This window comes from Burkholderia stagnalis (assembly GCF_902830275.1).
In the GTDB taxonomy this organism is placed as follows: Bacteria; Pseudomonadota; Gammaproteobacteria; order Burkholderiales; family Burkholderiaceae; genus Burkholderia; species Burkholderia stagnalis.
Genome location: NZ_CADESW010000012.1, coordinates 1 through 57,245 on the forward strand (window position 1 = coordinate 1; position 57,245 = coordinate 57,245).

At 67.8% G+C, this 57,245-nt stretch carries 50 protein-coding genes, 1 other RNA gene, 1 pseudogene and 1 riboswitch; of the genes and pseudogenes, 21 read left to right on the forward strand and 31 right to left on the reverse strand.

Translation table 11 applies throughout. The features are described 5' to 3' along the window. The 6 genes from HWY45_RS20560 to HWY45_RS20585 all read right to left on the reverse strand — a co-directional run. Positions 1-194: acyl-CoA dehydrogenase N-terminal domain-containing protein (locus HWY45_RS20560; protein ID WP_176118385.1), on the reverse strand; the 194-nt coding region annotated here is incomplete at its 3' end. A gap of 107 nt (positions 195-301) precedes the next feature. Beyond that, entirely contained in the window at positions 302-1,237 is a 936-nt protein-coding gene (locus HWY45_RS20565; protein ID WP_059884855.1) for an electron transfer flavoprotein subunit alpha/FixB family protein, read from the reverse strand. A 15-nt stretch (positions 1,238-1,252) separates the two neighbouring features. Beyond that, positions 1,253-2,002, reverse strand: coding sequence for an electron transfer flavoprotein subunit beta/FixA family protein (locus tag HWY45_RS20570; protein WP_059563435.1), 750 nt, complete (start codon positions 2,000-2,002; stop codon positions 1,253-1,255). Between the two features lie 229 nt (positions 2,003-2,231). Then, complete coding sequence (locus HWY45_RS20575; RefSeq protein ID WP_059884856.1) at positions 2,232-3,029, reverse strand: MetQ/NlpA family ABC transporter substrate-binding protein; 798 nt, start codon at positions 3,027-3,029, stop codon at positions 2,232-2,234. Positions 3,030-3,059: 30 nt separating this feature from the next. Next, complete coding sequence (locus HWY45_RS20580) at positions 3,060-3,713, reverse strand: methionine ABC transporter permease (protein ID WP_059563433.1); 654 nt, start codon at positions 3,711-3,713, stop codon at positions 3,060-3,062. Continuing rightward, on the reverse strand, positions 3,703-4,737 hold the full coding sequence (locus tag HWY45_RS20585) for a methionine ABC transporter ATP-binding protein (protein ID WP_059563432.1): 1,035 nt from the start codon (positions 4,735-4,737) through the stop codon (positions 3,703-3,705). Before HWY45_RS20585 ends, HWY45_RS20580 begins: the two co-directional genes overlap by 11 nt. Before the next feature lie 229 nt (positions 4,738-4,966). On the opposite strand from HWY45_RS20585, the gene HWY45_RS20590 reads away from it, so the two are divergent. Then, a complete protein-coding gene (locus HWY45_RS20590; RefSeq protein ID WP_059884859.1) occupies positions 4,967-5,872 on the forward strand; it encodes an alpha/beta hydrolase in 906 nt (301 codons plus the stop codon). 16 nt (positions 5,873-5,888) lie between these two features. Here HWY45_RS20590 and HWY45_RS20595 read toward each other — a convergent pair whose 3' ends face one another. Further along, a complete protein-coding gene (locus HWY45_RS20595) occupies positions 5,889-6,812 on the reverse strand; it encodes a histone deacetylase family protein (RefSeq protein WP_059885058.1) in 924 nt (307 codons plus the stop codon). A gap of 168 nt (positions 6,813-6,980) precedes the next feature. On the opposite strand from HWY45_RS20595, the gene mltB reads away from it, so the two are divergent. Further along, the gene (gene mltB / locus HWY45_RS20600; protein ID WP_059563430.1) at positions 6,981-8,201 is read left to right on the forward strand and encodes a lytic murein transglycosylase B; all 1,221 of its coding nucleotides are present in this window, start codon (positions 6,981-6,983) and stop codon (positions 8,199-8,201) included. Between the two features lie 68 nt (positions 8,202-8,269). Here the strand turns inward: mltB and cysM are convergent, their stop codons facing one another. From cysM to gyrA, 16 genes are all read right to left on the reverse strand, one after another. Continuing rightward, positions 8,270-9,172, reverse strand: a complete 903-nt coding sequence (gene cysM / locus HWY45_RS20605; protein ID WP_017333096.1) for a cysteine synthase CysM — start codon at positions 9,170-9,172, stop codon at positions 8,270-8,272. 221 nt (positions 9,173-9,393) lie between these two features. Beyond that, on the reverse strand, positions 9,394-9,753 hold the full coding sequence (locus HWY45_RS20610) for a ComEA family DNA-binding protein (RefSeq protein ID WP_059802218.1): 360 nt from the start codon (positions 9,751-9,753) through the stop codon (positions 9,394-9,396). A gap of 74 nt (positions 9,754-9,827) precedes the next feature. Further along, on the reverse strand, positions 9,828-10,820 hold the full coding sequence (rfaD, locus tag HWY45_RS20615; RefSeq protein WP_059884861.1) for an ADP-glyceromanno-heptose 6-epimerase: 993 nt from the start codon (positions 10,818-10,820) through the stop codon (positions 9,828-9,830). 65 nt (positions 10,821-10,885) lie between these two features. Then, the gene (gene rfaE1, locus HWY45_RS20620) at positions 10,886-11,836 is read right to left on the reverse strand and encodes a D-glycero-beta-D-manno-heptose-7-phosphate kinase (RefSeq protein ID WP_059563427.1); all 951 of its coding nucleotides are present in this window, start codon (positions 11,834-11,836) and stop codon (positions 10,886-10,888) included. 7 nt (positions 11,837-11,843) lie between these two features. Then, entirely contained in the window at positions 11,844-13,244 is a 1,401-nt protein-coding gene (locus tag HWY45_RS20625; protein ID WP_059884864.1) for a UDP-glucose dehydrogenase family protein, read from the reverse strand. A gap of 93 nt (positions 13,245-13,337) precedes the next feature. After that, positions 13,338-14,510, reverse strand: coding sequence for a lipopolysaccharide assembly protein LapB (gene lapB, locus HWY45_RS20630; RefSeq protein ID WP_059802220.1), 1,173 nt, complete (start codon positions 14,508-14,510; stop codon positions 13,338-13,340). 58 nt (positions 14,511-14,568) lie between these two features. Then, a complete protein-coding gene (locus HWY45_RS20635) occupies positions 14,569-14,862 on the reverse strand; it encodes a LapA family protein (protein ID WP_059884865.1) in 294 nt (97 codons plus the stop codon). Positions 14,863-15,083: 221 nt separating this feature from the next. Then, entirely contained in the window at positions 15,084-15,407 is a 324-nt protein-coding gene (locus HWY45_RS20640; RefSeq protein ID WP_026044908.1) for an integration host factor subunit beta, read from the reverse strand. A 22-nt stretch (positions 15,408-15,429) separates the two neighbouring features. Next, a complete protein-coding gene (gene rpsA, locus HWY45_RS20645; RefSeq protein WP_059563423.1) occupies positions 15,430-17,142 on the reverse strand; it encodes a 30S ribosomal protein S1 in 1,713 nt (570 codons plus the stop codon). Between the two features lie 141 nt (positions 17,143-17,283). Continuing rightward, on the reverse strand, positions 17,284-17,970 hold the full coding sequence (gene cmk, locus HWY45_RS20650) for a (d)CMP kinase (RefSeq protein WP_059563422.1): 687 nt from the start codon (positions 17,968-17,970) through the stop codon (positions 17,284-17,286). A gap of 13 nt (positions 17,971-17,983) precedes the next feature. Beyond that, entirely contained in the window at positions 17,984-19,288 is a 1,305-nt protein-coding gene (gene aroA / locus HWY45_RS20655) for a 3-phosphoshikimate 1-carboxyvinyltransferase (protein ID WP_059802222.1), read from the reverse strand. Between the two features lie 12 nt (positions 19,289-19,300). Further along, a complete protein-coding gene (locus HWY45_RS20660) occupies positions 19,301-20,254 on the reverse strand; it encodes a prephenate dehydrogenase (protein ID WP_059884867.1) in 954 nt (317 codons plus the stop codon). A 186-nt stretch (positions 20,255-20,440) separates the two neighbouring features. Further along, a complete protein-coding gene (gene pheA / locus HWY45_RS20665) occupies positions 20,441-21,523 on the reverse strand; it encodes a prephenate dehydratase (protein ID WP_059884869.1) in 1,083 nt (360 codons plus the stop codon). A 36-nt stretch (positions 21,524-21,559) separates the two neighbouring features. Continuing rightward, the gene (gene serC, locus HWY45_RS20670; RefSeq protein ID WP_059802224.1) at positions 21,560-22,642 is read right to left on the reverse strand and encodes a 3-phosphoserine/phosphohydroxythreonine transaminase; all 1,083 of its coding nucleotides are present in this window, start codon (positions 22,640-22,642) and stop codon (positions 21,560-21,562) included. Between the two features lie 171 nt (positions 22,643-22,813). Further along, positions 22,814-23,410 (reverse strand): DUF2059 domain-containing protein, encoded by a 597-nt coding sequence (locus HWY45_RS20675; RefSeq protein ID WP_059802557.1) that lies wholly within the window; start codon positions 23,408-23,410, stop codon positions 22,814-22,816. A 101-nt stretch (positions 23,411-23,511) separates the two neighbouring features. Continuing rightward, the gene (gene gyrA / locus HWY45_RS20680) at positions 23,512-26,115 is read right to left on the reverse strand and encodes a DNA gyrase subunit A (RefSeq protein WP_059802226.1); all 2,604 of its coding nucleotides are present in this window, start codon (positions 26,113-26,115) and stop codon (positions 23,512-23,514) included. Between the two features lie 512 nt (positions 26,116-26,627). On the opposite strand from gyrA, the gene ompA reads away from it, so the two are divergent. From ompA to ssrA, 4 genes are all read left to right on the forward strand, one after another. Continuing rightward, positions 26,628-27,299, forward strand: a complete 672-nt coding sequence (gene ompA, locus HWY45_RS20685) for an outer membrane protein OmpA (RefSeq protein WP_059563416.1) — start codon at positions 26,628-26,630, stop codon at positions 27,297-27,299. A 153-nt stretch (positions 27,300-27,452) separates the two neighbouring features. Beyond that, a complete protein-coding gene (gene ubiG, locus HWY45_RS20690) occupies positions 27,453-28,151 on the forward strand; it encodes a bifunctional 2-polyprenyl-6-hydroxyphenol methylase/3-demethylubiquinol 3-O-methyltransferase UbiG (RefSeq protein WP_059563415.1) in 699 nt (232 codons plus the stop codon). 16 nt (positions 28,152-28,167) lie between these two features. Beyond that, a complete protein-coding gene (locus tag HWY45_RS20695) occupies positions 28,168-28,884 on the forward strand; it encodes an HAD family hydrolase (RefSeq protein WP_059884871.1) in 717 nt (238 codons plus the stop codon). Between the two features lie 17 nt (positions 28,885-28,901). Beyond that, positions 28,902-29,271: a transfer-messenger RNA gene (gene ssrA / locus HWY45_RS20700) on the forward strand. 248 nt (positions 29,272-29,519) lie between these two features. Here ssrA and HWY45_RS20705 read toward each other — a convergent pair. The 3 genes from HWY45_RS20705 to HWY45_RS20715 form a co-directional block, all read right to left on the reverse strand. Beyond that, complete coding sequence (locus HWY45_RS20705; RefSeq protein WP_059884873.1) at positions 29,520-29,873, reverse strand: DUF4148 domain-containing protein; 354 nt, start codon at positions 29,871-29,873, stop codon at positions 29,520-29,522. Positions 29,874-30,175: 302 nt separating this feature from the next. After that, complete coding sequence (locus HWY45_RS20710; protein ID WP_059884875.1) at positions 30,176-30,445, reverse strand: hypothetical protein; 270 nt, start codon at positions 30,443-30,445, stop codon at positions 30,176-30,178. Between the two features lie 128 nt (positions 30,446-30,573). Further along, the gene (locus HWY45_RS20715; protein WP_059884876.1) at positions 30,574-31,653 is read right to left on the reverse strand and encodes a substrate-binding domain-containing protein; all 1,080 of its coding nucleotides are present in this window, start codon (positions 31,651-31,653) and stop codon (positions 30,574-30,576) included. 131 nt (positions 31,654-31,784) lie between these two features. Here HWY45_RS20715 and HWY45_RS20720 point away from each other — a divergent pair, with 131 nt between their 5' ends. The 4 genes from HWY45_RS20720 to HWY45_RS20735 are packed head-to-tail and all read left to right on the forward strand — an operon-like array spanning position 31,785 to position 37,087. Next, positions 31,785-32,285 (forward strand): NAD(P)H-dependent oxidoreductase subunit E, encoded by a 501-nt coding sequence (locus tag HWY45_RS20720; protein ID WP_059884878.1) that lies wholly within the window; start codon positions 31,785-31,787, stop codon positions 32,283-32,285. Next, positions 32,282-33,859, forward strand: a complete 1,578-nt coding sequence (locus HWY45_RS20725) for a formate dehydrogenase beta subunit (RefSeq protein WP_059884880.1) — start codon at positions 32,282-32,284, stop codon at positions 33,857-33,859. Before HWY45_RS20720 ends, HWY45_RS20725 begins: the two co-directional genes overlap by 4 nt. Before the next feature lie 17 nt (positions 33,860-33,876). After that, positions 33,877-36,828, forward strand: a complete 2,952-nt coding sequence (fdhF, locus tag HWY45_RS20730) for a formate dehydrogenase subunit alpha (RefSeq protein ID WP_059884882.1) — start codon at positions 33,877-33,879, stop codon at positions 36,826-36,828. Between the two features lie 7 nt (positions 36,829-36,835). Continuing rightward, a complete protein-coding gene (locus HWY45_RS20735; protein WP_059884884.1) occupies positions 36,836-37,087 on the forward strand; it encodes a formate dehydrogenase subunit delta in 252 nt (83 codons plus the stop codon). Positions 37,088-37,121: 34 nt separating this feature from the next. On the opposite strand, the gene HWY45_RS20740 is transcribed toward HWY45_RS20735, so the two are convergent. Further along, entirely contained in the window at positions 37,122-38,771 is a 1,650-nt protein-coding gene (locus HWY45_RS20740) for an FAD-dependent monooxygenase (RefSeq protein ID WP_059884886.1), read from the reverse strand. 129 nt (positions 38,772-38,900) lie between these two features. Between HWY45_RS20740 and HWY45_RS20745 the strand changes: the two genes are divergently transcribed. Beyond that, on the forward strand, positions 38,901-40,739 hold the full coding sequence (locus HWY45_RS20745; protein ID WP_059884887.1) for a tetratricopeptide repeat protein: 1,839 nt from the start codon (positions 38,901-38,903) through the stop codon (positions 40,737-40,739). A gap of 34 nt (positions 40,740-40,773) precedes the next feature. On the opposite strand, the pseudogene HWY45_RS36905 reads toward HWY45_RS20745, so the two are convergent. Beyond that, positions 40,774-40,974, reverse strand: a pseudogene (locus HWY45_RS36905) (MFS transporter); the annotation flags it as partial. A gap of 140 nt (positions 40,975-41,114) precedes the next feature. Between HWY45_RS36905 and HWY45_RS20750 the strand changes: the two are divergent. Beyond that, positions 41,115-42,011 carry a hypothetical protein gene (locus HWY45_RS20750; protein WP_063895669.1) on the forward strand — a complete coding sequence of 299 codons (897 nt, stop codon included), beginning with the start codon at positions 41,115-41,117 and terminating at the stop codon, positions 42,009-42,011. Positions 42,012-42,098: 87 nt separating this feature from the next. Here HWY45_RS20750 and HWY45_RS20755 read toward each other — a convergent pair whose 3' ends face one another. Beyond that, positions 42,099-42,779 carry a DUF2968 domain-containing protein gene (locus HWY45_RS20755; protein ID WP_059884892.1) on the reverse strand — a complete coding sequence of 227 codons (681 nt, stop codon included), beginning with the start codon at positions 42,777-42,779 and terminating at the stop codon, positions 42,099-42,101. A 108-nt stretch (positions 42,780-42,887) separates the two neighbouring features. Then, entirely contained in the window at positions 42,888-44,096 is a 1,209-nt protein-coding gene (locus HWY45_RS20760) for a gamma-glutamyl-gamma-aminobutyrate hydrolase family protein (protein WP_059563397.1), read from the reverse strand. A 249-nt stretch (positions 44,097-44,345) separates the two neighbouring features. Between HWY45_RS20760 and HWY45_RS20765 the strand changes: the two genes are divergently transcribed. The 7 genes from HWY45_RS20765 (at position 44,346) to HWY45_RS20795 (ending at position 52,182) form a co-directional block, all read left to right on the forward strand. Continuing rightward, on the forward strand, positions 44,346-45,017 hold the full coding sequence (locus HWY45_RS20765; RefSeq protein ID WP_059884894.1) for a GntR family transcriptional regulator: 672 nt from the start codon (positions 44,346-44,348) through the stop codon (positions 45,015-45,017). Positions 45,018-45,024: 7 nt separating this feature from the next. Then, entirely contained in the window at positions 45,025-46,401 is a 1,377-nt protein-coding gene (locus HWY45_RS20770) for an amidase (protein ID WP_059884895.1), read from the forward strand. A 117-nt stretch (positions 46,402-46,518) separates the two neighbouring features. Next, positions 46,519-47,031 (forward strand): disulfide bond formation protein B, encoded by a 513-nt coding sequence (locus HWY45_RS20775; protein ID WP_059563394.1) that lies wholly within the window; start codon positions 46,519-46,521, stop codon positions 47,029-47,031. A 644-nt stretch (positions 47,032-47,675) separates the two neighbouring features. Continuing rightward, the gene (xdhC, locus tag HWY45_RS20780; protein ID WP_059884898.1) at positions 47,676-48,680 is read left to right on the forward strand and encodes a xanthine dehydrogenase accessory protein XdhC; all 1,005 of its coding nucleotides are present in this window, start codon (positions 47,676-47,678) and stop codon (positions 48,678-48,680) included. 19 nt (positions 48,681-48,699) lie between these two features. Then, positions 48,700-49,725: an adenosine deaminase gene (locus HWY45_RS20785; RefSeq protein WP_059884900.1), complete on the forward strand. Its 1,026-nt coding sequence runs from the start codon at positions 48,700-48,702 to the stop codon at positions 49,723-49,725. A gap of 155 nt (positions 49,726-49,880) precedes the next feature. Further along, positions 49,881-51,194: a guanine deaminase gene (guaD, locus tag HWY45_RS20790; protein ID WP_059884902.1), complete on the forward strand. Its 1,314-nt coding sequence runs from the start codon at positions 49,881-49,883 to the stop codon at positions 51,192-51,194. Positions 51,195-51,392: 198 nt separating this feature from the next. Next, positions 51,393-51,531: riboswitch (yybP-ykoY riboswitch) on the forward strand. A 78-nt stretch (positions 51,532-51,609) separates the two neighbouring features. Then, a complete protein-coding gene (locus HWY45_RS20795) occupies positions 51,610-52,182 on the forward strand; it encodes a TMEM165/GDT1 family protein (RefSeq protein ID WP_059802250.1) in 573 nt (190 codons plus the stop codon). 76 nt (positions 52,183-52,258) lie between these two features. Here the strand turns inward: HWY45_RS20795 and HWY45_RS20800 are convergent, their stop codons facing one another. Then, complete coding sequence (locus HWY45_RS20800) at positions 52,259-52,954, reverse strand: DUF4136 domain-containing protein (protein WP_059563438.1); 696 nt, start codon at positions 52,952-52,954, stop codon at positions 52,259-52,261. 185 nt (positions 52,955-53,139) lie between these two features. Between HWY45_RS20800 and pepN the strand changes: the two genes are divergently transcribed. Both pepN and HWY45_RS20810 read left to right on the forward strand, forming a co-directional pair. Continuing rightward, complete coding sequence (pepN, locus tag HWY45_RS20805) at positions 53,140-55,830, forward strand: aminopeptidase N (protein WP_059884904.1); 2,691 nt, start codon at positions 53,140-53,142, stop codon at positions 55,828-55,830. Positions 55,831-56,034: 204 nt separating this feature from the next. Next, entirely contained in the window at positions 56,035-57,048 is a 1,014-nt protein-coding gene (locus HWY45_RS20810; protein ID WP_059563388.1) for a class 1 fructose-bisphosphatase, read from the forward strand. Positions 57,049-57,245: the final 197 nt, after the last annotated feature.

Consider the following 57,245-nt stretch of genomic DNA (forward strand, 5'->3'; position numbering starts at 1 on the left):
CTGCTCGGGTTGCGATCGCCTTCGACGTTCAGCGGCGCCAGCACCTCGCCGCAGAATTTCGCGGATTCGTCGAGCACGGCCTGCGCGGTGTCGAAACCCGCATCCTCGAAGCCCGGCAACTGCGCAACGGCGTCGATGCCGGCGAGTTCCTTCAGCACGAACAGCATGTCCTTGACGGGGGCGATGTAGCTCATCGTTGCTCCTCCTTCTTCTGCTTATGGCGTAAAAAAAGGGGCGCTCGTCGCGCCCCTCGTATCGTGTGCTTACCGCTGAAGCATCAGCTGCGGCGCATCACGCCGCATCAGCCCAGTTCGCTCACGAGTTCCGGCACGAGCGTGAACAGGTCACCGACGAGGCCGTAGTCGGCCACGCTGAAGATCGGCGCTTCCGGATCCTTGTTGATCGCGACGATCACCTTCGAATCCTTCATGCCGGCCAGGTGCTGGATCGCACCCGAGATACCGACCGCGATGTACAGCTGCGGCGCGACAATCTTGCCGGTCTGGCCGACCTGGTAGTCGTTCGGCACGTAGCCGGCGTCGACTGCGGCGCGCGATGCGCCGAGTGCCGCCGACAGCTTGTCGGCCAGCGGCTCCAGCACCTTCGTGTAGTTCTCGCCGCTGCCCAGGCCACGGCCGCCCGACACGATGATGTTCGCCGACGTCAGCTCCGGACGGTCCAGCTTCGTCACTTCACGGCTCACGAACTGCGACTTGCCTGCGTCGGCTGCCGCTTCGATCTTCTCGACCGCTGCGCTGCCGCCTTCGGCCGCCACCGGATCGAAGCCCGTCGCACGCACCGTGATCACCTTGATCGGGTCGCTCGATTGCACCGTTGCGATCGCGTTGCCCGCGTAGATCGGGCGCTCGAACGTGTCGGCCGAATCGACTGCCGTGATGTCCGAGATCTGCGCGACGTCCAGCTTCGCGGCGATGCGCGGCGCGATGTTCTTGCCGTAGGCCGTCGCCGGCGCGAGGATGTGCGAGTAATCCTTCGCGATGTTCAGCGCGGTCGCTTCGACGTTTTCCGCGAGGCCTTCGGCCAGTTGCGGCGCGTCGGCCAGCAGCACCTTCGAAACACCAGCGATCTTCGCTGCCGCATCCGCCGCGCCCTGCGCGTTGTGGCCTGCAACCAGCACGTGAATGTCGCCGCCGATCTTCGTCGCCGCCGCCACCGTGTTCAGCGTGGCCGCCTTGATCGACGCGTTGTCGTGTTCTGCAATTACCAGAATCGTCATTTCTTTCCGCTCCCCTTACAGCACCTTGGCTTCGGTCTTCAGCTTCTCGACCAGCGTCTTCACGTCCGGCACCTTCACGCCGGCCGCGCGCTTCGGCGGCTCCGCCACCTTCAGCGTCTTCAGGCGCGGCGTCACGTCCACGCCGAGGTCTTCCGGCTTCACGGTTTCCAGCGGCTTCTTCTTCGCCTTCATGATGTTCGGCAGCGTCACGTAGCGCGGCTCGTTCAGGCGCAGGTCGGTCGTCACGACCGCCGGCAGCGTCAGCGACAGCGTTTCCGCGCCGCCGTCGATTTCACGCGCCACCGTGGCCTTGCCGTCCGCCACCGTCACCTTCGATGCAAACGTCGCCTGCGGCAGGCCCGCCAGCGCGGCCAGCATCTGGCCCGTCTGGTTCGAGTCGTCGTCGATGGCCTGCTTGCCGAGGATCACCAGCTGCGGCTTTTCCTTGTCGACCAGCGCCTTCAGGATCTTCGCGACGGCCAGCGGCTCGACGCCGTCGTTCGACTCGACGAGGATCGCGCGATCCGCGCCGATCGCCAGCGCCGTGCGCAGCGTTTCCTGCGCTTGCGTCACGCCAACCGACACCGCGATCACTTCGGTCGCCACGCCCGCTTCCTTCAGGCGCACCGCTTCCTCAACCGCGATTTCGTCGAACGGGTTCATCGACATCTTCACGTTCGCAATGTCGACGCCCGTGTTGTCCGACTTCACGCGGACCTTCACGTTGTAATCGACCACTCTTTTCACTGGCACCAGGATTTTCATGCACACGCTCCAAAGTTACGAATACGACCAGAGGCCATTTTATAGCGAGGCCTCGTGACTGCGCGGCCAAGCGGACCCATCCATCGTGGATGTCGAGGATACCGCTTCTTGGCGACGCGCCAATGATATCGAACGGTCGTTCTATTTTAAAAGAGAAAAAACCCGGACGCAAAGCCCGGGTTTTCGATCATCGACTCTAATCGCCGCCGGGCGCCCCGTGCGCCGCACGTTACCAGGCGGCGACGACCGCGCCGCCGAACTTGCCTTCGATGAACTGCTTCACCTCGGCCGAATGATAGGCCGCGACCAGCTGCGCGACCCACGGCTTGTTCCGGTCCGCCTCGCGGATCGCGATGATGTTCGCGTACGGGCCGTTCGGACCCTCGATCGCGATCGCGTCCTGTTTGGGCTTCAACCCCGCTTCCATCGCGAAGTTGGTGTTGATCGCTGCCGCGTCGACGTCGCCGAGCGAGCGCGGAATCTGCGCCGCATCGAGCTCGACGATCTTCAGCTTCCTCGGATTGTCGACGATGTCGAGCGGCGTCGCCTTCAGCCCCGCATCCGCACGCAGTTTCAGCACGCCCTGCTTCTGCAGCAACAGCAGCGCGCGGCCGCCATTCGTCGGATCGTTGGGGATCGCGACGCGCGCGCCGGGCTTCAGCTCGGCCAGCGACTTCACGCGCTTCGAATAGACGCCCATCGGGAACGTCACGGTCTCGGCCACCTTGATCAGCTTGTAGCCACGGTCCTTCACCTGCGCCTGCAGATACGGATCGTGCTGGTAGCTGTTCGCGTCGAGGTCGCCGGCGGCGAGCGCCGCGTTCGGCTGCACATAGTCGGAGAACTCGATGATCCGGATGTCGAGGCCGCTCTTTGCCGCGACCTTCTTCACCGCCTCCATCACCTGCGCGTGCGGGCCGCCCGTGACGCCGACCTTGATGGTCTCCGCACGGGCCGGTGCGCCCGCCGCGAACAGTGTGGCCGCGCCGAGCGCCGCCGCCAGCTTCAGCATGAATCGTCGTTGCATCGTCTTTCCCCCAAGCGCAAGAATGTCGTCTTATTTGTGGCTGAGCCGCCGCACGAGCCAGTCGCCGAACGACTGCACCAGCTGCACGAACACGATCAGGATCGCGACCACCGTCCACATCACTTCCGGCAGGTAACGCTGGTAGCCGTAACGGATGCCGAGGTCGCCAAGCCCGCCGCCGCCGATTGCGCCCGCCATCGCCGAATAGCCGACGAGCGACACGAACGTGATCGTCAGCCCGGCGACGACGCCCGGCAGCGATTCCGGCAGCAGCACCTTGAAGACGATCTGCGAGGTCGTCGCGCCCATCGATTGCGCGGCCTCGATCAGCCCGCGGTCCACTTCGCGCAGCGCGGTCTCGACGAGCCGCGCGATGAACGGCGCGGCCGCGAGCGTCAGCGGCACGACTGCCGCGGCGGTGCCGATCGACGAACCGGTGACGAGCCGCGTGAACGGAATCACCGCGACCAGCAGGATGATGAACGGCGTCGAACGCACCGCGTTCACGATACCGCCGAGCACGCGGTTCACCGCAAGGTTCTGCAGCACGCCCTGGCGGTCGGTCAGGTACAGCAGCACGCCGAGCGGCAGCCCGACGAGCGCGCCGACCACGCCCGAGATGCCGACCATGATCAGCGTCTCCCAGAACGACTGCACGAACATGTCGAACATTTCACTCAACATACGAAAGCTCCTCCACCACCACGCCTTGCTCGCGCAGGAACGCGAGCGCCTGTCCGACCTTGCCCGGCTCGCCGCCCGCGAGCACCGCGAGCGAACCGAATGCCTGGCCCTGGATCTCGTCGATCTGGCCGTGCAGGATGTTGAAATCGAGCTCGTAGCGGCGGATCGTCTCCGACAGGATCGGCTGGTCGACGCCCGAACCCGTGAACGCGAGGCGCAGCAGGTGGCCGCTGCCGGTCTTGAGCCGCTCGGCCACGCGCGCCTTCAGCGCAGGCGGCAGCTCCTGCGCGATCACGTCGCCGATCAGCGCGCGCGTCACTTCGTGGTGCGGCTGCAGGAACACGTCGATGACCTTGCCTTCCTCGACCACGCGCCCGGCATCGAGCACCGCGACGCGGTCGCAGACCTGCTTGATCACTTCCATCTGGTGCGTGATCAGCACGATCGTCAGGCCGAGCTCGCGGTTGATGCGCTTCAGCAGGTCGAGGATCGCGCGGGTCGTTTCCGGGTCGAGCGCCGACGTCGCTTCGTCCGACAGCAGCACCTTCGGCTCGCTCGCGAGCGCGCGCGCGATGCCGACCCGCTGCTTCTGGCCGCCGCTGATCTGCGCCGGATAGCGGTCCTTCTGCGCGGACAGCCCGACGAGGTCGAGCAGCGGCAGCACCGCGGCCTCGATGTCGGCGCGGCTCGCACCGGCCAGCTCGAGCGGCAGCGCGACGTTGTCGAACACCGTGCGCGACGACAGCAGGTTGAAGTGCTGGAAGATCATGCCGATCTCGCGGCGCGCTTCACGCAGCGCACGCGCGGGCAGCAGCGTCAGGTCGCGCCCGCCGACGACGACATTGCCTTCGGTCGGCCGGGTCAGCAGGTTGATGGTGCGCACGAGCGTGCTCTTGCCGGCGCCGCTGCGGCCGATGATGCCGAACACCTCGCCCTGGGGAACCGTCAGATTGACGTTGTGCAGCGCCTCGACCCATCCATTCGGCCCCGGGAAGCGCTGCGACAGATTACGTAATTCGATCATGTAAACAAAACGGCGGACGGCTGTGGAGCTGCCTGTGCAGGCCCCGCCAGTCGGCCGCCGATGCATCTGGAATAGCCGGCGATTCTACCGCAATCCACTAATTCCCCTTAATAATCGATTTCGATCTTTTCATAACTGATCGAAATTAGAGGGCAGCGCTGGCGCGTGGCGGCGGCGCGGCGTCTATGATCGGGAGCGCGAATGCCAACGAACGAAGGAGACACGCCAGATGACTGCCACCCCGAGCCCGGCCGCCGCACCCGCCTCCGCCCCGCCCGCGTCGCACCCGCCGCGCATGGGGCGGCTGCGCACTGCCGACGGGCTCGAGCTGGCGTCGTACCGCTGGCTGGCCGGCGAAGGCGCGCCGCGCGCGACGGTTGCGCTCGTGCACGGCCTCGCCGAGCATGCGGGACGCTACGCCGCGCTCGCCGCGCGCCTGAACGCGGCCGGCATCGACGTGCTCGCCGTCGACCTGCGCGGGCATGGCCAGTCGCCGGGCAAGCGCGCGTGGGTCGAGCGCTTCGACGGCTACCTGAACGACGCGGATGCGCTCGTCGACAAGGCCGCGCGCGGCGGCGCGCCGCTGTTCCTGATGGGGCACAGCATGGGCGGTGCGGTCGCCGCACTGTATGCGATCGAGCGCGCGGCGGCACGCGGCCGCACGCTTGCAGGCCTTGTGCTGTCGAGCCCCGCGCTGGCGCCGGGCCGCGACGTGCCGCGCTGGATGCTCGCGGTCAGCCGCGTGATCAGCCGCGTGTGGCCGACCTTTCCGGCGATCCGGATCGATCCGGCGCTGCTGTCGCGCGATCCGGCGGTGGTCGAGGCCAACCGCACCGACCCGCTCGTGCATCACGCGGCCGTGCCCGCGCGCACCGGCGCGGAGATCCTCGATGCGATGGCGCGCATCGAGCGCGGCCGCGGCGCGCTGCGCGTGCCGGTGCTCGTCTATCACGGCACCGACGACAAGCTGACCGAGCCCGACGGCAGCCGCGCGTTCGGCGCGCGCGTCGGCTCGCCCGACCGCACGCTCACGCTATACGAGGGCGGCTTCCACGAGACGATGAACGATCTCGACCGCGAGCGCGTGATCGGCGCGCTGATCGCGTGGATTCACGCGCGCGCGCCGGCGCGCTGAGCGCGGCGGCGCGGCGTCAGATGCCGGCCAGCGCGCGCAGATGCGCGACGACGCTGCGCCCGAGCGCGGACAGGTTGTAACCGCCCTCGAGGCAGCTGACGATGCGGCCCTGCGCGTGACGGCGCGCGACGTCCACGACCTGCGCGGTCAGCCATTCGAAGTCCGCCTCGACAAGGCCGAGGCCGCCGATATCGTCCTCGCGGTGCGCGTCGAAGCCCGCCGACACGAACAGCATCTGCGGCTTGAACGCTTCGAGGCGCGGCAGCCAGAACATGTCGACCGCCTCGCGGATCGCCATCCCGTTGCTGCGCGCGGGCATCGGCAGGTTGACCATGTTGGGCGCCTGGTGCTCGGCGCCCGAGAACGGATACAGCGGATGCTGGAAGAAGCTGCACATCAGCACGCACTCGTCGTTCGCGAACGCCGCTTCGGTGCCGTTGCCGTGATGCACGTCGAAGTCGACGATCGCGACGCGCTCGAGCCCGTGCACGTCGAGCGCATGCCGCGCCGCGATCGCGACGTTATTGAAGAAGCAGAAGCCCATCGCGCGCGCCGGCTCCGCGTGATGGCCGGGCGGCCGCACGCTGCAGAACGCATTGTCGTAGCGCCCCTCGATCACCGCGTCGGTCGCCGCGATCGCGGCGCCGGCTGCGCGCAGCGCCGCGCGCCACGTATCGCGGTTCATCAGCGTATCGGGATCGATCTCGACGTAGCCGTCGACCGGCGTCATGCTTCGGATATAGTCGATATGCGCCTGCGTATGCACGCGCGCGAGCGCCACTTCGCTCGCGAACGGCGCGGTCTCGTGCGCGATCAGGTCGTCGATGCGGCTGGCAATCAGCTGGTCCTGGATCGCCGACAGCCGGGCCGGGCATTCCGGATGCCATTCCCCCATCTCGTGCAGCATGCAGTCGGGGTGCGTATAAAAGGCGGTTGCCATAAGCGTCGTCCGCGGCGCGCCGGCGCCGCAGGTCTCCATCGATAAGGTCCATCGTCTGTCGCGAATTCGCCGCTAACTTACCACAACGGAAGGCCGAACCGCCCCGATGTGCCAGATGCGTCGGGTATACTGCGCCGAACACATTCGCCCTGTCCGACCCGGTTCGTCATGAATTACAACAAGCCTGCCGCATCTCCCGCCGCGCTGTCCCGCCTCCGTCTCCCGTTCATTGCCGCCGTCCTCGCCGCCGCGTTCTGTGCCGCGCCGGCCGGCGCGCAGACGAAGACGGCGAAGCCCGCCGGCAAGCTCGTCGCGCAGGCCCAGCCGCAACAGGCGGCGCAGCAAGGGCAAACCTTCGAGGAAGAGATCGTCCCGCAGCGCTACGCGAACAATACGCAGGTGGATTCATTCATCGACGAGATGGCGAGCCGCCACGGCTTCGATCAGGCGAGCCTGCGCACGCTGTTTTCACGCGTGAGCTACTCGGCGACCGCGGTCAAGCTCGTGAAGCCTGCGCCGACGCCGTCGGTCAAGAACTGGCGCCTGTATCGCTCGCGCTTCATCGAGCCGATCCGCATCAATGCGGGCGTGAAGTTCTGGAAAGCGAACCAGGCGACGCTGCAGCGCGCGTCGGAGCAATTCGGCGTACCGCCGGAGGTGATCGTCGGCATCATCGGCGTCGAGACGATCTACGGCCGCTACATGGGCAACTTCCGCGTGCTCGACGCGCTGACGACGCTCACCTTCGACTATCCGGACACGCCGAACCGCGACAGCCGCCAGGCGACGTTCCGCAAGAACCTCGAGGATTTCCTCGTCTGGACGCGCGACAGCCGGCTCGACCCGACGACCGTGCTCGGCTCGTACACGGGCGCGATCGGCATCCCGCAGTTCCTGCCGAGCAGCATCCGCGAATATGCGGTCGATTTCGAAGGCAACGGCCACGTCGACCTGCGCAACAGCCCGGCCGATGCGATCGGCAGCGTCGCGAACTACCTGAAGCAGCACGGTTGGGAAACCAACCGGCCGGTGGTCTGGCAGATCGCGCCCGACACGGGCAGCCAGGGCATCGCGCAAGCCGCGGCGGACGGGCAGCCAGAGCCGCACTGGGCACTGTCGCAACTGCTGCGCGCGGGCCTGACGCTCAACGAGCCGACGATCAACGTGGCCGGCGAGGCAGACACGCCGGTGACCGTCGTCGATCTGCCGTCGCCGGGGCGCGCGACCGAATACATGCTCGGGCTCAAGAATTTCTACGTGCTGACGCGCTACAACCGCAGCTTCTTCTACGCGCTCGCGGTCTACGAGCTCGGCGAAAGCGTGAAGGCGCAGATGGAAGCGAACGGTGCGCTCGCGCCCGCCGACTCGAATACGCAGGCACCACAGTAAAGCATCACGCACGGACAACAAAAAACGCCGCATCGCGGCGTTTTTTTATTGCGTGCGAACGATAACGCTTACGCGGGAAATACACCCGTCGACAGGTAGCGGTCGCCGCGGTCGCAGATGATGAACACGATCGTCGCGTTCTCGACCTGCCGCGCGATGCGCATCGCGACTTCGCACGCGCCGCCCGACGAGATGCCCGCGAAGATCCCTTCGACGGCCGCGAGCTTGCGCGCCATCGCTTCGGAGGCCGCCTGGCTCACGCTCTCGACGCGGTCGACCCGGCTGCGATCGAAAATCTTCGGCAGGTAGGCTTCCGGCCACTTGCGGATGCCCGGGATGCGCGAGCCCTCTTCCGGTTGCGCGCCGACGATCTCGATCTTCTCGTTGCGCTCCTTCAGGTACTGCGACACGCCCATGATCGTGCCGGTCGTGCCCATCGCCGACACGAAGTGCGTGATGCGGCCGTCCGTGTCGCGCCAGATTTCCGGCCCCGTCGCTTCGTAGTGCGCGAGCGGGTTGTCGAGGTTCGCGAACTGGTCGAGGATCACGCCCTTGCCTTCGCGCTGCATCTGCTCCGCGAGATCGCGCGCCAGCTCCATCCCGCCCTTCACCGGCGTGAGGATGATTTCCGCGCCGTATGCGGCCATGCTCTGGCGGCGCTCGACCGACAGATCCTCCGGCATGATCAGCACCATCTTGTAGCCGCGGATCGCCGCGGCCATCGCGAGCGCGATGCCCGTGTTGCCGCTCGTCGCCTCGATCAGCGTATCGCCCGGCTTGATGCGGCCACGCTGCTCGGCCTTGCGGATCATCGACAGCGCCGGACGATCCTTCACGGACCCCGCCGGATTGTTGCCTTCGAGTTTCGCGAGAATCACGTTGTTGCGCGCGCGAATCTCGTCATCCGGCAGGCGGACCAGTTGCACGAGCGGCGTGTTGCCGATCGTGTCTTCGATAGTTTTGTAAGCCATGGAGATACCGTGAGTACGAGGCTGATCAATCGGTCGATTGTAAACCAGCGACGCAGCACACGCGTTCTACCCCCTTCGCCGCGATGGAATACCCGCACCCGGCGACGGCATGCGCGCGGCATCGCCACGCAAAAAACCCGCGGCATGCCGCGGGAAACCGTCGCAATGACGACGGCTGAAGGAGCCTGTTCGTCCGGCTCGCGTACGCGATCGCTCGAACGCTATTTCTGTGCGGTGCGCGCCGCGCCGGGCTTGGCCGGCGCAGTCGCCGTCGCCGGGGCAGTCGGTGCGGCAGCGGATTTCGCCGCGGCAGCCGGCGGCGCCGCGCCAACCGTCAGCCCTTCGCGCTGCAGGCGCTCGACGGTGTGACCGCCCATCCCCTTCACGCGTGCCGCGAGGTCGTCCGCATTCTTGAACGGCCCCCGCGCATTGCGTTCGTCGAGAATCGCCTTGGCCCTCGCGGGCCCGATGCCCTTGATGCCGAGGAGCGCATCCTCGCTCGCGGCATTGACGTCGACGGCCGCCCACGCCGACGCGATCGCGCCGAACAGGGCTGCCGCAGCGAACCATTTCTTGATCATGTTCCGGATCTCCAAGTGAAAACGGCCGGCGGCCGCCGACCGTGAGACCCAGTCTAAGGAATCGGCGCGCCGGCTTAAACCTGGCCGGACAGCCAACGTACGTAACGGTCGACGCCTTCCTGCACCGTCAGGAACGGCGCATCGTAGCCGGCCGCGCGCAGCTTCGTCTGGTCCGCCTGCGTGAAGCACTGGTACTTGCCGCGCAGCGCGTCCGGGAACGGCACGTATTCGATCAGCCCCTGCTCGACCTGCTGCGCGAGCGTCAGCGGCGGCAGGTTGTCGAGCGCGCGCAGCGTGTTGACCACCGACGTCGCGACGTCGTTGAACGGCTGCGCGCGGCCGGTGCCGAGGTTGAAGATGCCCGACTTCTCCGGATGATCGAAGAAGAACAGGTTCACCTTCACGACGTCCTCGACCGACACGAAATCGCGCGTCTGCTCGCCCGGCGCGTAGCCGTTGTATTCGCCGAACAGCTTGACCTTGCCTTCCGCGCGGAACTGGTTGAAGTTGTGGAACGCGACCGATGCCATGCGGCCCTTGTGCGTCTCGCGCGGGCCATACACGTTGAAGTAACGGAAGCCGGCGATCTGGCTCTTCGCGCTCGGAAGCACGCGGCGGATCACCTGGTCGAACAGGAACTTCGAATAGCCGTAGATGTTGAGCGGCGCCTCGACCTCGCGCTCCTCGACGAAGCGCGTCGAGCCGCCGTAGGTCGCTGCCGACGACGCGTACAGGAACTGCGCGCCCTGTGCGAGGCACGCATCGAGCACGCCGCGGCTGTAGCGGAAGTTGTTGTCCATCATGTAGCGGCCGTCGTGTTCCATCGTGTCCGAACACGCGCCTTCGTGGAACACCGCACGCACCTTGCCGAAATCGCCGCGCGCGAAGCGCTCGGCGAATTCGGTCTTGTCGAGGTAGTCGTCGATCTCGCAATCGACGAGGTTCTTGAACTTGTCCGCGCGCGTCAGATTGTCGACCGCAATGATGCGCGTCTCGCCGCGCTCGTTGAGCGCCTTGACGATGTTCGCGCCGATGAAACCGGCCGCGCCGGTGACGATGAGGGTCATGGTCGTCCTGTCTGAAAAAGTGACGAGGCAGCGCGCGGCGCAACGAGCGCGCCGCGCGCATGCGCTCAGTGAAACAGTTCGTCGTAGTCTACCGTGGCGGTGCCGAGCTTGCCGACCACGATCCCCGCCGCGCGATTCGCAAGCACGACCGCGTCGACGAGCGGCACGCCCGCGCCGAGCATCGTCGCGACCGTCGCGATCACCGTGTCGCCCGCGCCGGACACGTCGAACACTTCGCGCGCCAGCGCCGGCGCATGCAGCTCGCCCGCGCCGGAGAACAGCGTCATGCCCTCCTCCGAGCGCGTGAGCAGCAGCGCGTCGATGTCGAGCGACGCGCGCAGCTTCGCGACCCGCCCGCGCAGGTCGTCTTCCGATTTCCATTGCCCGACGACCTCGCGCAGCTCCGCGCGGTTCGGCGTGATCAACGACGCGCCGCGATAGCGCTCCCAGTCGTCGCCCTTCGGATCGACGAGCACGGGCCTGCCGGCCGCGCGCGCCTTCGCGATCATCGTCGTCACGTGCGTGAGGCCGCCCTTCGCGTAATCCGACATCAGGATCACGTCGTGCTGCGGCAGCAGCGCGTCGAAGCGCGCGAGCCCGGCAAGCAGCACCTCATGCGTCGGCGTCGCCTCGAAGTCGACGCGCAGCAGTTGCTGCTGGCGCGCAAGCACGCGCAGCTTGATCGTCGTCGGCAACGACGGATCGCGCTCGAGGTGCGGCGTCACGCCGCTCGTGCCGAGCAGCTCGACGATCCGCTCGCCCGGCTCGTCGCAGCCGACGACGCACAGCAGCCCGGCCTGGCCGCCGAGCGTCACCGCGTTGCGCGCGACGTTCGCCGCGCCGCCGAGGCGCTCTTCCTGGCGCTGCACGTGCACGACGGGCACCGGCGCTTCCGGCGAGATGCGGTCGACATTGCCGAACCAGTAGCGATCGAGCATCACGTCGCCGACGACGAGCACGCGCGAGCGCGCGATCTGCTCGCGCGGCACCGGGCCGATTTCACGAGGGGCGTTCATCGTCCGGTCATCCACGGGAAACGGTCTGGGGATCGACATGCGGACGCCCGATCGCGTAGTAGTCGATGCCGAGCTCGGCCATCGCATCCGGTTCGTACAGGTTGCGCCCGTCGAAGATCACCGGCGCTTTCAGTTCCGCCTTCAGGCGCGCGAAATCGGGGCTCCTGAATTCCTTCCACTCGGTGACGATCACGAGCGCATCCGCACCGGTCACCGCGACGTCCTGCGTGTCGACGAAATGCAGGCGCGACAGCGCATCGGGGTCCGCGCCGAGATCCAGCGCGAACACGCGCCGCGCCTCCTCGATCGCGACCGGGTCGTACGCGCGCACCGCCGCGCCGCGCTCGAGCAGCGCGGCGATCAGGCGGCGGCTCGGCGCCTCGCGCATGTCGTCGGTGTTCGGCTTGAATGCGAGGCCCCAGACCGCGAACTCGCGGCCGCTCAGATCCGCGCCGAAGCGCTGCTCGATCTTGCCGATCAGCACGCTCTTCTGCGCGTGATTGGCCGCCTCGACCGCCTCGAGGATGTGCAGCGGCTGGCCGTTCTCGCCCGCGGTGCGGATCAGCGCCTGCACGTCCTTCGGGAAGCACGAGCCGCCGTAGCCGACGCCCGCATACAGGAAGTGATAGCCGATGCGCGGATCGGAGCCGATCCCGCGCCGCACGGCTTCGATGTCGGCGCCGACCTTGTCGGCCAGGTTCGACATCTCGTTCATGAACGAGATGCGCGTCGCGAGCATTGCATTCGCCGCGTACTTCGAGAATTCCGCCGAGCGCACGTCCATGTAGATCGTGCGCTCGTGATTGCGGTTGAACGGCGCGTACAGCTTCTTCATCTTCTCGCGCGCGATCACGCCCACCTCGTCGTCATCGACGCCGATGATGATCCGGTCCGGGCGCATGAAGTCCTCGACCGCCGCGCCTTCCTTCAGGAATTCGGGATTCGACACGACCGAGAAGCGGTGCGCGACGCTGCCCGCGAGGCCGCGCGCGGCCAGCGCCTCGTCGACCACGCCGCGCACGCGCTGCGCGGTGCCGACCGGCACGGTCGACTTGTCGACGATCACCTTGAAGCCGGTCATGTGGCGGCCGATGTTGCGTGCCGCCTCGAGCACGTATTGCAGGTCGGCGGAGCCGTCTTCGTCGGGCGGCGTGCCGACCGCGATGAACTGGATCTCGCCGTGCGCGACGCTCGCCTCGACATCGGTCGAGAAGCGCAGGCGCCCCGCCGCGCGGTTGCGCGCGATGATGTCGAGCAGCCCTGGCTCGTGAATCGGCATGCCGCCGTTGTTCAGGATGTCGATCTTGCGCGGATCGACGTCGAGACAGAAGACGTCATGACCGATTTCCGCGAGACAGGAGCCCGTGACGAGACCGACGTACCCGGTGCCGATGATGGTGATTTTCATAGATGTTCCGGTAAGGGTTCCCGGTGATTGACTGACTTGGCCGCCGGGCCGGGCCCGGCGGCGTCCGCATCGCGTTCGTCCCGCCCGCGCCGATCAGTTCGGCACGGCAGGTTCGACGCGGCGCGGCGCATAGGTTTCCCAACCGCTGCAACCGGGGCACTGCCAGTAAAAGAGCCGTGCCCGGAAACCGCAATTCTGGCACGTATACCGTGGCAGATTTTTGGTGCGCTGCTTGATCAGCGCACGCATCATTTCAAGCTCCTTACGGCGCGGTTCGTCGGCCGCCGCGATCTGCGCATCGAGCAGGTGCAGCATGCCCGACAGATTCGGCGACTTCTCCATCTGCGTGCGCGCGAGCATGTGCGCGGCATCTTGCCCGCGCAATGCGGCGATGTGCTGGTACGCGATCTCGAGCAGGTCGTTCGACGCATAGCGGTCGACGTAGCCCATCAGCAGCTCCGCGCCTTCGCCGGCCCGGTCGAGCGCGATGAAAGCCTTCATCAGCTTGTCGGCGACGAGCGGCAGGTAGGCCGGGTTCTGCGCCTCGACGCGCTTCCAGTGCCCGATCGCGCCCGCGTGGTCGCCCGCCGCCGCCGCCGCATCGCCGGACAGGATCGTCGCGCGGACGTTCTGCGGATTCGCGACCAGCGCGAGCCGCAACTGCTCCGCGGCAGCCGCGGCGTTCTTGCGCTGCAGCGCCTCCTGCGCGAGCTCGCAATGGAACTGCGCGATCTCGGTGCCGAGTTGCCCCCCGCCCATCGACTCGATGCGCTTCGCGGTGTCGATCGACTTGTTCCAGTCCTTCTCGATCTCGTAGATCGTCAGCAGCGCACGCTGCGCGCCGAGCGCGCGGTCGCCGTCGGCCAGCATGTGGAAGGTTTCTTCCGCGCGATCGAGCAGGCCGGCCTTCAGGAAATCCTGGCCGAGTTCGTACAGCGCGTGATCACGCTCGTTGACGGGCAGGTCGGTGCGGCTCAGCAGGTTCTGATGCACGCGGATCGCGCGATCCGTCTCGCCGCGGCGGCGGAACAGGTTGCCGAGCGCGAAGTGCAGTTCGACCGTCTCGGGGTCGAGCTTCGCGACCTCGATGAACGCGTCGATCGCCTTGTCGGGTTGTTCGTTCAGCAGAAAATTCAGGCCGCGGAAATACGAGCGCGGCAGATTGGCGCTCTCCGACAGCAGATTCTTCAGGTCATAGCGCGATGCGGCCCAGCCAAGCGCAAAAGCGACCGGAATCGCGAGCAACCACCAGAAATCCAGATCCATGCGAAATATCGAAGCGGAAACGAAAACCGCGCGGCGTTTCGCGCGGCTCACAGGGTCGTTAAATGACCGGCGGCATCGGCGGTTGGTCGACGATGGCCGGGGTTTCGCGCGCCGTGCGCAAGTCGCGCTTCAGGCGCCCGTTCTCGAGGCGCATGCGGAAGATCGAGGGCAGCGCGGACAGCAGGCCGGCCGCCAGGCCGACCGCGAAGAAGGCGAGACCGATCAGGATCAACGGAGCTTGCCAGGCGTACCCGGCGAGGAAATTCAGCGTCGCGGCTTGCGTATTGGCCAATGCGAGCACCAGCAACAGCACGAACACCAATACCCGGATCAGCCAGACGATAAATTTCATGAAGCCCTCTCTTGATTGAGATTTCACCGCGGCGCACGCGACTCCCCCTCGCCACGCCGAATCGACCCGTATTGTAAAGGATGCGTTTCTGCGACAGCGCATCCGTTTCGCGCGTGCGCCGGCACGCATCGAATGCTTGCCGCGAAAACAAAAAAGCGCCCCGCGAGGGGGCGCTCTTCTTCAGCCTTTGCTGGATGGGTTCCAGGCAGGCCGGATGACGTTCAACGATCGTCGTCCGGGTCCTCGGGCTTCAACGGTTCGCCGGCCCGGCCGTCGACGCGTTCGCGCAATTCCTTGCCGGGCTTGAAGTGCGGCACGAACTTCTCGGGCACCTGCACTTTCTCCCCCGACTTCGGGTTGCGCCCGACGCGCGCCGGGCGACGGTTGAGGCCGAAGCTGCCGAAGCCCCGAATTTCGATGCGATGCCCTTTGGACAGAGCTTCGGACATCGCATCGAGCATCGTTTTCACCGCGAAATCCGCATCCTTGAGGACAAGTTGCGGAAATCGCGATGCCAGCTGTGCGACCAACTCGGATTTGGTCATACTTCAGCAGACCTCGTAAGGCTTACTGGTTCTGGCCGTCGAGCTTGGCCTTCAGCAGCGCGCCGAGGTTCGTCGTGCCGGTTGCCGCTGCGCTGCTGTCGGACTGCAGGCCACGGATCGCCTCTTGCTGCTCGGCCGAATCCTTCGCCTTGATCGACAGGTTGATGCCGCGCGACTTGCGATCGATGTTGATCACCATCGCGTTGACCTTGTCGCCTTCCTTCAGCACGTTGCGAGCGTCTTCCACGCGGTCTTGCGAGATTTCCGACGCGCGCAGGTAGCCTTCGACGTCGCCGGTCAGCGTGACCACGGCACCCTTCGCATCGACCGACTTCACCACGCCGTCGACGATCGAACCCTTGTCGTTCATTGCAACGTAGTTGCTGAACGGGTCGCCTTCGAGCTGCTTGATGCCCAGCGAAATGCGTTCCTTCTCGACGTCGATGCCGAGCACGATCGCTTCCACTTCGTCGCCCTTCTTGTACTTGCGGACGGCTTCCTCGCCAGCTTCGCTCCACGACAGGTCCGACAGGTGGACCAGGCCGTCGATGCCGCCCGGCAGACCGATGAACACGCCGAAGTCGGTGATCGACTTGATCGCGCCCGTGATCTTGTCGCCCTTCTTGAAGTTGCGGCTGAAGTCATCCCACGGGTTCGGCTTGCACTGCTTCATGCCGAGGCTGATACGACGACGGTCTTCGTCGATCTCGAGGACCATGACTTCGACTTCGTCGCCCAGCTGGACAACCTTCGACGGAGCGACGTTCTTGTTCGTCCAGTCCATTTCCGACACGTGGACCAGGCCTTCGATGCCCGATTCCACTTCGACGAATGCGCCGTAGTCGGTGATGTTCGTGACCTTGCCGAACAGGCGCGTGCCCGACGGGTAACGGCGCGAGATGCCTTCCCACGGATCGTCGCCCAGTTGCTTGATGCCCAGCGAGACGCGGTTCTTCTCTTGGTCGAACTTGAGGATCTTCGCGGTGACTTCCTGGCCAACCGACAGGACTTCGCTCGGGTGACGCACGCGGCGCCATGCGATGTCGGTGATGTGCAGCAGGCCGTCGATGCCGCCGAGGTCCACGAACGCGCCGTAGTCGGTGATGTTCTTGACCACGCCGTTGACGATCGCGCCTTCCTTCAGCGTCTCGAGCAGCTTCGCGCGCTCTTCGCCTTGGGTTGCTTCGATCACTGCGCGGCGCGACAGCACGACGTTGTTACGCTTGCGGTCGAGCTTGATGACGCGGAACTCGAGCGTCTTGCCTTCGTACGGGGTCGTGTCCTTGACCGGACGCGTGTCGACCAGCGAACCCGGCAGGAACGCGCGGATGCCGTTGACCATCACGGTCATGCCGCCCTTCACCTTGCCGGTGATCGTGCCGGTGACGAGTTCGTTGTTGTCGAGGGCCTTTTCCAGCGACAGCCACGATGCAAGGCGCTTCGCCTTGTCGCGCGACAGGATCGTGTCGCCGTAGCCGTTTTCGAGCGCGTCGATCGCGACGGACACGAAATCGCCCGCCTGCACCTCAACCTCGCCCTGATCGTTCAGGAATTCCTCGATCGGAATGTAAGCCTCGGACTTGAGGCCTGCATTGACGACCACGAAGTTGTGGTCGACGCGCACGACTTCGGCGGAAATCACTTCGCCGGCGCGCATGTCTTGGCGGGTCAGCGACTCTTCGAACAGAGCCGCAAAGGATTCGGTATTCGGGTTGGAGGTTTGCAGGTCGGACATAAAAATCTGATTGTGCATGGATCGCAGGGCCGCGCCGTCCGGAATGGTCGGCTACGAGGGCCAGAGCGAAAGCCACACGGGGTTAAGGGTTGAAACACGCTTCGCGCTTGCGCGCGAAGCACCTACTGCCACCCCGCCTTCTCAGGCGGGCTGACCGGGCGCCCGATACCACTGCAGCACTTGATCGACCGCCTGATCGACCGAGAGCGCCGACGTATCGAGCAGCCTGGCGTCTGCCGCGGGCTTCAACGGCGCGGCCGCACGATTGCTGTCGCGCGCGTCGCGTTCTCGAAGATCCCGGAGCAAGTTATCAATATTAGCAGAAAAACCTTTTTGCATCAATTGCTTATGCCGTCTGGCCGCGCGCGCCTCGACGCTGGCCGTCAGAAACACCTTCAGCACGGCGTCCGGGAAGATCACCGTGCCCATGTCGCGGCCGTCCGCGACGAGGCCCGGCGTCTTGCGGAACGCGCGCTGGCGGGCGACGAGCGCGGTGCGCACCGGCGCATGCACGGCGATCGCGGACGCGCGATTGCCGACCGCCTCCGCACGAATGTCGTTCGACACGTCGACGCCGTCGAGCTGCGCGCAGCCCTCGCGGAACGTGATGTGGAGATCGTCGATCAGTTTCACGAGCGCGTCGACGTCTTCGGCTGCGATGTCGTAGCGCATGCTCGCGAGCGCGGCGAGACGGTACAGCGCGCCGCTGTCGAGCAGGTGAAAGCCGAGGTGGGCGGCAACGAGCGCCGCGACGGTGCCCTTGCCGGATGCGGTCGGGCCATCGATCGTGATGACCGGGGTCGGGTGAAAGGGTCGGTTGGATTTCATCGAAAATACGGGGTCAGGCCTTCGCGAGCGCGGTGAAGCGGTCGAAATAGTCGGGGAACGTCTTGCCGACGCATTTCGGGTCGTTGATGCGCACCGGCACGCCGCCGAGGCTCACGAGCGAGAAGCACATCGCCATCCGGTGATCGTCGTACGTGTCGATCGCGGCGTTCGGCGTCAATCGCGCCGGCGGCGTGACGACGAGATAGTCCGGCCCCTCCTCGACGCTCGCGCCGACCTTGCGCAGCTCGGTCGCCATCGCCGCGATGCGGTCGGTTTCCTTCACGCGCCAGCTTGCGATGTTGCGCAGCGTGCTCGGGCCGTCGGCGAACAGCGCCGCGACCGCGATCGTCATCGCCGCATCGGGAATCAGGTTGAAGTCCATGTCGATCGGCTCGAGCTTGCCGTGGTCGTGGCCGATGCCGCGCACTTCGATCCAGTCGTCGCCCATCGTCACGTTCGCGCCCATCTGCATCAGCGCGTTCGCGAAGCCGACGTCGCCCTGGATGCTCGCGCGCCCCACGCCCTCGACGCGCAGCGGCCCGCCGCCGAGCGCGCCGGCCGCGAGGAAATACGACGCCGACGACGCATCGCCCTCGACCATGATCTGCCCCGGCGATTTGTAGCGGACCCCGGCCGGCACGATGAAGCGCTGCCAGCCTTCGCGCTCGACGATCACGCCGAAGCGCGCCATCAGCTTGATCGTGATCTCGATGTACGGCTTCGAGATCAGCTCGCCATCGACCTCGACGACGATCCGGCCGTCCTTCGCCTTCACGAGCGGCAGCGTCATCAGGAGCGCGGTCAGGAACTGGCTCGACACGTCGCCGCGCACGCTGATCGGCGCGTCGACCGTGATCGACGCCGGCTTGATGCGCAGCGGCGGAAAGCCGTCGTTCTGCTCGTAGTCGATCTGCGCGCCGATCTGCCGCAGCCCGTCGACGAGATCGCCGATCGGCCGCTCGTGCATGCGCGGCACGCCGTGCACGCGATAGTCGCCGCCGTTCACCGCGAGCGCCGCCGTGAGCGGCCGCACCGCGGTGCCCGCGTTGCCGAGGAACAGGTCGGCCGTTTTCGCGGTGAACGCGCCGCGCGTGCCGGTGACGACGCAGGTGTCGCCGTCGCGCGCGAGTTTCACGCCGAGCTTGCCGAGCGCGTCGAGCATCACGCGCGTGTCGTCGGAGTCGAGCAGGTTGGTAATGGTCGTTTCGCCTTCGGCGAGCGCCGCGAGAAGCAGCACGCGGTTCGAGATGCTCTTCGAGCCGGGCAGACGCACGGTGCCCGACGCGCTGGAGTACGGGCCGAGATCGAGATGTTCCATGAGGGCTTCCTGTTATTTCCTGATCGTGTGGGCCGGCTGCCCGGAAACCGGCTCGCCGGATGCGGGCTTGCCGCCGCGCTCCTGCCACGCCGAACGCGCATCGCGCGACCGCGCGAACACGGCCTCGAGCGCCGCGCCGTCGCCGGCGTCGATCGCGGCCCGCAGCCGCGCAAGCACGCGCGTGTAGCCGTCGAGCTCGTCGAGCAACGCGGCGCGGTTCGCGACGCAGATGTCCCGCCACATTTCCGGGCTCGACGCGGCAATCCGCGTGAAATCGCGGAATCCGCCCGCCGCGTACGAGAATTTCAGTTCCGCGTCCGCCTCGCCGAGAATCTGCTCGACGAGCGCGAACGACAGCAGGTGCGGCAGATGGCTCACCGACGCGAACACGCGGTCGTGCTGCGCAGCGCTCATCGTCCGCACGTCGGCGCCCGTCGCGCGCCACATCGCATCGATTCGCGCGACCGACGCCGCCGGATTGTCGGGCAGCGGGCACAGCACGACATTGCGGCCGACGTACAGGTCCGGCAGCGCGGCCTCGACGCCGCTCGACTCGCGCCCGGCGATCGGATGGCCGGGCACGAACTGCGCGATGCGCGCGCCGAGCGCGTCGCGCGCGGCCGCGATGACGTCCGACTTGGTGCTGCCCGCATCGGTGACGATCGTCGCGCCGTCGAGCCACGGTGCGATGCGCGCGAGCAGCGGGCCCGTCTGCGCGACCGGCGCGGCCAGCAGCACCAGATCGGCGCCCGCGAGCGCGTCGCGCAATTGCGCGTCGTCGTCGAGCGCCGCGGCGCGATCGATCACGCCGAGCGCCAGCGCCCGCGCGACCGACGCAGCAGAACGTCCGACGCCGACGATCTCGCCCGCGTCGCCCGGCGCGCGCTCGCGCAGCGCGCGGGCCAGCGATCCGCCGATCAGGCCGACGCCGAAGATGACCAGTTTGTTGAATGCAAAGCCTGACACGACAAGAGCCAAGTTACGCGTAGCGGCGGTGCCGCGCCACGCGGGGTCCAGATTCCGGGTGGGCCGACAACCGGCGCGCACACACCGCGCCGGACGCCGCCCGCCCCGCCTTCGGCAGCGCCACCAGCCTGCCTCGCCTGCTTCGGCACGACCCGCGCCATGCCGGCGCAGGCCGCACGGGCCGCGTCAGCGCGCGCGCGGATACGAGCCGAGAACCTTCAGGAACGCGGCCTTCTTGCCGAGTTCCGTCAGTGCGGCCGCAACCGATGCGTCGTCCCGGTGCCCTTCGATGTCGATGTAGAAGTAATACTCCCACGTGCCGACGCGCGCCGGACGCGACTCGAAGCGCGTCATCGACACGCCGTGCCGCGCGAGCGGCTCGAGCAGCTTGAACACCGCGCCCGGCTCGTTCTTCACCGACACGATCAGCGACGTCTGGTCGTTGCCGGTCGGCCCCGCCGGATGCTTGCCGACGATCACGAAGCGGGTGCGGTTGTGCGGATCGTCCTGGATCAGCGCGAACGCGATCTGCAGGCCGTAGTGCGCGGCCGCGCGGTCGCCGGCAATGGCCGCGACCGTCGGATCGGCCGCGGCGAGGCGCGCAGCTTCCGCATTGCTCGCGACCGCCTGCCGCTCGAGCTGCGGCGCATTCGCCGACAGCCATTGCTGGCACTGCGCGAGCGCCTGCGCGTGCGCACACACGCGCTTCACGCCATCCAGCGTGCCGCCCTGCGTGAGGAGGTTGTGGTGAATCGGCAGCGCGAGTTCGCCGCTGATCAGCAGTTGCGTCTGCAGCAGCAGGTCGAGCGTGCGCGACACCGCGCCTTCGGTCGAATTCTCGACCGGCGCAACGCCGAACGCCGTGGCGCCCGCCTCGACCGAGCGGAACACCTCGTCGATCGACGGGCACGGCAGCCCTTCGATCGACTGGCCGAAATACTCGAACATCGCCTGTTCGGTATACGTGCCGACCGGCCCGAGGAACGCGACGTGGATCGTCTGTTCGAGCGCGCGGCTCGCGGCCATGATCTCGCGCCAGATCGCGCTGATGTGGTCGCTCGCGAGCGGGCCCGCGCTCATGTCCTGCAGGCGCGCGATCACCTGCAGCTCGCGTTCCGGCCGGAACACCGGCGCGTTGAAATGCTTCTTGACCTCGCCTACCTCGAGCGCCACCGCGGCGCGCTGGTTCAGGAGCTCGATCAGCTGCGCGTCGATCGCATCGATGCGGTCGCGCAGCGGTTTCAGGCGGGAATTCAGTTCGTCGTCCATGCGTAGTTGCCGTGCTGTTGACCAGCGCCGCCGCCGTCAGGCGCGGTGCTGCTCGAAATCCTTCATGTACTCGACGAGCGCCTTCACGCCCTCGAGCGGCACCGCGTTGTAGATCGACGCCCGCATACCGCCGACGGACTTGTGGCCCTTCAGCTGCAGCAGCCCGCGCGCCTTTGCGCCGGCAAGGAAGTCTTCGTTGCGCGTTTCGTCGGCCAGGAAAAAGGGCACGTTCATCCGCGAACGCACCGCCGGCTCGACCTTGTTCAGATAGAAGCTGCTTGCATCGATCGTGTCGTAAAGCAGCTTCGCCTTTTCGATGTTGCGGGCCTCGATCGCCTGCAGGCCGCCCTGCCGCTTCAGCCACTGGAACACGAGGCCGGCGATGTAGATCGCGTAGGTGGGCGGCGTGTTGTACAGCGAGTTGTTCTCGGCGACCGTCTTCCAGTCGAACGCCGACGGGCAGATCGACAGCGCGCGGTCGAGCAGGTCCTCGCGGACGATCACGAGCGTGACGCCCGCCATCCCGATGTTCTTCTGCGCGCCGCCGAACATGACGCCGTACTTCGCGACGTCCATCGGGCGCGACAGGATGTGCGACGAGACATCCGCGACGAGCGGCACGTTGCCGAGATCGGGGATCTCGAACGTCTCGACGCCGTCGATCGTCTCGTTCGTGCACAGGTGCACGTAAGCCGGATCGTCCGACAGCTGCCATTCCGCGCGGGCCGGCGCACGCGTGTAGCCGGCGTCGGTCTTGCCCGTCGCGGCCAGGTGCGGCGTGCCGTACTTCTTCGCCTCGTTGAACGACTTCTGCGACCACGAGCCCGTCACGACGAAATCGGCCGTCTTGCGCGTGCCCAGCAGGTTCATCGGCACGATCGCATTCTCCCCGATGCCGCCGCCCTGCAGGAACAGGATCCGGTGGCTCGCCGGCACGTCGAGCAGCTCGCGCAGGTCGGCGAGCGCCGTTTCGTGGATCGACGTGAATTCCTTGCCGCGATGGCTCATCTCCATCACGCTCATGCCGCTGCCATGCCAGTCGAGCATCTCGTCGGCGGCTTGCCGCAGCACTTCTTCCGGCATTGCCGCGGGACCAGCGGAGAAATTAAAGACGCGCATCGTGAAAACCTCGGGAGGGAACGCGGCCGGCTAGCCGCCGGCAAGTCAGTTGCAAATGAGCCGCGCCAGAAAAGAAATGGCCGCTTGCGCTCGCGCGCAAACGGCCATTATCGCACTGTCGTCAGGCTGTCGCCAAACCCGGCCGCACGGCCAGGGGCGGGCCGAGACGGCTTACTTGCCCGGCTTGACCGCCGCGACTTCCTTGTCGGCCTGGGCGCGCGTTGCCTGGATCGCTTGCGGCATGTACTTCTGCATCAGGCCGTTGACCACGTCGCGGCCAACCTGATCCTGCACCTGGATGAACTTGCGGCCCGTCGGGCTCTTGTAGAACGTCGTCAGATCCTTGATTTCCGACGTGCTGTAGTACTTCGCGTACGCGTCGTACTGAGCCTGCATCGCATCGCTGCTGAACGCCTGCGTCGCGAACACCTTGCCTGCGCCGTCGACCAGCTTCGGCACTGCGTTCTTCTGCAGCGTCGGGACCGCAGCCTGCTTCTGCTTGTCGTTCAGCGTCTTGTTTTCCGACAGCGCGTCCGACAGGATCGCCGGAACCAGCTGCTTCGCCTGCATTTCGGCGCTGTTGCCGATTGCCGACACGAGCTTCGGCGCGTCGATCGCATCGAGCAGATCCTTGATCGCCGCCTTCTTGTCGGCGTCGATCGGCGCAGCTGCCGCCGGAGCCGGTGCGGGGTTCGACAGCGCTTGCGCCATTGCGAACGTCGGCACCAGGGCAGCCAGCAGGACCAGTTGCTTGAATTGCTTTTGCATCATCACTCCCTTCTTGGAAATATGAATAAGTACTTCGCCTCACGCGGCGCGCCTTTTACGTGGCGCGCCTGCCTGCGGCCGCTCGAGAGTCACATCCTTGGTCAGGCTTCGCCGTCCGACGCCTCGTCGGCCTCGCCGTCGCCCTCTTCGGCTTCCGCGATCTGCTGCAGGCCGGAGAGCTTGGTACCCTCGTCGAGGCTGATGAGTGTAACACCTTGCGTGGCGCGCCCCATTTCGCGAATCTCGGAAACACGCGTGCGAATCAGGACGCCGGCCGTCGTGATCAGCATGATCTGATCCTCGGCATCGACGAGCGTCGCGGCGACCACCTTGCCGTTGCGCTCGGACGTCTGGATCGCGATCATGCCCTTCGTGCCGCGGCCGTGACGCGTGTACTCGGTGATCGGGGTGCGCTTGCCGTAGCCGTTCTCGGTTGCGGTGAGCACCGACTGCTCCTCGCTGCCCGCGACCAGCATCGCGATGACCTGCTGCCCGTCCTCGAGCTGCATGCCGCGCACGCCGCGCGCCTCGCGGCCCATCGGGCGCACGTCGTTCTCGTCGAAACGCACCGCCTTGCCCGCGTCGGAGAACAGCATCACGTCGTGCGCGCCGTCGGTGATCGACGCGCCGATCAGGAAATCGCCGTCGTCGAGGCCGACCGCGATGATGCCCTTCTTCATCGGGCGGCTGAACGCCTCGAGCGGGGTCTTCTTCACGGTGCCGAGCGACGTCGCCATGAACACGAACTTGTCGGCCGAGAATTCCTTGACCGGCAGCACGACGTTGATCTTCTCGCCGTCCTGCAGCGGGAACATGTTGACGATCGGGCGGCCGCGCGAGTTGCGCGAACCCTGCGGCACTTCGTAGACCTTGATCCAGTACACGCGGCCGCGGTTCGAGAAGCACAACATATAGTCGTGCGTGTTCGCGATGAACAGTGTCTCGATCCAGTCGTCTTCCTTCATCTGCGTCGCTTGCTTGCCACGGCCGCCGCGCTTCTGCGCGCGGTATTCGGACAGCGGCTGCGACTTCACGTAGCCGGAATGGGACATCGTGACGACCATGTCCTGCGGCGTGATCAGGTCTTCGGTGTTCAGCTCGGTCGCGTTCAGCTCGATCTTCGAGCGGCGCGCGTCGCCGAACTCGGCCTTCACCGACGTCAGCTCCTCGCCGATCATCGAGGTGATCCGCTCGGGGCGGGCCAGGATATCCAGCAGGTCAGCGATCTGCGCCATCACGTCGCGGTATTCGCCGATGATCTTGTCCTGCTCGAGGCCGGTCAGGCGCTGCAGGCGCATCTGCAGGATTTCCTGGGCCTGCGTGTCGGACAGACGGTACAGGCCGTCGCCCTGCATGCCGAACGCCGGGTTCAGCCCTTCCGGACGGTACGCGTCGCGCCCGCCCGCCGCGCCGTTCTCGGTTTCGGCGCGGGTGAGCATCTCGCGCACCAGCGACGAATCCCACGACTTCGCCATCAGCTCCTGTTTCGCGATCGGCGGCGTCGGCGCGGCCTTGATGATCGCGATGAAGTCGTCGATGTTCGCGAGCGCGACCGCGAGGCCTTCGAGCACGTGGCCGCGTTCGCGCGCCTTGCGCAGTTCGTAGATCGTCCGGCGCGTCAGCACTTCGCGGCGGTGCGCGAGGAAGCACTGGAGGATTTCCTTCAGGTTGAGCAGCTTCGGCTGGCCGTCGACGAGCGCGACCATGTTCATGCCGAAGGTGTCCTGGAGCTGGGTCGCCTTGTACAGGTTGTTCAGCACCACCTCCGGCACTTCGCCGCGCTTCAGCTCGATCACGACGCGCATGCCGCTCTTGTCGGACTCGTCGCGGATGTCTGAGATGCCCTCGAGCTTCTTCTCGTTGACGAGCTCGGCGATGCGTTCGAGCAGCGAACGCTTGTTCACCTGGTACGGCAACTCGTCGACGATGATCGCCATGCGCTGGCCGCGGTCGATCTCCTCGAAGTGCGTGGCCGCGCGCATCACGACGCGGCCGCGGCCCGTCCGGTAGCCGTCGCGCACGCCGGCGACGCCGTAGATGATGCCGGCCGTCGGGAAGTCGGGCGCCGGGATGATCTCGATCAGTTCGTCGATCGTCGCTTCCGGGTTGTTCAGCAGGTGCTGACAAGCGTCGACGACTTCGTTCAGGTTGTGCGGCGGGATGTTGGTCGCCATGCCGACCGCGATGCCCGACGAGCCGTTGATCAGCAGGTTCGGAATCCGCGCCGGCAGGATCAGCGGCTGCATCTCGCTGCCGTCGTAGTTTGGGCCGAAGTCGACGGTTTCCTTGTCGATGTCGGCGAGCAGCTCGTGACCGATCTTCGCCATGCGAATTTCGGTGTAACGCATCGCGGCGGCATTGTCGCCGTCGATCGAGCCGAAGTTGCCTTGCCCGTCGACCAGCATGTAGCGCAGCGAGAAATCCTGCGCCATCCGCACGATCGTCTCGTAGACCGCGCTATCGCCGTGAGGGTGGTATTTACCGATCACGTCGCCGACGATACGCGCCGACTTCTTGTACGCGCGGTTCCAGTCGTTGTTCAGTTCGTGCATCGCGAACAGGACGCGCCGGTGCACGGGCTTCAGGCCATCGCGGACATCCGGGAGGGCACGTCCGACGATTACGCTCATCGCGTAATCGAGATACGAACGGCGCATTTCCTCCTCGAGGGAGGTGGGCAGGGTCTCTTTGGCGAATTGATCCATGTATCCGTATCTATTCGGGGCGAAGACGGAAACGCCTTTCGCGTGGGCGCTGCATCAGCAACGCAACGCGAGATTCTAACATGCGCCCTTCTCGCGCCAATTCGGCGCCCCCTCTATATAAGAAGGGCAAAAGTCGCGGCGCGGCCGGCGCTCCCTTCGCCGCCGGCGAGCGCCGCGCGCCGCCGTCTCACGCCCGCGTGTAAACATTCCTGTCTTCCCGCGCAATTTTGCGTGTGCACGCTTGACAATCTCTAAAAGTTACGGCAGGTCGGTGTTGCGCATGCGCCACAAACGGATAGGCGATGTTAGGGTGGGGAGGATTTTTTTTCGTGGGAAGGGAACGATATGGCAAAATGCCAACGCACTGAAAGTTAGACGCTGCTCGAAGTCTACACAGAGCGGCGCCGCGTTTTTTGTGCCGCACCAATGTTATACTTCGAGCAATGTATGACTTGTCACCGTCAACAGGCTCGCAGTAAACCTGCGGTAATCTCAATTTCGAGAGGAGAAATATGAATAAACTTTCAAAGCTCGCGTTCATTGCAGCTACCGCAGTTATGGCTGCATCCGCATCGGCACAGTCGGTGCCGGCGTCGCGACAAGCCGTGAATGACAACTGGGTGAATGGTACCGGCGAATACGTCTGGATGAACGGCACGAACGAGCTTTGCTGGCGCGATGCATTCTGGACGCCGGCCACCGCCAACGCAAAGTGCGATGGCGCACTGGTCGCCCAGGCTCCGGCACCGGCACCGGTCGCACCGGTTGCTCCGGCAATCTCGAGCCAGAAGATCACGTACCAAGCCGACGCACTGTTCGACTTCGACAAGGCAACGCTGAAGCCGCTGGGCAAGCAGAAGCTGGACGATCTGGCCGGCAAGATCCAGGGCATGAACACGGAAGTGGTCGTCGCAACGGGCTACACCGACCGTATCGGCTCGGACAAGTACAACGACCGTCTGTCGCTGCGCCGTGCGCAAGCTGTCAAGTCGTACCTGGTCAGCAAGGGCATCCCGGCCAACAAGATCTACACGGAAGGCAAGGGCAAGCGCAACCCGGTCACGACCGGCTGCAACCAGAAGAACCGCAAGCAACTGATCGCCTGCCTCGCACCGGACCGCCGCGTGGAAGTCGAAGTGGTCGGTACGCAAGAAGTGCAGAAGACGACCGTTCCGGCGCAGTAAGCCACGGCTCTCGCCTGCTTCGAAGCCCCGCCTCGGCGGGGCTTTTTCATTGATGCCCGCTCCGGCGCTCGCTGGCTTCGCCGTGCGCCCGCTTATATACTCGGGGCTTGATGCAGCCATGCATCGCCCTCCTCCCGTAGCCCGTTTGCCGACATGACCAACGCCGATCCGCACGAACTCCAGAAATTCAGCGACCTCGCCCATCGGTGGTGGGATCCGAATGCCGAATTCAAGCCGCTGCACGACCTGAACCCGGTCCGTCTCGGCTGGATCGATGCGCATGCCCACCTGGCCGGCAAGCGCGTACTCGATATCGGCTGCGGCGGCGGCATCCTGTCCGAGTCGATGGCGAGCCTCGGCGCGCAGGTGAAGGGCATCGACCTGTCCACCGAAGCGCTCGGTGTCGCCGACCTGCACAGCCTCGAAAGCGGCGTGACGGTCGACTACGAGGCGATCGCGGCCGAGGCGATCGCGGCGCGCGAACCCGGCACCTACGACGTGGTCACGTGCATGGAAATGCTCGAGCACGTGCCGTCGCCGGCCAAGGTGGTCGAGGCCTGCGCGACGCTCGTCAAGCCGGGCGGCTGGGTGTTCTTCTCCACGCTGAACCGCAACCTGAAGTCCTACCTGTTCGCGGTGATCGGCGCCGAGTACATCGCACAGCTGCTGCCGAAGGGCACGCACGATTACGCGCGCTTCATCCGCCCGTCGGAACTGGCCGGCTTCGTGCGCGCGACGGATCTGCACATCGCGGAGATCAAGGGCATCACGTATCACCCGCTCGGCAAGCGCTTTGCGCTGTCGAACGACACCGACATCAACTATCTCGTCGCGTGCCGTCGCGGCGCGTGATCACCATTCGACCGGCATGACGACTCCCCTTTCGCCCACGCAGGCCACGCTCGACGAACAGCCGCTGCAACGCTGCGACGCGGTGCTGTTCGATCTCGACGGCACGCTCGCCGATACGGCGCCGGATCTGGCGGCCGCCGTCAACAAGATGCAGCGCGTGCGCGGGCTGCCCGAAACGCCGCTCGACACGCTGCGGCCGCTGGCGTCCGCCGGTGCGCGCGGCCTGCTCGGCGGCGCGTTCGGCATCCATCCGCAGTCGCCCGACTATGATGCGATGCGCGACGAGTTCCTGACGAACTACGCGACGGACCTTTGCGTGCACACGACGCTGTTCCCGGGCATCGATACGCTGCTCGACGAACTCGACGCGCGCGGCGTGCGCTGGGGGATCGTCACGAACAAGGCGATGCACCTGACCGAACCGCTCGTCGGCCTGCTCGGTCTCGGCCCGCGCGCCGCGTGCGTCGTCGGGGGCGACACAACGCCGCACCCGAAGCCGCACCCTGCCCCGCTGCTGCACGCAGCCGGGCAACTGACGCTCGCGCCGGAACGCATCGTCTATGTCGGCGATGATCTGCGCGATATCCAGGCCGGCAGCGCCGCAGGTATGGCAACGATCGCGGCCGCATACGGCTATTGCGGCGACGGCGCCGCGCCGGTGGACTGGCAAGCACAGCATCTCGTCGAGACGACCTTGCAATTGCGCGAGCTGCTGCGCGATGTTGGGCTATAATGATCAATCTTATCCGCGGGGGCGACCTGGTTTCGACAGGGGTTGTGAAGCGGCTAGGGCATGTCGAGGACCCGTCACCTCGTTAATCAATGGGAAAAACGTAACTGCAAACGACGATACGTTCGCACTGGCAGCCTAAGGGCCGCCGTCCTCTGCCTAGTTCACTGACGGGCTAGTGTCGCAAGACCGGTAGCAATACCGACAGAGGTCATATACGTCAGTTAAGCCCTGTCGGCGTCGCGACGCCAGGGTCGAAAATCTAGCGAATCGCCGTAGTGCAGCGTGTTCGTCCGCGTCGCTGCGGTTAAATCAAATGACAGAACTAAACATGTAGAACTGGTCGTGGAGCGCTTCTGGACGCGGGTTCGATTCCCGCCGCCTCCACCAAATTCGCGTTCCGACGCACGAACCCCGCACGACAATCGTCTGCGGGGTTTTTTGTTGCCGGCGAAACGCCGTCTGCTGCGCACGCTGCCGCCCTCCTTCGGGAAAAAGCGCCTAGCCGCGACGGGCCAGGCGGAATGCCGCCGGAACCCCGGCGACAGGAGGTAACGGATGCCGGGCCCATCGGCGTCGCGCGACGCGACCGATCGTCGCACCCGGCGCGCCATCCGGCATGCCCGGCGACGCGCAGCTTAGCTGCCGCGATACAGCGACTTCATTTCTTCGTCACTGGCCGGACGCACGATTGCCGCGCGCGAACCCGATGCCGATGCGCCCTGCACTTGCGCGCCGTAACCGCTGGCATCCACACCCTGCGCCTGCGCGACTGCATTGCGCTGCTGCTCTGCAACACGCGCCGTCGCGGCCTGGATCGAGTCCGGATAGTGCGGATCTTCACCGCGCGCCGGGTTGTAACCGGCCTGTTCGAGCTGGATCAGTTCGGCGCGCACCTGGGCGCGGGTGATCTGCGAACCCGGCTGGGCGAACGACACGACCGGGGCAACGAGAGCGGCAGCAACAACGGCGGCTTGAACGAGCGACTTCATGATGACCTACCTCCAGATTTGTCCGTTTTTCGCGATGAACACCTTGTTCATCGCCGACAACTGAAGTTTATGTAGGCAGCTGCTTAAGAATAAGGCAGGTTTCGGGAAGACATACTTCCAGAATGCGGGTTAACCACTACATAAGCGCCGGATCGTCATCCGCGTCACTGGCTGACGGCACGCGCAGAAACGCGCGAGCCCCGCGAAGCGGCGTGCTTCGCGGGGCTCGCAATGCATGAGGCGTGTCGGTCCGTCCGGGCGCGATACCGCTTTGGCACCGCCCGGACGCCGTCACCCTCGCTTCATTCGCCGTCCATCGGGCACTTCAGGTTGCAGCCGTTCGGGTCGCCCAGGTCCGCCTTGCGGCGCAGCGCGGACTTCTTGCCGCTCTGATATTTCTTCGACGGCGTCGACGCCGCGAACGGCATCTGCGGATGTTCGTTCAGGCGGAACTGTTCATTCAGGATGCCGCCGGGCACGCCCGGCGAATTCTGCGCAAGCGCGAACGGCGAAACGGCAATCAGAAGACCCGCGGTCAACGCTGCCGCGGAAAGGGGAACGGAAAGTTTCATGGCGGGACGACGCCTTGCCGGCGTGCTTGTTGGAACGTTGATCAAGCGGAAAGCGTAGCGCAAATCCCCCGCTGCTGCAGCGGGGCTCGCGCCTGGCGCAATTGCCGTGCGTGACCGCCGCGCGAGCGCTACACGTCCGCGCCGGCGAGCCCCGCGGCGACGCTCGTCAGCGTGCCGCACGCCGCCGGATCGTAGCCGTCGAGATGCGCGACCCGCTCGACATAGCGCGCGTCGCGCAGCAGCGCCAGGACACCGGCGAGCGGCCGCTCGTCGAGCCGCGCACGTTCGCACGCAAAGTAGTAATCCTCGTCGATCACCGGGATGAAATCGAGCCCGAAATGATGCGCGGCCGGCTCGACACCGAAGCCGAGATCCGCCATGCCGCTCGCGACGAACGCCGCGATCGCCGAGTGGGTCAGCTCGGCCGACGCGTAGCCGTTGATGCGCTCGGGATCGACGCCGATTCGTCGCAGCGCGAGGTCGAGCAGCATGCGCGTGCCCGAGCCCGGCTGGCGATTGACGAAGCGGATGTCGTCGCGCGCGAGGTCGGACAGGCCGCGCACCTGTTTCGGATTGCCGCGCGGCACGAACAGCCCTTGCTTGCGCCGCGTCAGGTGAATCAGCACATGGCGCGTGTCGTCGAGCCAGGGCCGGTAGATCTGAGCGCATTGCTCGCGAAACGCGCCGCGCGGCAGATGAAACCCCGCCAGTTCGCACTCGCCGCGCGCAAGCGCCTTCACGGCCTCGACGCTCTCGCGATACTTGATGTCGACCGCCGCATGCGCATCGACCAGCGCGGAAACGAGCGCCGCGACCGCATAACCATGCGACGCGTGGATCCGCACGGCCCCGTCGCGCTGCGCGAGCCGCCGGTTCAGGTCGCTGGCGACTTCAGCCGCCAGCGCGCGCAGGTTCCCGTCGAGCCGGCTGCGCGCAAGGCGCTGCGCGTCGACCACCGCCCGCCCCAGCTCCGACAGCGTCGATCCCTTGCCCCGCGCGGTCTCGATCAACGCCCCGCCGACGCAGGCCTCGAGCGCGCGCAGCACGCCCCACGCATGCCGGTACGACAGCCCCTTGGCCTGCGCCGCCTGCGCGATGCTGCCCGTCTCGGCAACCAGCTCGAGCAGCGGCACCACGTCCGACAGGCTCGCCGTGCGCCCCTGGCTGTCGCGCACGATCAAATGCGCGTCGCATTCGACTCGAATCATTTATGCACCCGGATTTCCTATTGCGACCATCCAGAGTTCCGCTTATCGTTGGCCAAAATCCATCAGAACGAAGTCTGCATGTGCTGTATATGAATTGCCAGCACATATGAGACTTTGGAGGAGCATAGCAGATGTCCCCGAATTCCCATGCGCCCGATGCGCTCGTCGAGCGTCACGCGCGCGCCGGCCGGTCGCTCGTCGCGATCCTGCACGCGATCCAGGACGACGCGGGCTACGTGCCCGCCGGTTGCGTCGCGCCGCTCGCGAAAGCGCTGAACCTGTCGCGTGCCGAAGTGCACGGCGTCCTCACCTATTACCACCACTTTCGCACCGCACCGCCGGCGCGCGTGACGATCCAGATGTGCCGCGCCGAAGCGTGCCGCAGCATGGGCTGCGAAGCGCTCGCGGCCCATGCGCAGGCGCGCACCGGCTGTACGTTCGATGCGGCGCACGGCGACGCGCCGCACGCTGGTGCGCCGGACGCCGTCGCGCTCGAATCGGTCTACTGCCTGGGGCTCTGCGCGCAGTCGCCGTCGATGACGGTCAACGGCGTGCTGCATGCGAAGGTCACGCCGGAGAAATTCGACGCGCTGCTGGCCGACGCCGTCGCCCATACCGGGGAGGCCGCATGACGACCCGCATCTACGTCCCGCGCGACTCGTCCGCGCTCGCGCTCGGCGCCGACGCGCTCGCCGCCGCGATCATCGCGGAAGCCGAACGGCGCGGCGCCGCGATCGAACTCGTTCGCAACGGCACGCGCGGCCTGCTGTGGCTCGAACCGCTCGTCGAAGTCGGCACGGCGGCCGGCCGCGTCGGCTACGCGAACCTGTCGGCCGCCGACGTGCCCGCGCTGTTCGATGCCGGCTGGCTCGAAGGCGGCGCGCACCCGAGCGGCGTCGGCCTCGTCGACGCGCTGCCGTATCTCGCCCGCCAGCAGCGCCTCACGTTCGCGCGCATCGGCCTGACCGACCCGCTGTCGATCGACGACTACCTGCAGCATGACGGCCTCGCCGGCCTGAAGCGCGCACTCGCGCTCGACGGCGACGCCGCATGCGACGCGCTGATCGAATCGGGCCTGCGCGGACGCGGCGGCGCGGCGTTCCCGGCCGGCATCAAGTGGCGCACGGTGCGGCACGCGAGCGCAACGCAGAAGTACATCGTCTGCAACGCGGACGAAGGCGACTCGGGCACGTTCTCCGACCGCCTGATCATGGAATGCGACCCGTACTGCCTGATCGAAGGGATGATCATCGCGGGCATCGCGACCGGCGCGACGATCGGCTACATCTACGTGCGCAGCGAGTATCCGCATGCGATCGCGACGCTCGAGGCGGCGATCGCGCGGGCGCGCGACGCCGGCTGGCTCGGCGCGAGCGTGCTCGGCTCCGCGCACGCGTTCGAGCTGCATGTCGCGAAAGGCGCGGGCTCGTACGTATGCGGCGAGGAAACCGCGCTGCTCGAATCGCTCGAGGGCAAGCGCGGCGTCGTGCGCGCGAAGCCGCCGCTGCCGGCGCTGTCTGGGCTGTTCGGCCAGCCGACCGTCATCAACAACGTGATCACGCTGGCGACCGCGCCGGTGATCTTCGCGCGCGGCGCCGCGTTCTACCGCGACTTCGGCATGGGCCGCTCGCGCGGCACGCTGCCGTTCCAGCTCGCCGGCAACATCCGGCATGGCGGCCTCGTCGAACTCGCGTTCGGCGTCACGCTGCGCGAGCTGCTGTTCGACTTCGGCGGCGGCACCGCGTCCGGCCGGCCCGCGCGCGCCGCACAGGTCGGCGGCCCGCTCGGCACCTACCTGCCCGAGCATCAGTGGGACGTGCCGCTCGACTACGAGGCTTACGCGGCGATCGGCGCGGTGGTCGGCCACGGCGGCATCGTGCTGCACGACGACACGTCGAACCTCGCCGAGCTCGCCGAATACGCGATGAAATTCTGCGCGATCGAATCGTGCGGCAAATGCACGCCGTGCCGGATCGGCTCCACGCGCGGCGTCGAGACGATCGCGCGCATCCGCCGGGGCGACACGTCGGAACGACAGGTCACGCTGCTGCGCGACCTGTGCGACACGATGCTCGCCGGCTCGCTCTGCGCAATGGGCGGGATGACGCCGTATCCGGTGCTGTCCGCGCTCGATCACTTCCCCGAAGATTTCGGTCTCGCCGCCGGCCAGGACGCCGCGCCGGGCCCGGCCAAGGCTGCGGCCTGACCACGAAGGAGCCCCACATGTCCCTCGACACGAACAACGTCCGCCAAGGCGGCTGCGGCTCGGGCCAATGCGCGTGCAAGAGCGCCGCGCAGGCACGCGCGCGCGATCCGTTCGACGACACCGACTACGGCACGCCGCAGCGCCATGCCGACATCGACGTCACGCTCGAGATCGACGGCCAGCCGGTGACGGTGCCGGCCGGCACGTCGGTCATGCGCGCGGCGATCGAAGCCGGCGTCAACGTGCCGAAGCTCTGCGCGACCGATTCGCTCGAACCGTTCGGCTCGTGCCGCCTGTGCCTCGTCGAGATCGAAGGCCGGCGCGGCTACCCGGCGTCGTGCACGACGCCCGCCGAAGCGGGCATGAAGGTGCGTACGCAATCCGACCGGCTGCAGGCGCTGCGCCGCAACGTGATGGAGCTGTACATCTCCGACCACCCGCTCGACTGCCTGACCTGCCCCGCCAACGGCGACTGCGAACTGCAGGACATGGCGGGCGTGGTCGGGCTGCGCGAGGTGCGCTACGGCTTCGACGGCGCGAACCACCTGCGCGACCAAAAGGACGAGTCGAATCCGTATTTCACGTACGACCCGTCGAAGTGCATCGTCTGCAACCGCTGCGTGCGCGCATGCGAGGAAACACAAGGCACGTTCGCGCTGACGATCGCGGCGCGCGGCTTCGAATCGCGCGTGGCCGCCGGCGAGAGCGAGTCGTTCATGGATTCCGAATGCGTGTCGTGCGGCGCATGCGTGGCCGCATGCCCGACCGCGACCCTGCAGGAGAAATCGGTCGTGCAGCTCGGCCAGGCCGAGCACTCGGTCGTGACGACCTGTGCGTACTGCGGCGTCGGCTGCGCATTCAAGGCTGAGATGAAGGGCAATCAGGTCGTGCGCATGACGCCGTACAAGAACGGGCTCGCGAACGAAGGCCACGCGTGCGTGAAGGGCCGCTTCGCGTGGGGCTACGCGACGCACAAGGACCGCATCACGAAGCCGATGATCCGCGACCGGATCACCGATCCGTGGCGCGAGGTGAGCTGGGAAGAAGCGATCACCTACGCGGCGACGCAGTTCCGCAAGCTGCAGGCGAAATACGGCCGCGATTCGATCGGCGGCATCACGTCGTCGCGCTGCACGAACGAGGAAACCTATCTCGTGCAGAAGCTCGTGCGCGCGGCGTTCGGCAACAACAACGTCGACACCTGCGCGCGCGTGTGCCATTCGCCGACCGGCTATGGCCTGAAGACCACGCTCGGCGAATCGGCCGGCACGCAGACCTTCGCGTCGGTCGGCAAGGCCGACGTGATCGTCGTGATCGGCGCGAACCCGACCGACGGCCATCCGGTGTTCGGCTCGCGGCTGAAGCGCCGCGTGCGCGAAGGCGCGAAGCTCGTCGTGGTCGACCCGCGCCGCATCGACGTCGTCGACGGCCCGCACGTGAAGGCGTCGCATCACCTGCAGCTGCGCCCCGGCACCAACGTCGCGATGGTCAATGCGCTCGCGCACGTAATCGTCACCGAAGGGCTCGTGAACGAAGCGTTCGTCGCCGAACGCTGCGAGACGCGCGCGTTCGAGCAATGGCGCGAGTTCGTCGCGCGCGCCGAGAATTCGCCGGAAGCCACCGCCGACGTGACCGGCGTGCCGGCCGGGCAGGTGCGCGCGGCCGCGCGCCTGTACGCAACGGGCGGCAATGCGGCGATCTACTACGGCCTCGGCGTGACCGAGCATGCGCAAGGCTCGACGATGGTGATGGGCATCGCGAACCTCGCGATGGCGACCGGCAACATCGGCCGCGAAGGCGTCGGCGTGAATCCGCTGCGCGGCCAGAACAACGTGCAGGGTTCGTGCGACATGGGCTCGTTCCCGCACGAGCTGCCCGGCTACCGGCATATTGGCGACGCGAGCGTGCGTGCGCTGTTCGAGGACGCGTGGCACGCGAAGCTGCAGCCCGAGCCCGGCCTGCGCATCCCGAACATGTTCGACGCGGCGCTCGACGGCAGCTTCAAGGGGCTGTACTGCCAGGGCGAGGACATCGTGCAGTCGGACCCGAACACGCAGCATGTCGCGGCCGCGCTGTCGTCGATGGAATGCATCGTCGTGCAGGACATCTTCCTGAACGAGACGGCGAAGTACGCGCACGTATTCCTGCCCGGCTCGTCGTTCCTCGAGAAGGACGGCACGTTCACGAACGCGGAGCGCCGCATCTCGCGCGTGCGCAAGGTGATGCCGCCGCTCGCCGGCCATGCCGACTGGGAAGTGACGCTGATGCTCGCGCGCGCGCTCGGCTACGAGATGGACTATGCGCATCCGTCGGACATCATGGACGAGATCGCGCGGCTCACGCCGACCTTCACCGGCGTGTCGTACGCGAAGCTCGATGCGCTCGGCAGTATCCAGTGGCCGTGCAACGACGCCGCGCCGGAAGGCACGCCGACGATGCACATCGATGCCTTCGTGCGCGGCAAGGGCAGGTTCGTGATCACGCAGTTCATCCCGACGCCGGAGAAGGTCACGCAGCGCTATCCGCTGATCCTGACGACGGGCCGCATCCTGTCGCAGTACAACGTCGGCGCGCAGACGCGCCGCACCGAGAACGTCCGGTGGCACGAGGAGGACCGCCTCGAGATCCATCCGCACGACGCGCAGGACCGCGGGATCCGCAGCGACGACTGGGTCGGCATCGAATCGCGCGCCGGGCAGACCGTGCTGCGCGCGCTCGTGACCGAGCGCATGCAGCCGGGCGTCGTGTACACGACGTTCCACTTCCCCGAGTCGGGCGCGAACGTGATCACCACCGACAGCTCGGACTGGGCGACGAACTGCCCCGAGTACAAGGTGACGGCGGTGCAGGTGATGCCGGTCGCGCAGCCGTCCGACTGGCAGCGCGCGTACGCGCGCTTCAACGCCGAGCAGCTCGACCTGCTCGAGCGCCGCGCGGCACCGGCCGCGACCGTGACGACGGGCAAGTGAGGACGCCATGGACACCGTGCACCTGATCGACATGGCCAACCAGATCGGCGCGTTCTTCGCGTCGATGCCCGATCGCGACGAAGCGCTGGCCGGCATCGCCGACCATATCCGGCGCTTCTGGGAACCGCGGATGCGCCGCGCGCTGCTCGCGGCGCTCGACGAACCGGCCGGCGACGCGGCACAGCGTGCCGACCCGATCGTGCGCGACGCGATCGCGCGCTACCGCGACACGCTGACGCCCGCCGCCGCGCCTGCCTGACCGCCCCGCGCTGCCGTTGCCGCAGACGTTGCTGCTATGCCGGCAACGACACCCCGGCAAACCAGCCTTCGCAGTGGCGCAGCAGCGCGTTCGCGTCGGACGCGAGCCGGCCGCGCGCGGCGATATAGCCGTCGGGTCGCAGCAGATAGAACGACGGACGCGAGCGGCCGTAGACGTCCGCCAGCCCCGCCGCGCCGTCGCCTTCTGCATCGGTAACGCGCCACACCCGCACCGCGCCCGGCATGATCCGCTCGAGCGATTCCACGAGCACATGCGCCGCGTGGTCGGCGGGCGGCGCATCGCCCGCCCCGCCCGGCTGCGCGGGCTCCTCGAGCAGCAGCAGCGTGAAACCGGCCGGCTCGTGCAGGTCGAACAGCCGCGCGACGCCGGGCGCCTGCCCGAGCGGCCCGTCGAGCACATGCACGAGCGCATCGGGCGCCCGCTCGCCCGCGCGCGGGCCGCCGTCGAGCACGCGCTCGAGCGTGAGCGGGCTCTTGCGGTACTGCACCCGGAGCTCGCTGACCGTGCGCCGCACCACGTCGCGCATCGGCCCGAACGACGACAGCAGCGGCACGACGTGGTCGCGCAGCAGCTTCATCGGCCCCCGGTCCGCCTCGACGATCTGCGTCAGGACACTCGTCTGCCGCAGCACGTCGCGCTCGATCGGGTGACGCTCCGCGTGATACGTGTCGAGCAGCCGTTCCGGCGCGCCCGCCCCCAGCACTCTCGCCAGCTTCCATCCGAGGTTGAACGCCTCCTGGATGCCCGTGTTCATGCCTTGCGCGCCCGCCGGGCTGTGGACGTGCGCGGCGTCGCCCGCGAAGAACACGCGGCCGAGCCGCAAGCGCTCGACCATCCGGCTGTGCAGGTGGAAATAGGACGACCACGTGAGGTCGCTCAGCACGATCGACGTCCCCACGCGCGCGCGCACGATCTCCTGGCACTGCGCGAGCGTCGGCCCGCGTTCGTCAGGCAGCGGACCGTTTTCCCGCGGCCGGTCCGCGACCAGCCGGTAGCGGCCGCCGCCCATCGGGAACAGGCCCGCGAGGCCGTCGGCCGTCGTGAACAAATGAATCTCGTCGTCCGGCCAGTCGGGAATCGCGGCGAGATCGGCGAGCAGGAACGTCTGCTCGAACGGCCGGCCGGCAAAGCTCACGCCGAGCAGGTGGCGCACCGTGCTGTGCGCGCCGTCGGCGGCGATCAGGTATGACGGCGCGAAGCGCTCCTCCGCGCCGCGCGCGTCGCGGATCGTCACGTCGAGCGACGTGCCGCCCGCATCGCACGCGCTGAGCGTGCGGCCGCGCTCGACGGTGACGCCCAGCCCTTCGAGATGCTCGGCAAGCAGGCGCTCCGTGACGCTCTGGTCGAGCAGCAGCAGATACGGATAGCGCGTCTGCAGCGGATCGAAGTCGAGCCGCGCGATCACGCGGCCGTCCGCATGCAGCGCTGCCGCGTGTGCGCGATGCCCGTTCGCGAGGAACGGCTCGACCACGCGATGCTGCTCCAGCAGTTCGAGCGTGCGCGCCTGGATGCCGATCGCGCGCGAATACGGCACGGGCGCGCCGGCCATGTCGATGATGCGCACCGGCACCCGCGCGCGGGCAAGGCTCATCGCGGCGGCCAGGCCAGTCGGCCCCGCGCCGACGATCAGCACGGGTGGGATATCGAGCAGTTCGTCGACCATGAGAACCTCGATGACACGCGACCCTGCAAGTCTACGCCGCTCCGCCTGACGGGACCATATGCCGGACGGCCGAGCGGGGCCGCCCGGACGGGTGTGGGAAAATACGCGTTTTCCGCCAGTTTTCGCGTCATGGAATCCGCATTCGACCGAGCGTATGCCGCGCACCGCGCGGGCCAACTCGCCGACGCCGAGCACGGCTACCGCGCCGCGCTCGACGCCAATCCCGCCGACGCCGACGCGCTGCATCTGTTCGGCGTGCTCCGGCATCAGCAGGGCCAGCATGCCGAAGCGGCCGACCTCGTCGGCCGCGCGGTCGCGCTGCGCCCGGGCGATGCCGCGCTGCAGCTCAACCTCGGCAATGCGCTGAAGGCGCTCGGCCGCCTGGACGAAGCGATCGACCGCTTCCGCAATGCGCTGACGCTCGCGCCCGAATTTCCGCTCGCACACTACAACCTCGGCAATGCGTATGCGGCGCTGCAGCGTCACGAGGATGCGATCGACGCGTTCGGCCGCGCGCTCCGGCTGACACCGGACGACGCGTCGATCCACAACAACCTCGGCAACGCGCTGAACGCGCTCGGCCGCCACGACGACGCGCTGGCCGCATTCCACCGCGCGCTCGAACTGAAGCCGGGCCATGCGGGCGCGCACAACAATCTCGCGATGGCGCTCGCCGCAATGGGCCGCGCCGACGACGCGATCGCGCATTTCAACGCGGCGATCGCCGCGCAGCCGCGCTTCGTCGCCGCGCATTTCAACCTCGGCAACACGCTCGACGCGATCGGCCGCCACGCCGAAGCGGCCGCCGCGTTCGAAGCCGCGCTCGCGCTGCATGCGCCGTTTCCGCTCGCGCTGTTCGGCCTCGCGAACGCGCTGTCCGCGCAGGGCCGTCACCGCGACGCGCTGCCCTACTACGAGCGTGCGGTCGGGCTCGATCCGTCATTCGGCCTCGCGTGGCTGAACCTCGGCAATGCGCATCACGCGCTCCGCGCGCACGAAATGGCGCTGCGCGCATTCGACCAGGCGCTGCGCGTCGCACCGGATCTCACGCTTGCGCAACTGCATCGCGCGGTCACGCTGCTGACGCTCGGCGATTTCACCCGCGGCCTGCCCGCGTACGAGGCGCGTCACGCCACGCCCGGCGCGACACCACTCGGCGCGCTGCCGCGCTGGCAGGGCGAGCCGATCGCATCGCGCACGCTGCTGATCCGCGCGGAACAGGGCTTCGGCGATACGCTGCAGTTCGTCCGCTTCGTGCCGCTTGCCCGCGCGCGCTGCGCGCGCGTCGTGCTCGAGGTGCAGCCGGAACTCGTCGCGCTGCTCGAGCCGGCCGCCGCGCGCTGGCGCGTGACGCTCGTCGCGCAGGGCGCGGCGAAGGCACCCGCCGCGGACGTCGCATGCACGCTGCTGAGCCTGCCATTCGCGCTCGGGCTGCAGCCGGACGACATCTTGTCCGGTACGCGCTACCTCGATGCGCCCGAGAACGCCCGCCGGCGCTTCCGGGGCTCGCTCGGCGGACAGCAGAGACGCAAGTTCGCGATCGTCTGGTCCGGCCGGCGCCTCGCGCAGGACAACCGCGCGATACCGCTCTCCGCGCTCGAGCCCCTGTTCGCGCTGCCCGACGTCGACTGGATCGTGCTGCAACCGGAGATCGACGACGACGAGCGCGCGAGCCTCGACGCGCATCCGCGCGTGCACCCGTTCGGCGGCCGGCTGACCGACTTCGCCGACACGGCGGCGCTGATCGAGCGGCTCGACGGCGTCGTGTCGATCGACACGGGGGTCGCGCACCTTGCGGGCGCGCTCGGCAAGCCGCTGTGGCTGATGCTGCCGTTCGCGGCCGACTGGCGCTGGTTCTCGGGCCCCGACTGTCCGTGGTATCCGCAGGCCCGGCTCGTGCGCCAGCCCGCGCCGGGGCAATGGCGCGAGGTCGTCGAGGAAGTCGCCGCCGCGCTGCGCGCCGCCTGAGCGCCGACGCGGCACCGGCGCGCCGGCCGCAGGCCGACTTGTACTGACCGCACGCCGCCGGCGTGCGATACGGCATGAACGTCGCGATCAGCCCGCACAGCGCCGCGCCGGAGCGCCACCGCCCCGGCGTTGCCTCGTTGCCCGTTTGATGGATCAGGCGCGTCGAGATCGCGGGCATGAAGCCGCCGATCGTCATCGTTCGGCTGTACGCGAGCGAAAATCCGGCGGTGCGCATCACGTCCCGTCGTCAAAAAGCAGACCCCAAAAATCGAATTCGTCTGATCGACGGCCAACCTGCCAGCGCCCACAATTTCGGATTAAGAATTTGCTCCGGCGCCGGCCGCATCCTGGCTTTCCATGCCGCGCCTCGCTGCCATGAATCCATCGTCGCTCGTTCCCGTCGAAGGCGAAATCGCCCGCCCCCGATTCACGCCGCTCGACGGTATCCCGTTCGGTCGCGAATGGACATTTCGCGGTGCGTCGGACGCACATGCCGACAATGCCCCCGTCGCCCGGATCGTCACCTCGTGCATCGACGTCACGTTCCCGCATCGCGCGTGCAACTGGCTGCCGTTACGGCTGCAACGCCCGCCCGCACCCGGGCCCGCATTGCCCCCTCCCCACCCGGCCTCCGCCGGCGGATCGAGACGCGCGATGCTTGCTGCGTGCTGGAGCGTCGGCGCCCTTGGCATCATCGGCTGGCTCGTCGCGGCACACGCGCCCCAATCGAGCACCGACGCGTCGTTGCACTTCGCGCGATCGGGCGCGGTTATCGTCCAGCAGCCAGCGCAACCGATGGCGCACGTTGCCGCGCCGGTCTCGCAGACGGCCACTGGATCACGTACGCCGACCGCCATCGCGGCCCGGCCATCGCCCTCGATCGTGGTCGCCCCGCATCCTCCCGCGCCCACGCGCCCGGTTCCGACACGCCACGCGCAACGGCCCGCCACCGCGCCGCAGCCGCGCGCGACGGGTGCTCGTGCGATGCCGCCGCAATACGTGACCGCGAGGTCCGTGCCCGCCGCGGCGCGCGTGGCTGCCCACGTCCGACCAATGCCGCAATTGCAGCGTGCCGTGCCGCGTCTCTCTGCAGTCCCGGCACCCGCGCCCGAGGCACTCGACGATCCGCGTACGCTGATCGCGATGGCGCGCGCATTGCGCACCGAACAGCCCGCTGCCACGCCGTCGGCATCGCCCGAGGCCGGCTTCGACTGGACATCCCGGCTGTCTCATCGACGCCTGACCGACTCGCCGGACGCGTTCACGCGCTGACGCGCTGACGCGCGCCCAGCAAAAAGCCCGGCGAAGATCCGCTTCGCCGGGCTTTGTCGTGTGTCGGTCAGAGCGTCGTGCGCGCCGTCACTTGTGCGTCGGCAACCCCGATTCGGTCTGTCGTTCGAGTTGTTGCACCTGCTGCTGCAACTCGCGCAGTTGCGCCTGCGCGGCGCGCTTCTCGATCTGCAGCGCGTGTGCCTGCTCCTGCGCCGACTTCTGCCGCTGCGCAACCTCCGCCTGCTGGCTGCGCGCGACGCTCAGGTCGGCCTGCAGCTGCTGCGCGCGGCTCGACGACAGCGCGATCACGCGCTCAAGAAAGGCCTTCTGCGCCTGCAATTCGGTCCGGCGGATTTCGATGTCCGACAACTGCACCGTCTGCTGGACGAAGTTCGCATACACCATATCCGCGCGGCCCTTGTCCTGCGACTTGAGCACACGCCACAGATGCTTGTCCTGGAACAGCGCGGCGTAGTACGTCATTTCCCGCGGATCGAACATCAGGCTCGCGCCGTAGCTGCCGTTGTAGGTCGTGCGCATTTCGACGACCTTGCCGTCACGCAGCATCTGCGTCAGTTCGGCGACGTTGCCCTGTGCGGCGCCGCTCGCGCCGGGCGCGGCATCGCCGCTCAGGCTCGTCACGGCCGGACGCGTGCCCGCGACGGGTGCCGTATCGTCGGCGGACCACGCCGCCGCGGCGTGCGCGCACGCGGCAATCGCAACGACCCACGTTGCGCATCGGACAGGGGAAAGATCTCGGAAGGCCAACGTCAGACTCCGGCGGATGAATCGGAAAGTCGCGATTATCGTTCAAAACGCCAGGGCCGCATCTCGAATTCAATCGGGATGCGGCCGCCGCCACAAAGTTCGACAGTCTTACAGGCGGGTCTCGCGCGCGGCACGCAGGAACGCGTCGAGCAGCGGCGTGCAGTCGAGCAGTTCGGCGCCGCCCGCGCGATGGAATTCGGGGTGCCACTGCACGCCGACGACGAACGGTGCGCGTCGGTAGCGGATGCCCTCGATGATCCCGTCGCCGGCCGACACGGCCTCGATGTTCAGGTCGCGGCCCAGGTCGCGGATCGCCTGATGATGGATCGAATTGACGATCGCCTCGCTGCGCCCCGGAAACATGCTCGCGAGCGTCGAGCTGTCGGGGAAGCGGATCGCGTGGCGATGTTGGTCGTAATGCTCGCTCACGTGCGCGTTGGCGGTCGGCACGTCGGTCGCGATGTCCTGGTACAGCGACCCGCCGAACGCGACGTTGATCAACTGGCAGCCGCGGCACACGCCGAGCACCGGCTTGCCGGATTCGACGAATTCGTGCAGCAGCTCGAGCTCGTACATGTCGCGCACGCGATCGCCCGGCCATTCGGGATGGGCGTCCGATGCGGCGTAGGTCTGCGGCGACACATCGGCGCCCCCCTGCAGCAGCAGGCCGTCGAGATGTTTCGCATAGTCGCGCAGGCGGATGTTGCTCGGGTGCAGCATGCCCTGGTGACCGACCGTCGGAATCATGAACACCAGCACGTCGCGCGACATCACCCAGTGCGCGATCGATTCCTCGAGGTACTGCAGTGTCTTGCCGCGCAGCCCCTTCGCGCCGGGTTCCGGGTGGAAGATACGCGCGGATACGCCGATGCGCAGCGTGCGCTGCGTGATGCGCTGGCCGGCACGATCGAACAGGCGGCGCGCACGCGCCGCGATGATCCGGCCGAACACCGACCACGGCGTGTCGCTCTGTTTCAGGTAGGCCGGCGGCGCGATCGGCGCGCCCGCGGGCGGCGGCCGAGGCGTGTCGAAATCGGGCGGTGCGCCGAATCCCGGCGGCGGCGAGCCCGGCTTGCGCTCGTGCGTCGCTGCGCCGGGCGCTGCGGCCGTGCCCGGCGCGCCCGGTTCGGACCCCTCGGTAACGGGGGAAGCGCCCGCGTCCGCGACATCCTGCGTCGCGGACGCCTGCGCGGCCGCGCCGGCAGACGCGTCGCTCGCGGCGCCGGACGGCGGATGCGCCGGTGTCGGGTGGACGGAACGGTAAGAAGCGGAAGACGTGCCGGCCGAACCGGCAGTGGAAGGCGTGTTTTCGCTCATGACGATGGTCTGGTGCGTCGCTCACGCGGGAGGATAGATGAGGATTCATTATGCTTCAGTGCACGATCGCGCGGCAAACCGGCAACATCTTGTCGATATTGTTGCAGGCGCCCGGCCAATCCCCAGACGGATCGCGGCTGCCGCACGGCACTGGACACCAGTGATATATCACAATAGTATCCATGCACCGCCACGCGCCCGGATCCCGCGCATGCCTACGCCTCTTCCGGCCGCCACGCCGCCGCTCTCATGAATGCGCTGACCGACGCGCCGCGCGCCCGGCCCGACGCCTCCCTCGCCGAACGCGCGTACGCGCTGATCCAGCGCGACATCATCACGATGCGCCTGAAGCCCGGCGCCGCGCTCAACGAAGCCGACCTCGTCGCACGCACGGGCATCGGCCGCACGCCGGTCCACCAGGCCGTGCATCGGCTCGTGCTCGAAGGGCTGCTGTCGGTGATGCCGCGCAAGGGGCTGCTGGTGCAGCCGCTGTCGCTCGACGACATCGTCGCAGTCATCGACGTGCGGCGCATCAACGAAGCGCATTGCGCCGAGCTGGCCGCGCGCCACGCGACGCCCGACGATTTCGCGCACCTGTCCACGCTGCTCGACGACGGCCAGGCCTGCGCCGACGCGCACGACGTCGAAGGCATGATGGACCTCGACCGCGCGTTTCATCTGACGATCGGCGCGGCCGCGCGCAACCCGGTGCTGGCCGAGATCCTGCGCGGGCTGCACGAGCGCTCGCTGCGCTTCTGGTTCGTCACGCTGTCCGAACCGCATCACCTCGCCGACGTGCAGCGCGAGCACCGCGAACTGCTCGAGCGGTTGCGCGCACGCGACGCCGCCGGCGCGCGCGCGGCCGTCGAGCGCCATATCGATTCGTTCCGCGCCACGCTTCTTCAACGCCTTCGCCCCTGACCCGATCATGACCACCTTCACGCCTTTCCCCCCGCTCGCCCAGCTCGCCGCCGACCTCGCCGCGGGCCGCACGACGAGCCGCGCGCTCGTCGACACCGCGCTCGAACGGATCGCCGATCCGGCCGGCCAGGGCGCCGTCGTCTTCACCGAGGTCGATGCCGACAACGCGCGCGCGGCCGCCGACGCGCACGACCGCCTGCGCGCCGCGGGCACCGTGCTGTCGCCGCTCGCGGGCATTCCGGTGTCGGTGAAGGACCTGTTCGACGTCGCCGGCCAGGTGACGCGCGCCGGCTCGCGGGTGCTCGACGGCGCGCCGCCGGCCACCGCCGACGCGGTCGCCGTCGCGCGGCTGCGGCGCGCGGGCGCGGTGCTGGTCGGCCGCACCAACATGAGCGAGTTCGCGTTCTCCGGGCTCGGACTGAATCCGCATTTCGGCACGCCCCGCTCGCCGTTCCGGCGCGACGTGCCCGGCGACGCGCGGATCGCCGGCGGTTCGTCATCCGGCGCGGCCGCGTCCGTCGCCGACGGCATGGCCGCCGTCGCGCTCGGCACCGACACGGGCGGATCGATCCGCATCCCGGCCGCGCTGTGCGGGCTGACCGGCTTCAAGCCGACCGCGAGCCGGATTCCGAAGCAAGGCGGCGTGCCGCTGTCGGCGACGCTCGACTCGTTCGGCCCGATCGGCCTGACGGTCGCCTGCTGCGCGCTCGTCGACCGGGTGCTCGCGGGCCTCGAGCCGCACGTGCCCGCGGCGCGCCCGCTCGAGGGCGTGCGGCTCGGCGTGCTGACCAACTACGTGACGGACGGCGTCGACGCCGATGTCGCCGCCGCGCTCGACACCGCGCTCACGCACCTGGAGGCGGCCGGCGCGGTCGTCACCGAAGTGCGCTTCGCCGCGCTCGACCGGCTGCCCGACGTCAACCGCTTCGGCTTCTCGCCGATCGAGGCGTACGCATGGCACCGGCCGCTGCTCGCGCAGCATCGCGACCGGTACGACCCGCGCGTGCTGTCGCGAATTCTGAAAGGCGAGCCCGCGAGCGCGGCCGATTACCTCGACCTCGTCGCCGCGCGCGACGCGATGCTCGACGAAGCGGCGCACACGGTCTGGTCGCGCTTCGACGCGCTCGTCGCGCCAACGGTGCCGGTCGTGCCGCCGCGCATCGCGGAGCTGGAAGCCGACGACGACGCGTTCGCACGCACCAACGCGCTGATCCTGCGCAACCCGAGCGCGTTCAACTTCCTCGACGCGTGCGCGCTGTCACTGCCGTGCCATCCGCGCGACGCGGCGCCGGTCGGCCTGATGCTCGCGGCCGCGCCGCATCGCGACGACGCGCTGCTCGCGATCGGCCAGGCGGTGGAAGCGGTGCTGAACACGATCCGCTGACGCAGGCGGCCGGATGCGGCGGCGCGCCGCACGCGCGCTGTCAGTTTCGTGCCAGCGGGTTCGCGCTAAAATCGCGCGATTGTTTTCCGGACCGACCGACGAGGAACCCCGCCGACCATGAACGATTTCACGCTTGCGCTGCGCCGCGAACGCCGTCTGCTGATGCTGCTTGGATGGGTCTGCATTGCCCTGCTGGCAGGCGCGCTCTATCTGCAGTACGTGAAGAACGAGGATCCGTGCCCGCTGTGCATCATCCAGCGCTACTTCTTCGCGGCGATCGGCATCTTCGCGTTCCTCGCCGCCGGGATGCGGAACTGGCGCGGCATCTGGCTGCTCGAGCTGCTGATCGCGATCGCCGCGGCCGGCGGCGCCGGCACCGCCGCGCGGCACCTGACGATCCAGATGAACCCCGGCTTCAGCTGCGGTTTCGACACGCTGCAGCCGATCGTCGACAGCCTGCCGCCCGCGCAGTGGTTCCCCGGCATGTTCAAGGTCGCGGGGCTGTGCGAAACGGTCTATCCGCCGATCCTCGGCATCCTGCTGCCCGGCTGGGCGCTGATCGGCTTTGCCGTGATCCTGATCGCGGTCGTCGCGAGCCTCTGGCGCCATCGCCGCAAGCTCGCGGCCTGAGCCGGCCGTATGTCGGCCGGCCGCTTTCGCGCATGTCGCGGCGGCCGGCCTGCCGAGCCTAGCCGGGCCGCACCTGACGCCGCACCTGGCCTGCTGCACCTCGCCCGCCGCGCGTAAACCCCTACCCCGTGACGCCCCGCCATTCCGGGCGGCTCGCGTCCCGCTCCGCTGCATCGTCGCGCTCCACCGAGCCCCGCCGGGCCTGCGTTTCGAGCCGCTGCCCCGCCATCGGGCCCTCAGCGTCCCGCGACGCGCCTATGATCGACATGATCGCCGTCTGATAGCACGCATCAGCGCCGGACCATCTTCCGGCTTTTTTGCAGTGCTATCGTGCTGGCTGGATGGCGATCTACGTGCGCGAGGCCGGGCGGTCTCGACCCCTGCGTAACGCGCGCCTGATCCGCAATGTCGACTGGATTCATCATGACAACGCACACCATCCGCTTCTGTCACCCTCATGGCGTCCGCGCATTCGGCGGCGCTGCCCACGCGCCCCGCCCCGGGCCCGCCACCGCGAGCGCGAGCGCGAGCGCGCGGCGCGTGCCCGCCCGGCCCGGCCCGCTGCCGTCCACCGTCGCCGCCGTCGCCACTGCGCCCGCCAGCCCGCGCCGCACCGCGCGCACCGGCCAACCGGGAGCGTGCTGATGGAACCCTGGCTTGGCGATCTCCAGCAACTGCTCGCGCACGGCGAGGCGGCCGTGCTCGTGACCGTCGCGCACACCGACGGCTCCGCGCCGCGCGAAGCCGGCACCAAGATGCTCGTGACGCGCGACACCGCGCGCTACACGATCGGCGGCGGCCATCTGGAATGGAAGGCGATCGAGATCGCACGGCATCTGCTGAAAGACGGCGCGCACGTGCCCCACGCGCGCAAGCTCGAGCGGCTCTCGCTCGGCCCGAGCCTCGGCCAGTGCTGCGGCGGCGCGGTGGTGCTCGCGTTCGAGCGGCTCGACGTGGGCGACCTCGGGTGGATCATGTCGCTCGCGAAGCGCGTCGCGGCAGGCGCCGCGACCGTGCGTAGCGTATCATTCGGCCCCTCGCCGGGCGCCCCGCTGCTGAGCGAGCCCGAGCCGTCGGCCGCGCGCGCCGATTGCCTGCTGTGGGAAACCGGCGGCGTGTCGCTGATGACCGAAACGATCGCGCCGTACGCGTTCCCCGTCGTGCTGTTCGGCGCCGGACACGTCGGCGCCGCGCTCGTGAAGGTGCTCGCGACGCTGCCGTGCAGCGTGCGCTGGGTCGACCGGCGCGACGCCGCGTTTCCGCCGCCCGACGTGCTCGCCGGCATCGGCAACCTGACGATCGACGCGCGCGACACGCCCGAGGAAGCAGTCGACGCCGCCCCGCCGCAGAGCTACTTCGTCGTGATGACGCACGACCACGCGCATGATTTCGCGCTGGCCGAGCGCATCCTGCGGCGCGGCGACTACGCGTACTTCGGGATGATCGGCTCGCACACGAAGCGCGTGCAGTTCGACCACCGGCTCGCGGCGATCGGCATCGATCCGGCGCAAATCGTGCGGATGCACTGCCCGATCGGCGTCGAAGGCATCGTCGACAAGGCGCCCGAAGTGATCGCGATCTCGGTGGCCGCGCAGCTGCTGCAGGCCGTCGAAGCGAATGCGGCCGCGCAGGCTTCCCCTACTTTCTGACCGACCAAGAAAAAACGCCATGACCCCGACATTCAAGGACAAGATTGCCCGTGCGCCGAAAGCCGAGCTGCACATCCACATCGAAGGCTCGCTCGAGCCGGAGCTGATCTTCGCGCTCGCGCAGCGCAACGACGTGAAGCTCGCGTACGACTCGATCGACGCGCTGCGCGCCGCGTATGCGTTCACCGACCTGCAGTCGTTCCTCGACATCTATTACGCGGGCGCAAGCGTGCTGCTCACCGAGCAGGATTTCTACGACATGACCGCCGCGTACTGCGAGCGGGCGCTCGCGGACAACGTCGTCCACACCGAGCTGTTCTTCGATCCGCAGACGCACACCGAGCGCGGCGTGCCGATCGCGACGGTCGTCGCGGGCATCGAGCGCGCACTCGCCGATGCCGAACGGCGCGGCCTGTCGAGCCGGCTGATCCTGTGCTTCCTGCGCCACCTGTCCGAAGAAGACGCGCTGGCGACGTTCGACGCCGCGCTGCCGCTGTTCGAGCAGTACAAGCATCGCCTGATCGGCGTCGGGCTCGATTCGTCCGAACGCGGCAACCCGCCGTCGAAATTCGCGCGCGTGTTCGAGAAGGCGCGCGCGCTCGGCCTGAAGCTCGTCGCGCATGCGGGCGAGGAAGGCCCGCCCGCCTATGTGTACGAAGCGCTCGACGTGCTGAAGGTCGACCGGATCGACCACGGCGTGCGCAGCATCGAGGATGCGGCGCTGGTCGAGCGACTCGCGCAATCGCGCATGGCGCTCACCGTCTGCCCGCTGTCGAACCTGAAGCTGTGCGTATTCGACGACATGGCGAAGCACACGCTGAAGGCGCTGCTCGACCAGGGCGTCGCGGTGACGATCAATTCCGACGATCCGGCCTACTTCGGCGGCTACGTCAACGACAACTATTTCGCGACCGTGGAAGGGCTGCGCCTGACCGACGCGGAAGTCCACGCGGTGATCCGCAACGGCTTCGAGGCCTCGTTCGTCGACGCGGCGCAGCGCGACGCGCTGACCGCGCGCCTCGACGCGTACTGGCACGCCGCCTGACGATGCACCCGACGAATGCGGACTGCCGCGGTCACGGCGACCGACCTTGAGGAGCGCTTTTCCGATTGATATCCGAGGCGGCGGGGGCCGTCGAACCCACCCCGCGCCGCCGCTCGCACCACGCTGACCGTTTTTTCCACGCAGGACCATTCGTCATGACGCAATCCGCTTTCCGCGCCCAGTTGCTGACCTTCAGCGGCGACCCGGCGCAATCCGACCAGGCCGCGCACTACGAGGCCGACGGCCTCCTGATCGTCGACGACGGCAAGGTCGTCGCGGCCGGCCCGCACGCGCAGCTCACCGCGACGCTCGCGCCCGACGCGCACGTGCACGACCTGCGCGACAAGCTGATCGTGCCCGGCTTCATCGACACGCACATCCACTATCCGCAGACGGACATGATTGCGTCGCCGGCGCCCGGCCTGCTGCCGTGGCTCGACAAGTACACGTTCCCGACCGAGCGGCAGTTCGCCGACCCCGACCACGCGCGCGAGGTCGCGGAATTCTTCGTCGACGAACTGCTCGCGTGCGGCACGACGAGCGCGCTCGTCTACTGCACGGTGCACAAGCAGTCGGCCGATGCGCTGTTCGCGGCGAGCGATGCGCGCGACCTGCGGATGATCGCGGGCAAGGTGCTGATGGACCGCAACTGCCCCGAGTTCCTGCGCGACACCGCGCAGTCGGGTTACGACGACAGCCTGGAGCTGATCGGCCGCTGGCACGGCCGCGGCCGTCAGATGTACGCGCTCACGCCGCGCTTCGCGCCGACCTCGACCGAGGCGCAGCTCGAGGCCTGCAGCGAACTCGCGCGCCGCCATCCGGACGTGTTCGTGCAGAGCCACGTCGCGGAGAACGTCGACGAGGTGAAGTGGGCGGCCGAGCTGTTCCCCGGCCACCGCAGCTACCTCGACATCTACGATCACTACGGGCTGCTGCGCCGCCGCGCGGTGTACGGCCACTGCATCCACCTCGACGACGAGGACCGCCGCCGGATGGCCGAGACGGGCACCGTGGTCGCGCACTGCCCGACGTCGAACTTCTTCCTCGGCAGCGGGCTGTTCGATTTCGACAAGGCGGGCGAATACGGCGTGCCGGTCGCGCTCGCGACCGACGTCGGCGGCGGCACGTCGTTCTCGATGCTGCAGACGATGAACGAGGCGCACAAGGTGGCCCGGCTGTCGGGCCACCACCTGAGCGCCACGCGGATGTTCTGGCTCGCGACCACGGGCGCCGCGCAGGCGCTCGATCTCGCGGATACGGTCGGCACGCTCGCGCCGCGCACCGAGGCCGATTTCGTCGTGCTCGATCCGCAGGCGACGCCGCTGCTCGCGCGCCGCACGAAGCGCGCGGAATCGCTCGAGGAACTGCTGTTCGCGTTCGCGCTGCTCGGCGACGACCGGGCCGTGTACCGGACCTATGCGGCCGGCCGCTGCGTGCACGAACGCGGCACCGCGCGCCGCGCGGCCTGACGGTACGCCTGCCTGCGCGCGTCACGCGTCGCGTGCCGCACGGGTCGGGTGTTTTGGACGGGCGCATGGCGTCCGTTTGTTTTGCCCATGCCGCGGTCATGCCGCATTTCCGGGCTGCCCGGCCGCGCCCTTTGCGGCCTCCGCTCGCCGCGAAGCGGCCCCCGGCCGCTTTCCGCGCCCCATGCGCCGTGCTAGAATCCGCTCCTCATTGGGGAGTAGCCGCTCCGCTCGATGCCTCGCGCCACCGGCGCGCATCGTGACGGAGGCGTCCGTCAACAGACTTGGCCGTTCGGCCATGGCGGGCGCAGCCACCGAAGGCCTGGCGAGACCGATGGTTCACAGTGCGCCGCATCAGGGCCCGGCGCGCGGTGGATCGTCGCTCGCACGCACAACAACAGGCCCGTGGAACCCCGTCGTGACCCAAGCCTTCCTGATCTCCACCGGCGCCGTCGCTCTCGCAGAAATCGGCGACAAGACCCAGCTGCTTTCCCTCGTGCTCGCCGCGCGTTACCGCAAGCCCGTGCCGATCATCCTCGGCGTGCTGGTGGCGACGCTCGTCAACCACGCGTGCGCCGGCGCGCTCGGCGAATGGCTCGGCGCGCTCGTCACGCCGTCGATCATGCGCTGGGCGCTCGCGTTCTCGTTCATCGGGATGGGGCTGTGGATCCTGGTGCCGGACAAGCTCGACGCCGACGAAGCCAACGCGAACCGCACGCGGCTCGGCGTGTTCGGCGCGACCTTCGTCGCGTTCTTCCTCGCCGAGATGGGGGACAAGACCCAGCTCGCGACCGTCGCGCTCGCCGCGCGCTTCCAGGACTACATCGGCGTGGTCGCCGGGACGACGTTCGGGATGATGCTCGCGAACGTGCCGGCGATCCTGCTCGGCGACCGTTTCGCGCACCGCCTGCCGACCACGGTCGTGCACGGGATCGCGGCGGTGCTGTTCATCGTGCTCGGCGCGCTCGCGCTGTTCGGCGCCGGAATGTGACCGGCGCCGCGGTGGCGGCAGGCGGCGGCAGGCGGAGCCCGGCGAACCGGCGTGCCGGCATCCGCCGCCGCGCGCGTTACTTGGCCGCCGCCGCGCCGGACGCGGGCGCGGCCGGCACCACGCGTTCGTTGGACGCCGGCGCGGCCGGCCCGCCCCGTTTGTCGACCGGCAGGCGCACTGTCCTGACCGCGCCGTTGCCGAGCGGGAAATCGGCGAGCGCGCTGCGTGCGAGGAACGGCATCGCATACAGCAGCGCACCGTTGTCGCCGGTCGTGCGCGCGGTGACGTTATAGACCTCCTTGCCCGTCGCGCGCTCGGTGATCCGGATCCCGAGCATGTAGTCGAACACCTGGTAAGTCTGGTTCACGTAGCCGGTCGGCATCGGGCCCCAGGGCCCCCACGGGCCCCACGGCCCGCGGCGCCAGTACGGCCCCGGGAACCACGGGTCGTAATAGACCGGCTGCGGCACCGTCACCAGATCGCTGCCGACGCCGTACGTCAGCCCGACCAGGTAGCGGGCGCTCGCCTGCGGCGCCTGCCGGAACGCGTACGCGGACAGCTCGTTCGCGACGATCGGCTCGTAGGTCGACTGCTCGATGCTGTTCTTCTGCGCGTCGCTGCGCGCGAACGCATACGTGCGTGTCGCATCGCTGCCGCTCCAGTCGGAGAAGGCCGTGACCTGGGTCGTCACGTAGCTGGTGCAGCCCGCCAGCAGCGCCACGCACAGCGCCGCCGCCCATCCCGCACCGCGTTGAATCCATTCGCGTTTCATGATCATCCTCGTCAATCCGTCACCCGCTGGCCGCATCGCGCGACGCGGACGGGATGCCGATAATACGCGGACTGTCCGGCGCGGTAAAAAGTTCGCACGGCACGCAAACTCAAGCCTTTGTACAATGGGCCGGTTCACCGGGCCGCGCCGCGCGCCCGCCCCCGATTCCCCCGACCTCGACGACCATGTCCGACAACGCCAATTCCGCCGTGATCCGCCGCGCCGACTACACGCCGCCGGCCTTCCTCATCGATTCCGTTGCCCTCGAGTTCGACCTGGCACCGGCCCGCACGATCGTCAGGAATACGATGCGCGTGCGCCGCAACCCCGACGCCGCCCCGGCCCCGCATCTGGAGCTGATGGGCGAGGCCCTGGAATTCGTCGGCGCGCGGCTGGACGGCGCGCCCTGCACGGCCCGCGCGCACGAGCACGGGCTGACGGTCGAGAACGTGCCCGACGCGTTCGAGCTGACGATCGACAGCGCCTGCGCGCCCGACCAGAACACGACGCTGTCCGGCCTGTACGTATCGAGCGGCAATTTCTTCACGCAGTGCGAGGCCGAAGGCTTCCGCCGCATCACCTACTTCCTCGACCGGCCCGACGTGATGGCGTCGTATACGGTGACGCTGCGCGCCGACAAGGCCGCATACCCGGTGCTGCTGTCGAACGGCAACCTCGTCGACTCGGGCGACCTGCCCGACGGCCGCCACTTCGCGAAATGGGAAGACCCGTTCCGCAAGCCGAGCTACCTGTTCGCGCTCGTCGCGGGCACGCTGGTCGCGATCGAGGAGACGATCACGACCGGTTCCGGCAAGGACAAGCTGCTGCAGGTATGGGTCGAGGCGCACGACCTCGACAAAACCCGCCACGCGATGGACTCGCTGATCCACTCGATCCGCTGGGACGAAAAGCGCTTCGGCCTCGAGCTCGATCTCGACCGCTTCATGATCGTCGCGGTCGGGGACTTCAACATGGGTGCGATGGAGAACAAGGGGCTCAACATTTTCAACACGAAGTACGTGCTGGCGAACCCCGAAACGGCGACCGACACCGATTTCGCGAACATCGAATCGGTGGTCGGCCACGAGTACTTCCACAACTGGACGGGCAACCGCGTGACCTGCCGCGACTGGTTCCAGCTGAGCCTGAAGGAAGGCCTGACGGTGTTCCGCGACCAGGAGTTCTCGGCCGACATGGCCGCCGGCGACGACGTCGAATCGGCGGCCCGCGCGGTCAAGCGCATCGAGGACGTGCGCGTGCTGCGCCAGCTGCAGTTCGCCGAGGACGCGGGCCCGATGGCGCACCCGGTGCGCCCTGAAAGCTACGTCGAGATCAACAACTTCTACACGATGACCGTCTACGAGAAAGGCTCGGAAGTCGTGCGGATGTACCAGACGCTGTTCGGCCGCGACGGCTTCCGCAAGGGGATGGACCTGTACTTCCAGCGTCACGACGGCCATGCGGTGACCTGCGACGATTTCCGTCACGCGATGGCCGACGCGAACGGCCGCGACCTCGCGCAGTTCGAGCGCTGGTACAGCCAGGCCGGCACGCCGCGCGTGACGGTGAAGACCGCATACGACGCGGCCGCGCGACGCTACACGGTCACGCTCGCGCAGGGCTACGGCGACGCGTCGCCCGCCGCGCGCGAAACGCAGCAGGGGCCGCTGCTGATTCCGTTCGCGCTCGGCCTGATCGGCCGCGACGGCCGCGACCTGCCGCTGCGCCTCGACGGCGACGCGGCCGCATCGGGCACGACGCGCGTGCTCGAGTTCACCGACACCGAGCAGGCCTTCACGTTCGTCGACGTGCCGGAACAGCCGCTGCCGTCGCTGCTGCGCAACTTCTCGGCGCCGGTGATCGTCGAGTACGACTACAGCGACGACGACCTCGCGTTCCTGCTCGCGCACGATAGCGATCCGTTCAACCGCTGGGAAGCGGGCCAGCGCCTCGCGACGCGCGCGCTGCTGACGCTCGCGTCGCGCGCAGCCGCAAACGAGCCGCTCGCGCTCGGCGAGAACTTCGTCGCCGCGTTCCGCCGCGTGCTGACCGACGACACGCTGTCGCCGGCGTTCCGCGAACTCGCGCTGACGCTGCCGTCGGAGACCTACCTCGCCGACCAGATGGCCGAGTCCGATCCGGCCGCCGTCCACCGCGCGCGCCAGTTCGTGCGCCGCCAGCTCGCGACCGCGCTGCGCGCCGAGTGGCTCGCCGCGTACGAGCAGCACCAGACGCCGGGCACGTACGAGCCGACGCCGGACGCGTCGGGCCGCCGCGCATTGAAGAACCTCGCGCTCGCGTACCTCGCCGAGCTTGAGGATCCGGCCGACGCGGTGCGTCTCGCGAACGCGCAATACGACGCGGCGAACAACATGACCGATCGCGCGGCCGCGCTCGGCGCGCTGTTGTCGGCCGCCGCGGCGGGCGCGAACGCGCCGGCCGAGCGTGCGCTGGCCGATTTCTACGGGCGCTTCGAGAAGGAAGCGCTCGTGATCGACAAATGGTTCGCGATGCAGGCCGCGCAGCGCGGCACGCCCGCGCAGCCGACGCTCGCCAAGGTGCGCAAGCTGCTCGCGCATCCGGCGTTCAACCTGAAGAACCCGAACCGGGCGCGCTCGCTGATCTTCAGCTTCTGCGCGGCGAACCCCGCGCAGTTCCACGCGGCGGACGGCTCCGGTTACGCGTTCTGGGCCGAACAGGTGCTCGCGCTCGACGCGATCAACCCGCAGGTTGCCGCGCGCCTCGCCCGCTCGCTCGAGCTGTGGCGCCGCTTCACGCCGGCGCTGCGCGACCGGATGAAAACGGCGCTCGAACAGGTTGCCGCCGGCGCGAAGTCGCGCGACGTACGCGAGATCGTCGAGAAGGCGCTCGCCTGACGGCGTCGCCCGCGGCTCGTTCGCCGCGCATGACAAAGCCGGCGCCGCGCGATGCGGCGCCGGCTTTTTTGCGCCCCCGGCCGGCCGGCGCGGCGGGATCGGGCCGCCCGGCCGTGTAACCGGACGAAAAAAGCGGTCGTTGCGTGAGGCACGACGGGTAAAATCGAGGCAATTCAAGGATTATTTGGCCTCTCGGAGTCTGTCATGTCCATTGCCCGCCGCACCACGCTGTCCAAGTTCCTGATCGAACAGCAGCGTGCGACCAACAACCTCCCCTACGACCTGCGCCTCCTGATCGAAGTCGTCGCCCGCGCCTGCAAGGCGATCAGCTACAACGTGTCGAAGGGCGCGCTCGGCGACGCGCTCGGCACCGCCGGCAGCGAAAACGTCCAGGGCGAGGTGCAGAAGAAGCTCGACATCCTGTCGAACGAAATCCTGCTCGACGCGAACGAATGGGGCGGCAACCTCGCCGCGATGGCGTCCGAGGAAATGGAAACGTTCTTCCCGATCCCGTCGAACTACCCGCGCGGCGAATACCTGCTGGTGTTCGATCCGCTCGACGGCTCGTCGAACATCGACGTGAACGTGTCGATCGGCACGATCTTCTCGGTGCTGCGCTGCCCGGACGGCAAGCAGGCAACCGAGGAGTCGTTCCTGCAGCCGGGCACGGAGCAGGTCGCGGCCGGCTATGCGGTGTACGGCCCGCAGACGGTGTTCGTGCTGACGACCGGCAACGGCGTGAACTGCTTCACGCTCGACCGCGAAGTCGGCTCGTGGGTGCTCACGCAGAGCAACATGCGGATTCCCGAAGAGACGCGCGAATACGCGATCAACGCGTCGAACGCGCGTCACTGGTACGACCCGGTCAAGCGCTACATCGACGAGCTGAACGCCGGCAAGGACGGCCCGCGCGGCGACAACTTCAACATGCGCTGGATTGCGTCGATGGTCGCCGACGTGCACCGCATCCTGAACCGCGGCGGCGTCTTCATGTACCCGGCCGACAAGCGCACGCCGGATCGCCCGGGCAAGCTGCGCCTGATGTACGAGGCGAACCCGATGTCGTTCATCGTCGAACAGGCGGGCGGCGCGGCGACGACCGGCACGCAGCGCATCATGGAAGTGCAGCCGACCGGCCTGCACCAGCGCGTGCCCGTGTTCCTCGGCTCGAAGAACGAAGTCGAGCGCGTGACGCGCTATCACACCGAAGGCAATTGATTGCAAGGCAACACTGGACGGCGTCGCGAGACGCACGTACAATCGCGCCTCGCGATGCAGCCCTAAGGGGTCGCATCGCGGTGAAATGAAATTGGAAGACCTGTCGAAGCAGGGGTTTTGCGAAGCAGCCGAAAAAAGCTGAAAAATTTTTCGCAAAACCTATTGCCAAGATCGAAGATTCCACCATATAATTTCAT

Coding starts and splice junctions, on each gene's coding strand:
- HWY45_RS20565 (WP_059884855.1), bottom strand. CDS start 1,237: ATGACGATTCTGGTAATTGCAGAACACGACAACGCGTCGATCAAGGCG.
- HWY45_RS20570 (WP_059563435.1), bottom strand. CDS start 2,002: ATGAAAATCCTGGTGCCAGTGAAAAGAGTGGTCGATTACAACGTGAAG.
- HWY45_RS20575 (WP_059884856.1), bottom strand. CDS start 3,029: ATGCAACGACGATTCATGCTGAAGCTGGCGGCGGCGCTCGGCGCGGCC.
- HWY45_RS20580 (WP_059563433.1), bottom strand. CDS start 3,713: ATGTTGAGTGAAATGTTCGACATGTTCGTGCAGTCGTTCTGGGAGACG.
- HWY45_RS20585 (WP_059563432.1), bottom strand. CDS start 4,737: ATGATCGAATTACGTAATCTGTCGCAGCGCTTCCCGGGGCCGAATGGA.
- HWY45_RS20590 (WP_059884859.1), top strand. CDS start 4,967: ATGACTGCCACCCCGAGCCCGGCCGCCGCACCCGCCTCCGCCCCGCCC.
- HWY45_RS20595 (WP_059885058.1), bottom strand. CDS start 6,812: ATGGCAACCGCCTTTTATACGCACCCCGACTGCATGCTGCACGAGATG.
- mltB (WP_059563430.1), top strand. CDS start 6,981: ATGAATTACAACAAGCCTGCCGCATCTCCCGCCGCGCTGTCCCGCCTC.
- cysM (WP_017333096.1), bottom strand. CDS start 9,172: ATGGCTTACAAAACTATCGAAGACACGATCGGCAACACGCCGCTCGTG.
- HWY45_RS20610 (WP_059802218.1), bottom strand. CDS start 9,753: ATGATCAAGAAATGGTTCGCTGCGGCAGCCCTGTTCGGCGCGATCGCG.
- rfaD (WP_059884861.1), bottom strand. CDS start 10,820: ATGACCCTCATCGTCACCGGCGCGGCCGGTTTCATCGGCGCGAACATC.
- rfaE1 (WP_059563427.1), bottom strand. CDS start 11,836: ATGAACGCCCCTCGTGAAATCGGCCCGGTGCCGCGCGAGCAGATCGCG.
- HWY45_RS20625 (WP_059884864.1), bottom strand. CDS start 13,244: ATGAAAATCACCATCATCGGCACCGGGTACGTCGGTCTCGTCACGGGC.
- lapB (WP_059802220.1), bottom strand. CDS start 14,510: ATGGATCTGGATTTCTGGTGGTTGCTCGCGATTCCGGTCGCTTTTGCG.
- HWY45_RS20635 (WP_059884865.1), bottom strand. CDS start 14,862: ATGAAATTTATCGTCTGGCTGATCCGGGTATTGGTGTTCGTGCTGTTG.
- HWY45_RS20640 (WP_026044908.1), bottom strand. CDS start 15,407: ATGACCAAATCCGAGTTGGTCGCACAGCTGGCATCGCGATTTCCGCAA.
- rpsA (WP_059563423.1), bottom strand. CDS start 17,142: ATGTCCGACCTGCAAACCTCCAACCCGAATACCGAATCCTTTGCGGCT.
- cmk (WP_059563422.1), bottom strand. CDS start 17,970: ATGAAATCCAACCGACCCTTTCACCCGACCCCGGTCATCACGATCGAT.
- aroA (WP_059802222.1), bottom strand. CDS start 19,288: ATGGAACATCTCGATCTCGGCCCGTACTCCAGCGCGTCGGGCACCGTG.
- pheA (WP_059884869.1), bottom strand. CDS start 21,523: ATGGACGACGAACTGAATTCCCGCCTGAAACCGCTGCGCGACCGCATC.
- serC (WP_059802224.1), bottom strand. CDS start 22,642: ATGCGCGTCTTTAATTTCTCCGCTGGTCCCGCGGCAATGCCGGAAGAA.
- HWY45_RS20675 (WP_059802557.1), bottom strand. CDS start 23,410: ATGCAAAAGCAATTCAAGCAACTGGTCCTGCTGGCTGCCCTGGTGCCG.
- gyrA (WP_059802226.1), bottom strand. CDS start 26,115: ATGGATCAATTCGCCAAAGAGACCCTGCCCACCTCCCTCGAGGAGGAA.
- ompA (WP_059563416.1), top strand. CDS start 26,628: ATGAATAAACTTTCAAAGCTCGCGTTCATTGCAGCTACCGCAGTTATG.
- ubiG (WP_059563415.1), top strand. CDS start 27,453: ATGACCAACGCCGATCCGCACGAACTCCAGAAATTCAGCGACCTCGCC.
- HWY45_RS20695 (WP_059884871.1), top strand. CDS start 28,168: ATGACGACTCCCCTTTCGCCCACGCAGGCCACGCTCGACGAACAGCCG.
- HWY45_RS20705 (WP_059884873.1), bottom strand. CDS start 29,873: ATGAAGTCGCTCGTTCAAGCCGCCGTTGTTGCTGCCGCTCTCGTTGCC.
- HWY45_RS20710 (WP_059884875.1), bottom strand. CDS start 30,445: ATGAAACTTTCCGTTCCCCTTTCCGCGGCAGCGTTGACCGCGGGTCTT.
- HWY45_RS20715 (WP_059884876.1), bottom strand. CDS start 31,653: ATGATTCGAGTCGAATGCGACGCGCATTTGATCGTGCGCGACAGCCAG.
- HWY45_RS20720 (WP_059884878.1), top strand. CDS start 31,785: ATGTCCCCGAATTCCCATGCGCCCGATGCGCTCGTCGAGCGTCACGCG.
- HWY45_RS20725 (WP_059884880.1), top strand. CDS start 32,282: ATGACGACCCGCATCTACGTCCCGCGCGACTCGTCCGCGCTCGCGCTC.
- fdhF (WP_059884882.1), top strand. CDS start 33,877: ATGTCCCTCGACACGAACAACGTCCGCCAAGGCGGCTGCGGCTCGGGC.
- HWY45_RS20735 (WP_059884884.1), top strand. CDS start 36,836: ATGGACACCGTGCACCTGATCGACATGGCCAACCAGATCGGCGCGTTC.
- HWY45_RS20740 (WP_059884886.1), bottom strand. CDS start 38,771: ATGGTCGACGAACTGCTCGATATCCCACCCGTGCTGATCGTCGGCGCG.
- HWY45_RS20745 (WP_059884887.1), top strand. CDS start 38,901: ATGGAATCCGCATTCGACCGAGCGTATGCCGCGCACCGCGCGGGCCAA.
- HWY45_RS20750 (WP_063895669.1), top strand. CDS start 41,115: ATGAATCCATCGTCGCTCGTTCCCGTCGAAGGCGAAATCGCCCGCCCC.
- HWY45_RS20760 (WP_059563397.1), bottom strand. CDS start 44,096: ATGAGCGAAAACACGCCTTCCACTGCCGGTTCGGCCGGCACGTCTTCC.
- HWY45_RS20765 (WP_059884894.1), top strand. CDS start 44,346: ATGAATGCGCTGACCGACGCGCCGCGCGCCCGGCCCGACGCCTCCCTC.
- HWY45_RS20770 (WP_059884895.1), top strand. CDS start 45,025: ATGACCACCTTCACGCCTTTCCCCCCGCTCGCCCAGCTCGCCGCCGAC.
- HWY45_RS20775 (WP_059563394.1), top strand. CDS start 46,519: ATGAACGATTTCACGCTTGCGCTGCGCCGCGAACGCCGTCTGCTGATG.
- xdhC (WP_059884898.1), top strand. CDS start 47,676: ATGGAACCCTGGCTTGGCGATCTCCAGCAACTGCTCGCGCACGGCGAG.
- HWY45_RS20785 (WP_059884900.1), top strand. CDS start 48,700: ATGACCCCGACATTCAAGGACAAGATTGCCCGTGCGCCGAAAGCCGAG.
- guaD (WP_059884902.1), top strand. CDS start 49,881: ATGACGCAATCCGCTTTCCGCGCCCAGTTGCTGACCTTCAGCGGCGAC.
- HWY45_RS20800 (WP_059563438.1), bottom strand. CDS start 52,954: ATGAAACGCGAATGGATTCAACGCGGTGCGGGATGGGCGGCGGCGCTG.
- pepN (WP_059884904.1), top strand. CDS start 53,140: ATGTCCGACAACGCCAATTCCGCCGTGATCCGCCGCGCCGACTACACG.
- HWY45_RS20810 (WP_059563388.1), top strand. CDS start 56,035: ATGTCCATTGCCCGCCGCACCACGCTGTCCAAGTTCCTGATCGAACAG.